Origin of the sequence: Kitasatospora sp. NPDC088134 (assembly GCF_044741705.1) — a bacterium.
Classification (GTDB): Bacteria; Actinomycetota; Actinomycetes; order Streptomycetales; family Streptomycetaceae; genus Kitasatospora.
Genome location: NZ_JBIUTD010000016.1, coordinates 1 through 54503 on the forward strand (window position 1 = coordinate 1; position 54503 = coordinate 54503).

The window sequence follows — 54503 nt, forward strand, 5'->3', positions numbered from 1 at the left end:
GCCGGCATGCAGACCAGCAAGACCATCGTCGCCGTCAACAAGGACCCCGAAGCCCCCATCTTCGAACTCGTCGACTACGGCGTCATCGGCGACCTGTTCGAGGTGCTGCCGCAGCTGACCGAGCAGGTCAAGGCCGGCTGACACCCCGCCGACCACCGCGAAGGGCGCGACCGGAACACCGGCCGCGCCCTTCGCGCGTGCTCCCCGTGCGGGCCGGGCCGATCACCAATCGCGCGGGGCGATCAGCTGCTCGGAGTCGGCGTCGGGGAAGCCGTAGGCGGCGGCGATCGCCCGGAAGTCCGTGCCGATCTGTTCGCGGGCCACGGTCTCGATCTCGCTGTCGGCGTCCTGGAGTTCGGCGTCGAGGGCGTTGAAGCGCTCGGTGGCGGCGTGCGTCAGCACGTACAACTCGTCCAGGGTGCGCGGCCGTTCGGCCTCGATCTGCTCGCAGAGGGCGCGCAGGATGCCGCAGCCCCGCTCGACCAGGTGGGCGGGGAAGTACCCGTCCCCGACCATGGCATGCAGGAAGGCGTACTGCGCCATCCGCTCGTTGGTGACCGCCACCGGGCCGCTCCGTCCGTTCGGAAATGTGTCCGGACCGATCATGCCCCGGGACACCGACAGCGGCCGTCTGCTCAGGCCAGCCGCTCAGGCGGGCGGGGTGCCGAGCAGGTCCTCGACGTCCCGGCGCGGGGTGGCCGTGCCGGGCGGGCCGTAGCCGACCCGCAGCACCACCTGGACGGCGCCGGTGCCGAGGGTTTCGGGGGTATCGGGAGCGTGGGGGTCGCGCAACGCGACCCGGGTGTCGGGGAGTTCGACGGCCTGGTGCAGGACGGACACCCGCAGGCCGTGGGCGGTCGCCAGCAGCCAGACCCGTTCCATCGCCTGCCCGGCCCGCAGCCAGTCGGCGGGGGTGTCACCGGCGGTGGCGACGGTCGCCACCTGCGGAAGTGCCTCGAAGCGCTCGGGGCGGTCGGGGCCGTGTCCGGCGAAGTCCCGGACGGGGACCCGGGATTCGTGGTCCTGCGGGCCGAGCGCCCGGTCGGGGATGCCGTCGGCGGCGGGCTCCTCGCGCAGCCAACTCCCGGTCTCCGCACGGCGGGCGGCGTCCGCGGCGATCCGCGCCTCCGCCTCGGCGGTGAGCGCCAGCACCCGGCGGGCCCCGGCCTCCTCCAGGAACTCCAGCGCCGCGCCCTCCGCGGCGGCCGCGCCGATCAGCTCACCGACCACCGCCTCCGGCACGTCCCGGTTCCCGAACGGCTCCCGGCTGGAGTGCCGCCGCCCGATCAGGTCCGCCAACTCGGCGGGCGGGTAAGGCAGTCCGCGCGGACCGAAGCGCAGCACCGCGACGGGTGCGTCCGCGCCGGGCGCACCCGGGCCGGACGCGTCCGGCAGCAGCTCCGCCGCCTCGACGGGGAGGCCGTTGCGGGCCGCGGCGGCCCGCAGGTTGAACAGCGCCGCGCCCACCGACACCAGCAGCGCCCGCCCGTCCGGGTCGGCCAGCGGCACCGCCCGCTCCCGGTCGGCGAACACCAGCACGCCGGGGCCGTCCTCGGCCGAACGGAACCGCCAGGGCTGGCTGTTGTGCAGCGAGGGCGCCGCGCCCGCCGCCGCGACCAGCTCCCGCAGCTCGCCCGCGTCCAGTGCCCTTCCCGCCCCTGCCGCCGTCCCGGTCATCGCGGATCACTCCTCGGCCCGTCCTGGTGGTCTTCCCCGGTGGTCTTCCTGCCTCCGAGCCTCCGCCCGGGCCCGCGCCCGCCGGTAGGGCCCAAAGGCCCGCCCGGGACGGCCGCCGGTCCCGGTCCGGCCGGGCCCGGGCACAGCACCGCACGCGGCCCGGCAAATGCGTTGACAGCGGGCTGCTCCGGGTACGTAACGTGACCCGCATGAGCACCCGCATAGCCCTGCTGACCGGCCGCACCATGCCCCTCGACGTGCCGGAGGACGACCTCCTGGTGCGGGCCCTGGCCGACCGCGGTCTGACCGCCGACGTCCTGCCCTGGGACGAGCCCGCCGACTGGTCCGCGTACGGCCTGGCCCTGGTCCGCACCACCTGGGACTACTGGCAGCGCCACGAGGAGTTCCTGGCCGCGCTGCGGGAGATCGGCGGGCGGACGAAGCTGCGCAACCCGGTCGGCCTGGTCGCCTGGAACAGCCACAAGGGCTACCTGCTGGAGCTCGCCGCCGCCGGCGTGCCCGTGCTGCCCACCCGCCTCGTCCCGGCCGGCGCCGACCCGGAGCGACGGGCCGCCGCGCTCGCCGCGTTCGGCACCGACGCCGCCCTGGTGGTCAAGCCCGCCGTCTCGGTCGGCGCCCGCGACACGATCCGCACCACGGCCGGCGACCCGGCCGCGGCCGCGCACCTGGCGGAGCTGGTCGGGTCGGGGCGCGACACCCTGGTCCAGCCGCTCGCCGAGTCGGTGCTGACCCGCGGCGAGACCTCGCTGGTCTTCCTCGGCGGCTCGTTCAGCCACGCCGTCCGCAAGTCCGCCGCGCCCGGCGACTACCGCATCCACCAGTACCTCGGCGGCACCGTCCACCCGCACGACCCGTCCGGGGCCGAACTCGCCGCCGCCGAGGCCGCGTTGGCGGCCGCACCGCACGGCGGGCAGCTCGAGTACGCCCGGGTCGACCTGGTCCTCGACGCGGCGGGCGACCCGTGCCTGATGGAGCTCGAACTGATCGAGCCCGAGCTGTTCCTGTTCCAGCAGGACGCTGCCCCCGCCGCCCGCTACGCCGCCCGGATCGAGGCCCTGCTCGCCGACTGACCGGTCGGCCGGCTGACTGACCAGCCGGCCGGGGCCGGCCGGCCGACCGGTGGCGCGGCTCAGGGCCCGGCGGTCCGGCGGACGAACACCTCCAGCCGGGCCGCCTCCAGCGCCGTCGCCACCGCGCCCAACAGCACCGCGCCCTCGCCCAGTTCGCTCGCCACCAGCCGGGGCCGCAGCGCGCAGGTGCGGCGCAGCGCCTCCTCCAGCGGCGGCAGCAGCAGGTCCGCGCTGCGGCCCAGGCCGCCGCCCAGCACCACCAGCTCCGGATCGGCGACCGCCGCCACCACCGCCACGGCGAAGGCGAGTTGCTCCGCCTCGTGGGCGACCGCCGCCAGCGCCGCGGGCTCCCCGGCCCGGGCCGCCGCGAACACCCGCGCTGCCGTCGGCGCCCCCGCCAGGCCGCGCCGCTGCGCGTCCCGCACCACCGCCCCGGCCGCCACCACGTCCTCCAGGCCGACACCCTGACCATCCGTCATTCCACCGACATTCCACGGGAGTTGCAGCATGCCGATCTCCCCGGCCGCGCCGCGCGCACCCGTCCACAGCTCGCCGCCGCGCACCAGGCCGACCCCCAGACCGGTACCGACCAGCAGGTAGGCGAAGACCGAACTCCCGCGCCCCGCACCGTAGGTGTACTCGCCCAGGGCCGCCAGATTCGCGTCGTTGCCGACCTCCACCGGCACGCCCAGGCCGTCCCCGATCCGGTCGAACAGGCCGGGGCGGGCCCAGCCCGGCAGGTGCGCGGCGTGCCGCACCACCCGGCTGCGCGCGTCCCACACCCCCGGACTGCCGATCACCGCCCGGACCACCGCCCCGGCCGCCAGCCCGGCGTCCGCGACCGCCTCCCGCGCGGTGGCGACCAGCGCGTCGGCGACCGCCGTGCCCGTCCGGCCCCGGTTCGGCACGTCCCGGCGCGCCACCACCCGCCCGGCCAGGTCCGCGACCGCGACCCGCAGCCGGGCCCGGCCCACGTCCACGCCCAGCACGTGTCCGGCCGCCGCGTCCGCCCGGTACAGCACCGCCGTCCGGCCCCGCTCGGGCGCGAACGTGCCTGCCTCCCGGACCAGTCCGGCCGCCGCCAGCGAACCCAGCGCCGCCGACACCGTCGGCTTCGACAGGCCGGTGTCCCGGGCCAGTTGGGCCCGGGAGGACGGGCCGCCGGTACGCAGCAGCTCCAGCAGCAGCCACTCGTTGTTGCTGCGCAGCCGCTGCCGGCTCCACCGGGCGGGCTCCGGCGGCACCCCGCCGACCCGCCGCGCCGCCACCGTCCCCTCGAACTCCTCCTCGAACCCGCCCGGCCCGTCCGAACTGCCCGGCCCGTAGGGCCCGTACGGTCCGTCCGGCCCGTCCGCTGCGCCGAGCCGCCCGGGCTCCGGTTCCTGCGGGTGGTCCACGGCCATCATCCTCCGCTCCGGCGACCCCGCCCGCCCCTCCGGCGGCGCCGCCACTGAACGTCCACGACCGGGCCGCGCAGCAGGCGCGCGACCCGTCCCGCCCGGCACCGGCCCGCACCCGGCGCCCGCGGCACGGCGATGGTATCCACCGACCGGGCCCGCCTGACGTACCGTACGGACCATGGAATTCCGCCACCTGGGCCGCAGCGGCCTGATCGTCAGCGAGATCGCCTACGGCAACTGGCTCACCCACGGCTCGCAGGTCGAGGAGGACACCGCGGCCGCGTGCATCCGCGCCGCCCTCGACGCGGGCATCACCACCTTCGACACCGCCGACGTGTACGCGGAGACCCGCGCCGAGTCGGTGCTCGGCCGCGCCCTCAAGGGCGAGCGCCGCGAGGGCCTGGAGATCCTCACCAAGGTGTTCTGGCCCACCGGCCCGGGCCGCAACGACCGCGGCCTGGGCCGCAAGCACATCATGGAGTCCATCGACGGCTCGCTGCGCCGCCTGCAGACCGACTACGTCGACGTCTACCAGGCGCACCGCTACGACCCCTCGACCCCGCTGGAGGAGACCATGGAGGCGTTCGCCGACGTGGTCCGCTCCGGCAAGGCCCTGTACATCGGCGTCTCCGAGTGGACGGCCGGGCAGATCCGGGCCGGGCACGCGCTGGCCCGCGAGCTGCGGGTGCCGTTCGTCTCCAGCCAGCCCCAGTACAGCGCGCTGTGGCGCGTCATCGAGGGTGAAGTCGTGCCCACCTGCGAGGAGTTGGGCATCGGCCAGGTGGTCTGGTCGCCGATCGCGCAGGGCGTGCTCACCGGCAAGTACCTGCCGGGCGCCGAGCCGCCGGCCGGTTCCCGGGCCACCGACGACAAGGGCGGCGCCAACTTCGTCGCCCGCTGGCTGCGCCCCGAAGTCCTGGAGCGCGTCCAGCTGTTGCGTCCGCTCGCCGAGGAGGCCGGGCTCTCGCTCGCCCAACTGGCCGTCGCCTGGGTGCTGCAGAACCCGAACGTGTCCGCCGCGATCATCGGCGCCTCCCGGCCCGAGCAGGTCGCCGAGAACGTCAAGGCCGCCGGGGTGAAGCTGGAGCCCGCGCTGCTCGCCCGGATGGACGAGATCCTGTCCCCCGTCGCCGAGTTCGACCCGGCGAAGACCGCCGAGAACGCCCCGAAGACCCGCCCCTGACCGACTCCGCACCACCCCGGCCCGATCGCCGTCCGACCCGACCGCTCCCGACCCGACCGCTCCCGACCCGACCGCTCCCGACCCGATGGCCGTCCGACCAGACCGCCGTCCGGCTGCCGCTCAGCGCGGCCGGGCCGGCGGGGGGTCGGGGCGGAAGGCAATGACGGCGATGTCGTCGCGGACGTCGGCGACCCGGCCGACCAGGTGGTCGCAGAGGTCGGCGAGCGGGCGGTGGCGGGCTTCGGCGGCGGCCGCGCAGAGCCGGGCGATGCCGTCGCCGAGGTTCTCGCCGGGGACTTCGACCAGGCCGTCGGTGTAGAGCAGCAGGGTCTCGCCGGGGCCGACGGGGTGCCGGTGCGTCACCCGGGGGCGGCGCGGGTCCACGCACAGCGGGAGGTCGGCTTCCTCGGCGGCCAGCAACCGGGGCGGCCCGTCGACCGGGACCAGGACGGGCGGCGGGTGACCGGCGTTGGCCCACTGGAGTTCCCAGCCGCCGTCCGCGCCGTGCCGCACCAGCCGGGCGTGCACGGCGGTGGCGAAGCTGCCGACGCCCAACCCCTCGGCTGCGGTGTCGAGTTCGCGCAGCGTGTCGGCGGGGGTGTGGCCGTGTCGGCGGGTGTAGGCGATGGAGCGCAGCATCGCGCGGAGCTGGCCCATGGTGGTCGCGGCGGCCAGGTCGTGGCCGGCCACGTCGCCGATGGTCATCGCCAGTGAGCCGTCGGGCAGCGCGAACGCGTCGTACCAGTCGCCGCCGACCTCGGCGTTGCGGCTGCCGGGCTGGTAGCGGGCGGCGAACGCGGCGCCGCCGACCCCGGGCGGGGTGGTGAGCATGGCCCGCTGCAGGACGACGACGGCGTGCCGGGCGCGCTGCAGGGCGAGGGCCTGGCGCAGCGGGGCCTGGGCGCGCTGCAGGACTTCGTGCTGGAGGTCGATGTCGGCGGGCCCGGGCGGCGGGGCGTCCTCGCAGCAGGCGGTGGCGGCGAGGGCGACGACGGCGCCGTCGACGACGATCGGCAGCAGGGTGAGGGCGGTGGCGCGGGTGGCGTGCAGCCACTGCGCGGAGATGTCGGGGACGGTGCCGTCGGGGACCTGTCCGCCGGTGAACCGGAACAGTACGGGACGCTGTTCGGAAACCGCTTTCCGGGCGTGCTCGCCGAGGGTGAAGGTCTGCCGTCCGAACGGGGCGAGCGGGGGCAGCGGGGGCAGTCCGGGGCGGGCGACGGCGGCGATCCGGGTGGCGACGACCGGGCCGGTGGCGGCGTCGGGTCCGGGCAGCAGGTAGACCGCGCAGACGTCGGTGAGGTCGGGGACCAGGGTGGCGGCGAGGGCGGCGAAGGCGTCCTCGGCGCGGTCGGCCTCGGTGACGGCGCCGGCCCGGGCGAGCAGGCGTTCGCGCAGGCGGTTGCGCCACTGGTCCTCAATGTCGGCGGTGGTGCCGATCCATTCGGTGCCCTCGCCCTCGCGGACCACAGGGACGGCGCGGGAGCTGACGTGCCGGTAGCCGCCGTCGGCGGTGCGGACCCGGAAGGTGTGCTCGAAGACGGCGGGCAGGTCCCGGGCGGCGGCCCAGCGGGCGGCGACGCCCGCGCGGTCCCGGGGGTGGACGGCGTCCAGCCAGTCGGCGTCGACGGTGGCGGGGAAGGGGCGGCCGGTGAGGTTCTGCCAGCCGGGCACGAGTTCGCTGGTGCGGCCGTCGGCGCCGATCACCCAGACCATCCGGGCGGCGGCGGCCGTCAGCGCCTCGTAGCGCCGCAGGGCGTGCAGGCGCTCCACGGAGAGGCGTTCCGCCTCCAGGGCGGAGTGCAGTTCGGCGGTGGTGTCGATGGCGGCGGCGAGGATGCCGGGGCCGTACCGGGTGGTGGCGGGCGAGCAGGAGTAGACGAAGTGCCGGTGGGTGGCGAGGCCGTCCCGGCAGCCGAGGGTGCGGTGTGCGGTGACCTGCCGGGCGGTGCCGTCGGCGAGGACGGCGTCCAGGGTGGCGAGGAAGCGGTCCGCGCCGGGTTCGGTGAACACCTGGTGCGCGGGCACGTCCAGCGGGCGGTCGCCGAACAGGGCGCGGAAGGCGTCGTTGTAGTACACCAGCCGGTGGTCGGGGCCGGCGGTGAGGGCGACCGCGACGATGGCGCGGTCGAACACCTCGGGTGTCAGGTGCGGTGGCAACACCCCGGCGGTCCTCCTCCCGTCCGCCCGCAGGCGGGTCGTCGGTGGCGCCCCCCGATGCCCGCGGCCCGGGCCGGTACGGGGGGTCCGCACGGGTCCGGGCCGTCGGGGCCGGTCGGGGGCCGCCCGGTCAGGCGAGCAGCTTCTGCTTGGCCTGCCGGAACTCCTCCTCGGAGATCGCGCCGCTGCTCCTGAGGTCGGCGAGCCGGGAGAGCTCGTCCACGTGCCGGGGGCCCGCGTTCCGGTCCTCGGTGCCCGCGGCCTTGCGGATGTAGCCCTGGAAATCGCTTTCCGCCTGTGCGGCGAGCGCCCGGTCGCGCTGACCCATCTCCTTGCCGCGGACGATCAGGTAGACCAGGACGCCGAGGTAGGGCAGCAGGATCACGAAGATCGTCCAGCCGGCCTTGCCCCAGCCGCCCATGTCGTGGCTGCGAAAGATGTCGGTCAGCACCTTGAACAGCAGGAAGAACCAGAGGATCCACAGGAACAGCCAGAGCATCGTCCAGAACAGGTTGAGCAGCGGATAGTCGTCCATCGCCCAGCTCCTTTCCACAGGTCATACGAGTGGTATCACCACATTTCGGGCGTCGCACCTCGGTGATCGGCCCGGAGCGGACGACGATGAGGCCGGACGGGTTGACGGAACGACCAGGTGACCGGGTGTCGGGTTCGACGCCCCGGGAGGCGCGGATGGACGGCGAGCGGACGGCCCGGACGGGCGCGGTGAACGCAGCGAACGCGGCAGACGCGGCAGACGCGGCGGGTGGAGTGCCCGGGACGGGTGGAGCGCCCGGGACGGGTGGAGCGCCCGGGACGGGTGGAGCGCCCGGGACGGACGGGGTCGACGGGGCCGACGGGGCGGGCGAGGTGACGCCGGATCGGCTGACGGCGCTGCTGACCGGGCTGACCCGGATGCTGCTGGCCGCGAGCGGCGAGGGCGCCTCGGAGCTGGAGCGCTCGGTGGCCGGGGTCGCGGCGGGCTTCGGCGCCCGCACCTCGATGGTGCTGGTGCCGGACGGCGCGACCCTCACCGTGGTGCTCGGCGGCGAGACCCGCACCGTCGCGGTCAGAGCGTTCCCGGACGTCGCGCGGCTCGACAAGGTGGCCGCGCTGAAGCCCTGGGCGCGGGACGCCGGGCGGGGCCGGTACACCCTCGCCGAGGCCGAGCGCTCCCTCGCCGCGATCGACGGCGCGCCCGCCCCGTACCCGTGGTGGCTGAAGGGCCTGGGCATCGTGCTGTTCTCGGTCGGGTTCGCGCCGCTGATGCAGCCCACCTGGTACGAGATCGGCAGCACCGCCGTGCTGGGCCTGGTCACGGCCGTGCTGGCGCTCGCGGCGGGCCGGTGGCCCCGACTGGCGAAGGTGCTGCCACTGGTCGCCGCGACGGCCGTCTCGGTGCTGGTGCTGGAGGTGTTCGCCCGCACCCCCGCGCACGGCGGCGCGGTGCTGCTGATGCTGCCCGCGCTGTTCTACTTCGTCCCCGGTGACCTGCTCTCCGCCGCCGCCACCGAACTCGCCGCCGGGTTCGTCACCACCGGCGCGGTCCGCCTGGTGTACGCGGTGTTCCTGCTGCTCCAGCTGTACCTGGGCGTGATGCTGGGCGTCTACGCGACCGGCGGCGACACTGCGGCACTGTTCGACGTCGCCGCGCACGCCGACCTGCCGCGCTGGGCGACGTTCCTGTCCTGGGTGGTGTTCACGGTCGGCACGGTGCTGGCGTTCGCCGTCCCGTGGCGGCTGCTGCTGCCGCTACTGGTGACGGTGTACCTGACGGTCGGGGTGCAGTCCGGCGCGACGAAACTGGTCGGCGAGGTCGGCGGGACCTTCGTCGCGGCGGCCTTCCTCGGCGCCCTGGCCACCGCGCTCGCCCGCCGGCCCGGCGCGCCGCCGCGGATGCTGCTCGCCCTGCCCGGCTTCTTCACCCTCACCGTCGGCTCGCTCGGCATGCGCGGCCTGACCAGCCTGGCGAGCGGCCACCCGGTGCGCGGCTTCCACGACCTGCTGTCCATGGTCACCACCGTGGTCGCCATCGCCGTCGGCCTGCTGCTCGGCGCCGTCCTCGCCCAGCGCCCCCGCCCGCTGCCCTGACGGACCGTCCGCCGGCCCGTCACGGCCGTCCCCCTCCCCCGGCTACTCCGTCCCGCGCCCGTAGCAGGGCAGGTCCAGGGCGGCCGGGTCCATCGCGGGCAGCCACTGGCCGTTCCTGGGGAGCACCGGCGTCAGCACGATCCCGGGCGGGTCGGCGAGCAGGGCTGCCCGGTAGCGCAGCGGCCGGTGCGGAGCCGGTCCCCCGTCCGGCAAACCGTCCCGCCGCTGCCGGGCCTGCGCGTTCAACGCGAGGTAGGCGCGGCGCAGTTGGGGCTCCCAGGCGGCGAGGTCGTACGGCTCGGCGGGGATCAGGTAGCGGGCGCCGGCGTCGATCAGCAGGACGGCCAGGCGGCCGATCGCCTCGGAGCGGTCCAGGCCGGACGGGATGCGGTCGAGGGCGGCGGCGAGGGGGCCGGTGACGCGGAGCAGGGCCTCGTTGAAGTCGAGGCTGTGCTCGCCCTCGGCCTGGATCAGCACGGCCCGGGACTCGCCGGTGACGGCGAGGTAGCAGGGGTGGCGTCCACCCGCGGCCGGTCGGTCCGCGGACTCGTCCCAGACCACGGGGGTGTCGCCGAGTCGGGCCCACGCGGGCCAGTCGATCCGGCCGTCGGGGCCCACCACGGCGGTGCCGAGCGGGTGTTCGGCCACGGTGAGGATCTCGATCCGGGCCGCGACCACGGTGTCCGGCACCGGATGGACCACCAACTGCCCGGCCGCGCCGTCCCATTGGAGGCCGCCGGTGCACACCTCGGCCGGGGTGGTGGCGGCGAGCGGCAGCGGCCCGGCGGGGTGGGCGGCGTCCATGTGCCCGAGCGCCACCGGCACCAGCGCGGCGGCCCGCAGGACGGCCTGCCGGTCGGGGAACGGCCGGTGCTGGACGGGGTCGGCGACCGGCCTCGGGGTGGCAGCCGGCTCCGGCACGGCGACCGTCCTCGGGGTGACATCCGGCTCCGGGACGCGTGCCGTACCCGGTGCGACCGCCGTCCCCAGCAAGGTGGTTGGGGCCCGGTGGACGGTGGGCCCGCCCGGGCCGGGGGCGGTGCCGATCCGTTCGACGACACCGGTGTGCTCGTTCATGCGCTGTGCCCTTCCCGCGCCCCGCACGGCGCGTTCCCCCGCGCGGCACCGACCCGGACCGGTCGGCGCCCCGCTCTGTCCCGGCGTTCGCCTCGGCGGCCGGGGGGACAGCGTACGGGGCGCCGGACGCTCCCGGCGAGGGGCGTGCGGGAGCGGCGGACGGTGCACCCGGACCGCGGCGGACGGTGGACCCGGACCACAGCGGACGGTGCATGCGAGCCGCGGCCAAGGGCACTGCCCTCAGCGGTCGTTGGGCGAGATCCGCCAGGCCAGCAGGACGACCAGGAAGGACGCGGCGCTGAAGCCGGTGCACCACCTGACGGTGGCGACGTGGCCGCGCATCCAGGCGTCGGTGGCGACCGTCAGGGCCCACGCGGCCGGTCCGGTGGGTTCGTCCTCCGTCAGCGGCCCCTTCCGCCCCGGACCCTGGCGATCACCCTCCGTTGCCCGGCCGCCCGCTCGGCCGACTGCGGCGCGCAGTTGGGCCACCCGGGCGAGTCGGCGGCGCGCCGCGCGCGGGAGGGGTGGAGCGGGGCAGGCCGGTCCGGGGCGGCGTGGTTCGGGGCGGCGCAAGGCTGGTCCGACGGGGCATCAGCAGTTAGGGTATGGCTTCATGTTGAAGGACGTACATAATTCCGGCCTGGCCGAGGACCCGGACGGTCACCTCTACGACCCCGCGCTGCGCACCTCGCTGCACGCGTTCGCCCGGGGCGGCGACACCCTCCCGTTGGAGGCCGCCGCCGCCGTGCGCTCCGCCGCCCAGGCCCTGGACCGACTCCGCTCCCACGGCGCGGGCGGCCGCGGCCTCAGCGCCGGCGCCCTCGACGTCCTCACCCGTCTCGCCACCGCCGAGGAACCCGACCGCGGCCTCAGCATCGGCGACCTCGCCCGGGCCGCCGGCGTCAGCTCCCGCAACGTCACCGGCCTGGTCGACACCCTCGAACGCGACCACCTGGTCCGCCGTGCCCAGGACCCGGACGACCGGCGCTCGGTCCGCGTCCTGCTCACCGTCGAGGGCGAAGCCTGGCTCGACGCCTTCCGACAGCCCACCCAACGCGCCATGTCCGCCGTCTTCCGCGGCTTCTCCCCCGAGGAACTCGCCGCCTTCCGCCACTTCTGCCTGCGCCTGGTCGCCAACCAGCAGTTGATCGAACAGCACCTGAACGCCGGACGCTGAGCACCCCGCCGCCCCGCCGCCCCCACTCCACGGAGACCTGCCATGACGACCGGCACCGAGCGGCCCGACACCGCACCCGCACCCGACCGCTCGACGGCCAACCGCTCCGAATCCGACCAGGCCGCGCCCGACTGTCCCGCACCCCACCGCTCGACGGCCGTCCACCCCGTCCGCGTCTATCACGAGGCCCGGTTCCGCGGCGACGTCGAAACTGCCGCCGCCCAGACCGGTCCCGGGTTCACCTTCCGCAGCCCCTTCGTCCGTTCCGACAGCCCGACCGGCCACCTCGACGGGCTCGAAGGGCTGTTGGGCATCGTCACCTCGGTCGACCTGATCAGCGAGTTCTACGCCGAGGACCGCGCCACCCTGGTCTACGACGTCCACACCGCCTCCCCCGTCGGCATCCAGCACACCGCCGAGCACTTCCGGCTCCACGACGGGCGGATCACCGCCATCGACCTGATCTTCGACGCCACCCCCTGGCACGCCCTGATGGCCGCCGCCGGTCCGGCCGCCACCCGCCGCACCACCGACCCGGCAACGGCAACGGCAACGGCCTGACCGGCCAACCTGCCTCACCCCTCCGCGTCGAACACACCGTCCGCGAAAGGTAGTTGCTGCGCCCGTCCCTCCCGCAGCTCCGCAGTCGCGAGGGCCGGGCGGCGGCGGACCAGTTCGAGTTCCGCCGCCGACAGGTCGATCTTCGCCGGCACCCGAGGGCCGGTCGAACCGTCCGGCACCCGCTCCGCCGCAGCCATCATCGACTGCAGGCCGGGCGCGGCACTGTGGAAGGAACGCAGGAAGTCCTCGGCGGTCGCACCGGCGGCTCTCACATCACTCGTCCACCCGACACCACAACTCCCCACCGGGGAAGGCCGATCAGACGGGCCGCAGCCGTACGCCCACGGACGGAAAACCGGGTGCGGGGGCAGCACCGGTCGGCCACCCTGGCGGGATGAGACGGAAGACCCCGCAGGAGAAGAAGCGGCTCAGCTACCTGAAGGACCGCCGCAACACCTACGGCGAGAACGACAAGAGCTCCCGCCGGAACATCGCCCGCTCCCGCCGGGCCAACCACCACGCGGTACGCGGCCGTGAACGCCTCGCCCTGGTCCGGGTCCGCGCATCCGAGGGCCAACTCGACGACTCCGAGGTCCAGTTCGCCCGACGCTCGACCGGCCGCTGGCGCAAGGCACCCGACACCCCACTCGCCGCGGTGGTCGCCGCACGGCTGGAACGACGCCTCACCCTCGACATCGACACCCCGCAGCGCACCACCGAACGCCTCACCCGCGTCCGCCGCCACCTGGCCCGACTCCCTCACTGAAACCCGCAACCGCGGGGCCGTCGGGGGCGCGGCGCCCGGCACGGCAAGGCGCTGCCTGTTGTTGACGGACAGCGCCGCCGGATCGACCTCACCCCGTAGTCGACGAAAACGCTGCCCTCGAAGGGGGTTGAGGCGCGCCGAGGGCGGGTCGACGGGCAGCAGCAACTACTGACGGACCGTCAGTCAGTCCTCGGGGCCGCCGTACTGTCGCGCAGCACGACCTCCGCGAAAGCGTGGTTGACGTCCCGTTGGGCTCCCGGTTCGCGGAGGGCCAGGCGGACCGCGGACTCCCCCATGGCGATCAGGGGCAGTCGGACGGTGCTCAGTGCGGGGGCCAGGTCCGTCGCCAGGGGGATGTCGTCGAAGCCGGCCACCGAGATGTCACCCGGGACGGCGATCCCGCGCGCCCGGAGTTCGGCCAGCGCCCCGGCCGCGCAGATGTCGGACAGCGCGATCACCGCCGTGGGCAGGGGAGTTCCACTCTCCCGGGCGACGTCCAGGATGCGCGCCATCGCGGCCTGACCGCCCTCCCGGGTGAACTCGCTGCGCTGGAGCATCCCCTCGGCCAGTTCCAGACCCGTCTCGCGCAGCCCCGCCAGGACGCCGTCGAGCCGGTCCACGGCCACCTGCATCCGCTCCGGGCCGGTGATCACCGCGAACCTGCGGTGGCCCAACTGCTGGAGGGCGTAGGTGAGGGAGGTCGCGCCGCCCTCGTTGCGGACGTCGACGGTGTCGTACTGGACGCCGTGCTCGGTGATCGCCACCACCCGGCCGCCCTGGTCCTGGTAGGCCGCCAGCGCCTCGTCCAACTGCCGCCGGGCGGCGAAATCGGTGTAGGCCGACCCGGCCAGCACGATCGCCCGGGCCCGGTGCGCGTGCAGCGTCCGGATCGCCTCCAACTCCCGTCGGGGGTCACCGTCCGTGCTGACCACCAGCGACAGCAGGCCCTCCCGGGCGGCGGCGTCGCCCACCCCGCGGGCGATCCCGCCGAAGTACGGGTCGGCGACGTCGTGCAGCAGTACGCCGATCGTCGAGCCCGAGGAGCGGGCCAGCGCCTGGGCGGGGGCGTTGGGCAGGTACCCCAGCGCCTCCGCGCTGGCCCGGACCTTCGCCGACAGCCCCTCCGTCACCGACCGGGCCGAGCCGTTCAGCGCCCGCGAGGCGGTGGCCAGCGAGACGCCGGCGTGCCGGGCGACATCCCCGAGAGTGACAGCCACCGATGCTCCTCGTTCCCTCGCCCCGTGCCCCGACGGTCGGAGCCCCGATGATCGAGGGATCAGGTTACCGCCCGGCCGGACTGCCTTGACCGCAGCGATCCGGCGGCCTAGCCTCGGCGGTGGAAAGCGCTTTCCAAGGGGCTCTTTGCAGCCGCTGCGGAAAGCGCTTTCCAGCAAGCCCCACAGTGCCCCCGCCGCCCCGGCAGACCGCCCGGGCGGGCCGGTCGGAAACCGCTTTCCGACCGGCCCGCCCGGGCCTCTTCGGGCCAGCATGGAAAGCGCTTTCCAGGCCTGCTCGTCCGGCGTCGACCACCTCGTCCCGTCCGAGGCCGACTTGTCAGGTGCCGGGGCGAACGGCCCGTCGGCCGCGCCCCGGCACCGTCCACGAAAGGACCTCCCACATGTCCCGCAGGGTCATCGGCATCGTCATGAACGGCGTCACCGGCCGCATGGGCTACCGCCAGCACCTGGTGCGCTCGATCCTGGCGATCCGCGAGCAGGGCGGGCTGCCGCTCGGCGACGGCGAGGTGCTGTGGCCCGAGCCGATCCTGGTCGGCCGCAGCGCCGCCAAGCTGGAGGAGCTGGCGGCCCGGCACGGCCTGGAGCACTGGACCACCTCGCTCGACGAGGCCCTGTCCCACCCGCTGGCGGAGATCTACTTCGACGCCCAGGTCACCCCGGCGCGCGAGGGCGCGATCAAGGCCGCGATCGCCGCCGGCAAGCACATCTACACCGAGAAGCCGACCGCCGAATCCCTGGACGCCGCCCTGGAGCTGGCGCGGCTCGCCCGGGAGGCCGGGGTCCGCAACGGGGCGGTCCAGGACAAGCTGTTCCTGCCCGGCCTGCTGAAGCTCAAGCGGCTGGTGGACGGCGGCTTCTTCGGCCGCATCCTCTCCGTGCGCGGCGAGTTCGGCTACTGGGTGTTCGAGGGCGACTGGCAGGAGGCGCAGCGCCCGTCGTGGAACTACCGGGCCGAGGACGGCGGCGGCATGATCCTGGACATGTTCCCGCACTGGCGCTACGTGCTGGACGGGATCATCGCGCCGGTCCGCTCCGTCTACGCGCACACCGCCACCCACATCCCCGAGCGCGTCGACGAGCGCGGCGCCGCCTACCGGGCCACCGCCGACGACGCCGCGTACGGCGTGTTCGAGCTGGAGGGCGGGATCGTCGCGCAGGTGAACTCCTCCTGGGCGGTGCGGGTGGACCGGGACGAGCTGGTGGAGTTCCAGGTGGACGGCACCGAGGGCAGCGCGGTCGCCGGGCTGCGCAACTGCCGGGTCCAGCACCGCGCGACGACCCCGAAGCCGGTCTGGAACCCGGATCTGCCGGCCACCGAGCCGTTCCGCGCGCAGTGGCAGCAGGTGCCGGACAACAGCGAGTTCGACAACGGCTTCAAGGTGCAGTGGGAGCTGTTCCTGCGGCACGTGGTGACGGGTTCGCCGTACCAGTGGGACCTGCTGGAGGGTGCCAAGGGCGTGCAGCTCGCCGAGCTGGGCCTGCGCTCGGCCCGGGAGGGCCGCCGCCTGGACGTCCCCGAGCTCACCCTCTGAGCCGACGCTGCCCGCGCCCCTCCCCCTTCTCCTCAACTCCCGCCCCCCGAACGCGATCCGTGCGATCGGCCGACCCCCGAGGTCTGACACCATGACGCATCTCGACCTGCCCGGCATCGGCCGGTACCGGCTGCGCGACCCGCAGCAGTTCCCCGTCCCGCCGGGGCCGTCCTCCTCCCGGGTGGCGTTCGCGGCCGCCCACGTGGTGGCCGATCCGCTGGGCGGCAACGCCCCGGGGGCGCCGGCGGTCGTGGACTGGGAGGCGACGATGGCGTTCCGCCACCGCCTGTGGTCGCTGGGCCTCGGGGTCGCCGACGCGATGGACACCGCGCAGCGCGGCATGGGCCTGGACTGGGCGGCGACCCGGGAGCTGATCGCCCGGGCCGGGGCGGAGGCGCGGGCCGTCGGCGGGCGGCTGGCCTGCGGCGCCGGTACCGACCAACTCGCCGCTGCGGGGGTCTCGTCGGCCGACGTCTCGTTGGCGGCGGTGTCGGCCGCGTACGAGGAGCAGTTGACGGTGGTGGAGGCGGCCGGTGCGCAGCCGATCCTGATGGCGAGCCGGGCGCTGGCCGCGACGGCGCGCGGCCCGGAGGACTACCTCTCGGTGTACGGGCGGTTGGTCGAGCAGTCCGAACGCCCGGTGATCCTGCACTGGTTGGGCGAGATGTTCGATCCGGCGCTGGCGGGCTACTGGGGTTCGGCGGACCTCGACACGGCCGCGGCGACGGTGCTGGAGCTGATCCGCAGCCACCCAGGGCGGATCGACGGCATCAAGGTGTCGCTGCTGGACGCGGGCCGGGAGGTCGCGCTGCGGCGTGAACTCCCGGACGGAGTGCGGCTGTACACAGGTGACGACTTCAACTACCCGGAGCTGATCCGGGGTGACGCGCTGGGGCACAGCGACGCCCTGCTGGGGGTGTTCGATCCGATCGCCCCGGTCGCGGCGGCGGCCCTGCAGGCGTTGGACGCCGGTGACGCGGACCGCTACGAGGCGCTGTTCGGGCCGACGGTGCCGCTGGCCCGGCACCTGTTCGCGGCGCCCACGTTCCACTACAAGACGGGCATCGTGTTCCTGGCCTGGCTGTGCGGGCACCAGGACCACTTCACGATGGTGGCGGGTGCGCAGAGCGGGCGCTCGGTGAGCCACCTGGTGGAGTTGTTCCGACTGGCGGACGCCGCCGGGGTGTTGGCCGATCCGGAGCTGGCCGCCGGCCGGATGCGGGAGTTCCTGGCGCTGGCGGGGGTGCGGGCATGAGCGGGACGACCGAGGAGCGGGGCGGCGCGAGCGGAGGTACGGGTGCGCGAACCGGCCGGGTCGCCGAGGGGTGCGAGCGGCTGTCGCTGAACCAGATCACCACCAAGGGGTGGAGCCTGGAGGAGGCGGTGCGCGGGTGCGTGGACGCCGGCGTTCCGGCGATCGGGTTGTGGCGGGACAAGGTCGCGGAGGTGGGTCCGGCGCGGGCGGCCCGGCTGTGCCGGGACGCGGGGCTGGTGGTGAGCAGCCTGTGCCGGGGCGGTTTCCTGACGGCCGGGGACGAACCGGCGCGGCGGGCGGCGTTCGCGGACAACCTGGCGGCGATCGAGGAGGCGGCCGAACTCGGCACCGACACGCTGGTGTTGGTGGTCGGCGGGCTTCCGGCGGGCAGCCGGGACCTGGTCGACGCGCGTCGCCAGGTTGCCGACATGATCGGCGAACTCGCGCCGCATGCCGGTGACTTCGGTGTCCGGCTGGCGATCGAGCCGCTGCACCCGATGTTCTGTGCCGATCGTGCGGTGGTGTCGACGCTGGGCCAGGCGCTCGATCTCGCCGAGCCGCACCCGGCGGACCGGGTCGGCGTGGTGGTGGACAGCTACCACGTCTGGTGGGACCCGGAGTTGGAGTCCCAGATCGCCCGCGCGGGGGCGGGTGGGCGGATCGCCGCGTACCAGGTCTGCGACTGGACGCTCCCGCTGCCGGCGGACGCGCTGCTGGGCCGGGGGCACGTCGGTGACGGCTGCATCGACTTCGGGTGGCTGACCGACCGGGTCACGGCGGCGGGGTACCGCGGCTGGGTGGAGGTGGAGCTGTTCAACGAGCAGGTCTGGAACACCCCGGGCGAGCAGACCTTGGCCACCCTGAAGGAACGCCACCGCGCGCACGTCGTGCGGTCCTGACCGTCGGGCAGGCCGGGCCGGACCCGTGACGGATGCGGGCGTGGGCGTGGGGCGGCCGGGTGGACCAGCGGCGGGGCGGTGGCGGGGCGGGGCGGATGATGGTCGGGAGTCGGGACCGAGTGAGTGGAGGTGGGCGGATGCGGGTCGTGGTGGCGCCGGATTCGTTCAAGGGGACGATCGACGCGGCGGACGCGGCGACGGCGCTGGCCGCCGGGTGGCGGTCGGTGCGGGCGGCGGACGAGGTGCGCTGCCTGCCGATGGCGGACGGCGGCGAGGGCACCCTGGCGGCGATCGCCTCGGCGAGTCCGGGGGCCGAGCTGGTCGAGGTGCCGGACGTGACCGGTCCGGACGGCCGTCCGGTGCCGGGGCGGTTCGCCCTGCTGCCGGACGGGACGGCGCTGGTGGAGCTGGCGGTGGCCAGCGGACTCCCTTTGCTGGGTGGCGAGTTGTGCCCGCTGACGGCCACCACCCGGGGTACCGGCGAGACCGTCGCCGCCGCGCTGGCTACCCGTCCGGACCGGCTGCTGGTCGGCCTCGGCGGCTCGGCGGCGACCGACGGCGGCTTCGGCCTGCTGTCCGCGCTGGGCGCCCGGCTGCTGGGCGAGGAGGGGCAACTTCTCTCCGACGCACCGTCAGATCTTGATCTTTCCCTGGCCGTTGCCGCTTCGGTCGACCTCTCCGCCCTTCCCCCGGCTCCGCCCGGCGGGGTGGTGCTGCTGACCGATGTGACCAACCCGCTGCTCGGGGAGCGCGGCGCGGCTGCGGTCTACGGGCCCCAGAAGGGCGCGGGAGCGCGCGAACTTCCGCTGCTGGAAGCCAGGTTGGCGCGGCTTGCGGTGCTGCTCGGCGGCGATCCGGCCACGCCGGGAGCCGGGGCGGCCGGCGGCACCGGGTACGGGCTGATCGCGGCGTGGGGCGCGGTGGTCGAGCCCGGGGCGGTGGCGGTGGCCGAACTGCTGGGACTGCCCGGGGCGTTGGCCTCGGCGGACCTGCTGATCACGGGTGAGGGCCGGTTCGACGCCACCAGCCTGCAGGGCAAGGCGGTCGGTGAGGTGGTGCGGCTGGCAACCACGGCCGGGGTCCGGTCGGCGGTGGTGGCGGGCGAGTCCGCCACCACCGGGCCGGAGGTGCTGACGCTGTCGGCACTGGCGGGTTCCTCCGCTGCGGCCCGGGCCGAACCGGCCCGCTGGCTGTTCCGCGCGGGCGCCGCCCTGGCGGAGCGGCAGCGGACCGGCAGCCCGACCCACTGACCCCCTGAGCCGCCACCCCTGAGCCGCTGCCCCTGAGCCCGCCGTCCTCTGAACCTCGGCCCGGGACGGCGGGCTCAGCCGACGGTCGCGGGGGCGGGTCGGCGGCGCTCCGGGTCGGAGCCCGGGCCCGCGTCGGGGCCCGGTCCCGCGTCGGGGCCCGGCTCCGGAGCTCTCCCCGGGTCCGGTACCCGGACGGCACCGCGCGCGGCGGCACCCACGTCCTCCACCGGCACGCCCTGCCCGTCGTACTGACCGGTCGCACCGGACACCCCGGTCCCCACGAGTCGTCCGGAGACCCCGGAGGCCCCGAACTCCCCCGTCCCGTCGGTCTCTTCGGGGTGCTGCCGGATCGGCATGGCGACCAGCAGGGCGACGGTGACCAGCACGTAGGCGCTGCCGCCGAGGAGGGTGCCGAGGTCGCGACCGTCCGACCGCCACAGCCACACCATGCCGCTGCTGATGACGAGTTGGAGCAGCCAGCCGGCGGTGAGCAGGACGCGGCGACGGCGGGTGCGGGGGCGGCGCAGGGTCGCGTCGGCGAGGACGACCAGGGCGGGGAGCATCCAGACCAGGTGGTGGACCCAGGTGATGGGGCTGACCAGGCAGCAGGCGATGCCGGTGAGGCTGTACGCCGCGAGGGTGTCGCGGGCCTTGGTGGCGCGGCGCAGGCGGTGGGCCCAGATCGCCAGGACCACCAGGGAGGAGGCCACCCACAGGGAGCGGCCGGGGAGTTCGGGTCCGAGGCGGGCGATCAGGCCCTGCAGGGACTGGTTGGACATGTTGGCGAAGCCGCCGACCCGGTTGGTGTCCCAGAGGGTGACGGTCCAGAACTGCCGGGAGACCTCGGGGGCGATCAGGAAGCCGAGGCCGGTGGCGCCGAGCGCGGTGGCGGTGGCGGTGGCGGCGGCGCGCCACTGGCGGGTGATCAGCAGGTGGACGATGAACAGGGCGGGGGTGAGTTTGATCGCGGCGGCCAGTCCGGTGCCGGTTCCGATGACGAACTTCCAGCGGCCGTGGGCGAGTCGGCTGTCCGCGAGGCGGCGGTCGGCGAAGACCAGGGCGACCAGCAGCAGGTTGACCTGGCCGAAGCTGAAGGTGTCGCGGACGGGGTTGGTGAGCGCGCACAGGCAGGCGGCGAGTCCGAACGCGTACCAGCGGCACCAGCCGCGGCGGCGGGCGATCGGGTCGACCAGCCAGTGCAGCAGCAGGGCGGTGGCGACGGCGGAGAGGGCGACGCCGACCGCGATCGCCGGGTGCCAGCCGAACAGGCGCATCGGCAGCATGCAGACCGCGGCGAACGGCGGGTAGGTGAACCCGTAGACGGTGCCGGGCCGGACGTAGTCGTAGAGCTGTCCGGTGTCGCTCCAGTGCCGCACGGTGCCGTAGTAGACGCCGATGTCGAACCAGCCCCGGTGGCCGGGGATGACGGCGAGGACGACGGTGGTGACGAGCACCGCGAGCGCGAGGACTGTGGCCCTGGCGGTGGTGCTTCCCCGCTTCAGCAAGCCGGCTGCCTTTCCTGGAAAGTCATCTGACGTTCGGTCAGAAGAACGGTGGTGGCTCCGGCGGCCAGTCCGCCCGCGGCGAGCACCAGCTCGGCGGGGTCGGGTCCGAATCCGTCCGGCATCACGGTGAACGCCAGGGCGGCGCAGGCGAGTTCGACGATTCCGCAGGTGCGGGCGGTCCGGGCGGCGAGGGCCGCCGGGACGAGGCACCACAGGGCGTACCAGGGCCGGAAGGCCGGGCCGAGGGCGACCAGGGCGCCGAATCCGAGCGCGAGGGCGGCCACGGGTTCCTGCCGGCCGTCGGCGACCCGCCGGGCCAGTAGCAGGATGATCGCGCCGGCCAGTGCCAGTCCGAGCAGGCGGACGGCGGTGACCGGGACTTCGGGGGTGCTGTCGGCGAGGTGTGCGAGCATCCGGCCGGTGGTGCTGGTGAGCGACCAACTGGTCGTGGTGGCCGGGGTGGTGAGGGCGCCGATCCATCCGTAGCCGGTGCCGGCGGCGGCGGTGACGGCGGCCGTGGTGGCGGCGGCCGCGGCCACCACCTGGGCGGCGGTGCGCAGTCGGCGCGGCCCGAGCGCTCCGAGCAGCCGAGGCGTCCCGGGCGAGCCGGACAGGTCAGACCGGCCGAACAAGCCGGACGAGCCGGACAGCTCGGGTGACCCGGGTGGCTGCGGCCAGCCGTGGTCGACCAGCCACCAGACGACCGGCAGGGCCAGCAGCGCGGGCGCCTTGATCAGGGCGGCGGCGGTGACCAGGACGGCGGCGAGCAGCGGGCGGCGGCGGGTGGCGGCGAGCAGGCCGCCGAGCATCAGGGCGAGCGGCGGGGCGTCGTTGTGGGCGCCGGCCACCAGGTGCAGCAGGACCAGCGGGTTGAGGGCGCCGATGCGCAGCGCGGCGGCCGGGTCGGTGCCGAGGGTGCGGGCCAGGGAGACCAGCAGGGCGGCCAGTGCGGCGACCGCGAGGACGGCGGTCAGGCGCAGCAACAGCGTTCCGGCGTAGGGGTGTTCGGCGAGCGGGGCGCCGGCGCGGGCGAGCAGCATGAAGCCAGGGCCGTAAGGTGCGGGGGTGTCCTGCCAGACGTGCGGGACCTGTTGGGCGGCGGGTCCGCCGAGGGCGGCGGGTCCGACGGTGTAGACATCGAACCCGTGCTGCAGCAGGGCGCCCTGGGCGAGGTAGCTGTAGACGTCGCGGCTGAACAGCGGCGGCAGGAGCAGCAACGGGGCGGCCCACCAGGCCAGGGTGGCGGCCAACCAGCTTGGGCGGGGCGGTGGTCGGCCGTCGGCGGGGCGGCCGAGGAGCAGCCAGGCGGCGGTCAGGACGGTCAGGCCGGCGAAGACCAGGGCGGTGCCGGCGCCGCCGGAGGCGCGCAGGGCGGGGCCGGTGCTGGCGGCGGGCAGCGCACCGGCGGTGAGTCCGCCGGCGGCGAGCGCGAGCGAGCCCAGGAGTCCGAGCCACCGGTACCGGCTCGGGTAGGCGTTCGCGCCCGTGTTCGGCATGTCGGGAACGCTGGCAGAGCGGGGTGGCCCACGGGCGAAGAGCCCGCGTCCGACGGGTGACCGGGGGGCGTCCGGATCAAGCCGCGCCCCGGCTGAGCTCGGCGGCCACCGGGCTTGCGGCGCGCGGGTGTTCGGAAGCTGCCCGGAGGGGCGAACCGGCCATTCAGCATGTGCACATCTGGTCTCCCTCGGGCGTCCACCTGGGGGCCAGTCACGCAGGGGAGACATACGGGTGCCGCCCGTGGCCGGGCCGCCCGACCGGCGGACCGGCCCGAGCGTTCGTGTCGTTGCGTGTCGTCCCGTGCCGTCTGTCGCCACCGTATCGCGCCCCGAGATCCCGGAGAGTCCGCCATGACCACCGCTCCCGCCCGCCCCGCCGAGCAGTCCTCCGCCCGTGGTCGCTCCGGCGCGCCCGCGGTCGACCAACAGCCGTCGTACCAGCTCGCGTTCGCCCGCTCGGCGGAGGACGTGCGGGCCGCCCAGCGGCTGCGCCACCAGGTGTTCGCGGACGAGATGGGCGCGGTGCTGGACTCGCCGGTGCCCGGCCTGGACGTCGACCCGTTCGACGAGTTCTGCGACCACCTGCTGGTGCGCGAGCAGCCGAGCGGCGAGGTGGTCGGCACCTACCGGCTGCTCCGTCCCGAACAGGCGCGCCGCGCGGGCCGGTTGTACTCGGACACCGAGTTCGACCTGGCGCGGCTGGGCGGGCTGCGGGACGGCATGGTCGAGGTCGGCCGGTCCTGCATCTCCGAGGCGCACCGCGGCAACGGCGCGGTCATCAACCTGATGTGGGGCGGCATCGCCCGCTACATGACGGCGACCGGCAACGCCTGGCTGGCGGGCTGCTGCTCGGTGCCGCTGGCGGACGGCGGGGCGACGGCCGCCGGGGTGTGGGACGCGGTGTCCGCGAAGCACCTCGCACCGCAGGAGTACCGGGTGGCGCCGCTGCGCCCGTGGTCGGCGGAGGGCGTGGCCAGGCAGGGCCGCACGCCCGTCCCGGCGCTGCTGCGCGGCTACCTGCGGCTGGGCGCGTGGGTGTGCGGCGAGCCCGCGTACGACCCGGACTTCAACGTCGCGGACCTGTACGTGCTGCTGTCGCTGGAGCGCACCGACCCGCGCTACCTGCGGCACTTCCTGGCCGCCGCGGCAGACCTGCCGCTCTCCGCGATCATCGGCGACGCCGCCTCCGACGGCTCGGCCCCCGACGGCTCGGCTGCCGTCAACTCGCTTTCCACCGGTGGTGCTTCGCTCGGGCGCCCGGCCGGAACGGCGACGGCGGCATGAGTGCCTGGCTGCCGGCCGCGCCGTGCACGCCCGGGGACTGCGTGACGGTCGCCGGGCCGCGGGTCGGGCTGCCGCAGCGGGTGCTGCGGCTGGTCGGGTGCCTGCTCGTGCTGGTCGCCGGGATCGCGGCGGTGCCGCTGGTCCGCGTGCTGCGCTGGCTGCCGGGCGAGCGCCTGGCCCGCGGGTGGGCGCGGCTGCTGCTGGCCGCGCTCGGCGTCCGGGTGCGGCCGATCGCCGCACCCGGGCCGGGCGCGGGCGCGAAGTCCGGTTCCGGCGGCGGGCGGGACGGCGGCTCGCTGGTGGTGGCCAACCACATCTCCTGGCTGGACATCCTGCTGGTCGCCGCCGTCCGGCCGGGGCGGATGCTCGCCAAGACCGAGGTGAGGCGCTGGCCGGTGCTCGGCCCGGTGACGTCCTGGGGCGGCACCATCTTCATCGACCGGGACCGCCTGCGGGCGCTGCCCGACACCGTCGAGGAGATCGCCGCGGCGCTGCGCCGGGGCGAGCGCGTGGTGGTGTTCCCCGAGGGCAGCACCTGGTGCGGTCGCGGCGGCGGACGGTTCCGGCCCGCCCTGTTCGAGGCGGCGGTGCGCGCGGACGTCCCCGTCCAGCCCCTGACGCTCCGTTACCGCACCGCGGACGGGCCGAGCACGGCACCGGCGTTCGTCGGCGAGGACGGGCTGCTGGCCTCGCTGTGGCGGGTGGTCTCGGTGCGCGGCCTGACCGCGGAGGTCGAACTGCTCCCGCAGCTGCCGCCCGCGCTCTTCCCGGGACGCCGCCGCCTCGCGGCCGCCGCCCAGCGGGTGGTGGACCGGCAGCGCTACGCCGACGGCCTGCCGGACTTCCCGGACTGCGCCGCCTGCTCGACGGGCGCGCACCCCGCCGAGCGTCCGACCCGCACGCCCGACGAACCCCGGCAGCAGCCCCTCGACGCCCCGGCCCGGCAGTCCGCCGCGCGCGGCGGCACGAGCAACGACACGAGCACCGGCATGAGCAGCGGCACGGCGGCGGACGCTCCCCGGCTCCCGGTCGGGGCGGGGGTCGACAGCCGGTAGTCGGTAGCCGCGATGGCCTCCCGCCCGGGACGGGCCACCGCGGCGGGCGTGCGGGGAGACGGTGCCCGGCGGCCTCCCGGTGACCACCCGACGACCAGGCACGGAGCACCGGACCCGCATTCATCCGGACACGTTCGACGTGGCGGGCGATCGACCGGGGGCTCGGCTGCCGACCGGCGCTCGGCCCCCTTCCCGGCCGGGGCGGTCCGGCGGGTCCGCTCCCGTATGATCGGGCGGGTTCGGAGAAGGCAAGGAGGTGCTCGATGCAGGTGGACGAGGAAGCCGTGGGCGCGGTGCTGAACCGGCTGCGCCGGGCGCAGGGCCAGCTGACGGGCGTGATCGCCATGATCGAGGCGGGCCGGGACTGCAAGGACGTGGTGACGCAGCTCGCCGCCGTCTCGCGCGCACTCGACCGGGCCGGCTTCAAGATCCTGGCCAGCGGCATGCGCCAGTGCCTCGCCTCCGGCGACGAGGGCGCCCCGCCGATGACCGAGGCGGAGCTAGAGAAGATGTTCCTCACCCTGGCCTGAGCAGCCGCGCCCCGAACGCCCGGAACCTGAGCGGCGGGGCAGCGGGGTACAGGAGCGGGTTGCAACAACCGTGCCGGAAAGCGCTTACCCGTTCCGTTTTCGCGTGCGGACAGCCCCCGACCACTCCGCCGGGGGGCAGCGTGGCACACGGCCCGCCCCGCTCGTGCGCCCGACTTATGCGGTCCGCTCGCGCGTCCGGCTCACGCGAGGGCGAGGAAGAGCTTCTCCAGTTCGGCCTCGGTCATCGGAGCGGCCCCCTCCTCGGCCCCCGCCATGCACTGCCGCATGCCACTGGCGACGATTTTGAAGCCGGCCCGGTCGAGGGCCCGCGAGACGGCGGCGAGCTGCGTCACCACGTCCTTGCAGTCCCGCCCGGCCTCGATCATGGCGATCACTCCGGCCAGTTGGCCCTGCGCCCGGCGCAGCCGGTTCAGCACCGCGCCGACCGCTTCCTCGTCGACCTGCATGAGCTTCTCCTCGTCCTCGTCCTCGACGGGCCGCCGTCCGGATCGGGCCGGCCCGCGTTCGCGTTCGCGTTCGTTGCCCGGCCCGACCGCCGCACAGGCGGGACGGGCAGGACGGACGGGGTCGGGCAAGGGCTCCGCCCATACCCCCGCCCGTATCAACCGGAGGAGCGAAGGGCGCATTCCCGGAGCCCCGAACCGCTCCGGCAGCCGGCCACCGGGCGTCAGAGCGCCGACTCCCAGGCGCTGTAACCGCCGAGCAGGTCGGAGGTCCGGGGGTGGCCGTGGTGGCGCAGCAGGCTGGCGGCGACGGAGGAGCGGTGGCCGCCCGCGCAGTGCACGACGACGGGGCGGTCCTGCGGTATCTCGGCCAGCCGGTGCGGGAGTTCGGCGAGCGGGAGGTGCACCGAGCCGGGGACGGCCCCGGCCGCGCGCTCGGCGGCGCCCCGCACGTCGACCACCAACGGCGGTTCGGTGCCCGCGAGTTCGGCGCGCAGGTCGGCGACGGTGCGACGGGGGGCCTGGCGCATCTGCTCGGGCACGGAGCGGAACGCCCGTTCAGGGTCGGCGAGATGGCCGACGACCCGGTCGAAGCCGATTCGGGCGAGGCGGACGACGGTCTCCCGCTCCCGGCCCTCGGGGGCGACCACCAGCAGCGGCCGGTCCGGGTCGAGGACGGTGCCGGCCTGTTCGGCGAAGCGGCCGTCCGCGGGGACGTTGATCGCCCCGGCCAGGTGACCGGCGGCGAACTCCTGGGGGTTGCGGGCGTCGACCACGACGGCGCCGTCGGCACGGTGGCCGAGGAAGGCCGCGGCGTCGAGCGGGGCGGCGAGCGCGGCGGCGTCGAACAGTTCGCGCTCGCGCCGGTTGAGGTCGGCGTCGTAGCCGAAGTAGCCGGGCGCGGTGGGCTGTCCGGCGGTGACGATGGCCACGAACTCGTCCTCGGACATCGGCGCGCAGGCGTAGTTGGTGGCGCGCTGCTCCCCGATGGTGGACTGCCGCTCGGTGGACAGGTTCTTGCCGCAGGCCGAACCGGCGCCGTGCGCGGGGAACACCTGGACCCGGTCGTCCAGGGCCATCAGCTTGCGCTGGACACTGCCGTGCAGCATCCGGCCGAGCCGGTCCGCCGTGACCCCGACGGAGGCGAGCAGGTCCGGCCGGCCGACGTCGCCGACGAACAGGGCGTCGCCGGTGAGCACCCCGTACGGGACCTCGTCCTGCGCACGCTCGCGGACCAGGACGCTGATCGACTCGGGGGTGTGGCCGGGCGTCTCCATGATCTCCAACTCCACCTCGCCGAGGGCGATCCGCTCGCCGTCCGCCAGTTTGCGGATCGGGTACTCGGTCTCGGCGCGCCACCCGTAGCCGATCCAGGCCCCGGTGCGGGCGGCCAGTTCGAGGTGCCCGGAGAGGAAGTCGGCGTGGAAGTGGGTGTTGATGACGCCTTCCACGGTGAACCCGCGGGCCTCGGCCTCGGCGAGGTACTCGTCCACGTCCCGGCGCGGATCGACCACCACGGCGCGGCCGGTGCGCTCGTCCGCGATCAGGTACGAGGCCTGGGAGAGGCAGTCGAGGTAGTACTGGGCGAAGAACACGGGGTCCTCATCCCTCTGTTCTCGGTCTGCGCCGGTGCCGGTGCCGGTGCCGCAACGGCCGTGCCGGTGTCGGAGGCAGTGCCAGGGCCGGTGGCGCAGCGCCCGCCCGGACCGGTCGATCCATGGCCTTCAGATGCCCTAGGGGGTATCTGAACAGGTAGTTTCTGGCCTCTTGGCGGCCGAAGAATACCGGTGGGGGTATATGATCGAACCCAACGATATACCCCCACCGGTATCTTCCCGGGCCGATGGACTGCCCCGGGAGCCGACGAACTCCCCCAAGTACCGCCCCCGCCCCTCGCCACTGCCACGACCGTCGCCAAAGCGAGGACGTCAGCCAGGAGGACACCGTGACCCGGATTCCCCGACCGCCCACGCCCGCGCGGCGCGACTCCGTACGGATTTCCCCCGCCGAGATCGACCCGACCGAGGCGCACCGACTGGCCTCCAGCGGCGCCGCGCTACTGCTCGACGTCCGGGAGGCCGACGAGCACGCCGAGACGCACGCGCCCGGAGCCCTGCTCGTCCCGCTCACCGAACTCACCGAACTCACGGTCCCCGGCAATAGCGCCGGAAACGGTGCCGGGAACAGCGCCGGGAGTGGTCCGGTCGAGTCGGTCCGGGCGGCCGCCGGCAGACGGCCCGTGCTCGTGCTCTGCCGCTCGGGCAACCGTTCGGCGATCGCCGCCGGACTGCTGGGCGCGCTCGGGGTACCGGCCGCGAATGTGACCGGCGGGATGCGGGCCTGGTCGCTCGCCGGACTGCCGATGCACCTGGGTTCGTGTCACTGCGACGGCGCGATATGACGGCCGTTCTGCTCGCGCTCGTCGCCGGGGCGGTGGTCGGACTCGCCCTGGGCGGACTCGGCGGCGGTGGCAGCATGCTGGCCGTCCCCGCCCTGATCTACCTGCTCGGGCTGACGCCCGGCACCGCGACCACCGCGAGCCTGCTCATCGTCGCCGCGACCTCACTCACCGGCCTGCTGGCGCATGCCAGAGCCGGACGGGTCCGCTGGCGCACCGGCCTGCTGTTCGCCGCCGCCGGACTCCCCCTGGCCGCACTCGGCGGCGCCCTCTCCCGTCACCTGCCCGCCCCCGCCCTGACCGCCGCTTTCGCCCTCCTTGCCGCACTGGCCGCCTGGCGCATGCTGAGCGCCGGACGCAGCAGCCGCCCCGCGGTCGACCAGCCGGCGAGCACCTCCACCGGGCAGACGGAAAACGCTTTCCCGTTGGTCACCGACGGACGGGTATCTGCCCCGACCCGGCGGGCGGCAAGCGCTTTCCCGTCGGCCGCCGACCAGGCAGCGACCACCCCGGCCGAGCGGACGGCAAGCGCTTTCCCGCTGGCCGCCGACGCCACCCCGCCCCCGCGCGCCGCTGCCGTACTGGAACGCTCCGCCGTCGCGCCGTCGAACGCCGCCATCGTCGCACCGGAGCCCCACAACATCGACGACGCCTCCCCCGCACCCGCCCTCGCCCCTCCCCTGGTATCCGCTCGTCGCTCTGCGCTCGCGGGGGCAGGGCTGGGTGCGGCGACGGGGGTGTTGGGGGTGGGTGGTGGGTTGCTGGCAGTGCCCGCGCTGGTCGCGTTCCTGGCGTTTCCGATGGCCGAGGCGATCGGGACCAGTCTGCTCGTGATCACGCTCAACTCCCTGGCCGCGCTGCTGCCCCGGCTCGACGGGGCGGCCGGAATCCCCTGGGGCGTGGTCGGGCCGTTCACGGCGGCCGCGATCCTCGGCGCCTGGGACGGCAAGCGGCTCGCCTCGAAGCTCTCAGTCCGCACCCTGCAGCGGATCTTCGCCGGTGCCCTGCTCGCCGTCGCCGCGCTGATGCTGCTGGACGCCGCGACCTGACGCCCCCGGCAACCGCAGCCCCCGTTCCACCCGGCCGTGACCGCGCGTCCGAGCCCCGTCCCCGCTCGTCCCTTCCACTCCCGAAAGGCCCACCCCGTGGCCACTCCCACGACCACTCCCCTGACCGTCGAACAGCTCCGTCCCCGGCTCGGGCAGGTGACGGTGATCGATGTCCGGTCGCCCGGCGAGTTCGTCGGCGGCCACATACCCGGCGCCCGGAACGTTCCGCTGGACCGGCTCCCGCAGGCGCTGCCCGTGCTGCGCGCTGCCGCCGGGCGCGGCGAACTGGCCGTCGTCTGTGCTTCCGGCACCCGGGCCCTGAACGCCTGCGAGCAGCTCGCGGGGGCCGGCATCCCGGCGCGGCTGGTCGACGGCGGCACCGCTGCCTGGGCGGACCGGGGCGGCGACCTGGATCGGATACCGGGCCGACGGGTCCGCTGGGCGATGGACCGTCAGGTCCGGCTGGTGGCGGGTTCGCTGGTCCTGGCGGGCGTACTGGTCGACGTGGTGGTGCCCGGCGTGCGCTGGGTGTCGGCCGCGGTGGGCGGCGGCCTGCTGTTCTCGGCCCTCACCAACACCTGTGCGATGGGTTCGATGCTCGGCCGACTCCCGTACAACCGTCCCCGCGACTCGGCCCGCGCCTTCGAGGCGACGCTCGCCGCGCTGCGCGACGGTCACTGACCGGCCGGCCCGTCCCGCTCGACGCCAGCACGTCGGCGCCCCGGCGTCTCGCCGTATCGGCGCCTCGGCCCCCGGCGCCGCCCGTTCCTGACCACGGGTGACGCCGGGGGTCTGCGCGCGCTACGGCCGCACGTCAACCCTCCGAACCGCCGACGACCTTCGGCGACCTTCACCGATCTTCGGCGACCTCCGGCGACCTCCGCCGGTCTTCAACGACTGTCAGCGGCCGTCGCCGCCCGTCCAGCTGTTGGAGGTGGCGGTGGGTGTGCACGTTGCGGCGGGGGCGGGGGTGTCGTGGTGGCCGGCCAGCCAGAAGCCGATCAGCAGGCCACCGGCACCAAGTGCCTTGTGCCGGTTGCGCTTCCACCAGGACGGCGAACCGGCCGCCATGAAACGCAGTTGGGTGAAGTCCGGGTGCTCGCTGGGCGGGGCGTCTTTGAACACTCCCATCGCGGATGACCCTCCTCTCGCGTCGGGGAGTTCATGACCATACGCCGGGGACGTCCGGACCGCAGGTGATTAATCCCGTTTCCGGGGTCCACGCGCGCCCCCGTGCGCCCCCTTACGCGCCCCGCTGCGCACAGCAGTTCGAGGACAGGGCCCGTCCGGGCCGGGTGCTCACCAGTGCGCGGGACGGGTCAGCGCCGCGTCGACCCGGGTGCCGGAATCGCCCTTGGTGGCGTTGAGTTGAGCCTGGGTCAGGAAGAGCACGCCCGTCAGGTCGGCGCCGCGCAGGTCGGCGTCCCGGAGGTCGGCGCCGATCAGGTCGGCCCGGCGGAGGTCGGCGCCGGACAGGTCGGCCGCGATCAGGTACGCGCCGCGCAGGTTGGCCCCGCGCAGGTCGGCGCCCTTGAGCCGGGCGCCGATCAGGTCCGCGCCGCGGTGGTTGCGCTTCTTCCCGGGCAGCGCGTTCCGGGCCAATTCGCTCGCCCGGAGCAGTAGTTCGCTGGCCCCGGCCCGGATCGCGGGGACGTCGGCGGCAATCAGCGCTTCGGCGTCCCGGTCGGTCAGTTGCTCGATGGAGTCGAGGGTGCGGCGCAGTTCGGCGTACACCGGCCGGGACTCCGGGAGTTCCAGGGCCTCCACCAAGTAGCTCATCAGTTCGTGGAGTTGGCGCATCACCGGAAAGGCTTCGAACATCTGCCGGGCGGTGTCGGGGGATTCGCGCCAGCTGTGCCCGCCGAAGGTGTGCTGGGAGATCTTCTGCCCGGCGCCGAAGCAGTCGAACACGGTGCAGCCCTGGTAGCCGCGGTCGCGCAGGACGGGGTGGATGCCGCAGCGGTAGTCGGTCTGGAGGTTGCGGCAGGGGGTGCCGGCGTTCTTGTTGGCGGCGAAGTCGGCGGACTTGGCGAAGGGCAGGGCGACGCAGCACAGGCCGAAGCAGGCGGAGCAGTCGGCGAGCAGGTCGAGGCGACGGCCGGTGGGGGCGGGATGCTGCTGGTCGGTCACGGTGCGAGGTCTCCTGCTGGCGGGGTGGGGCGGTGGGCAGAACCGACACCGATGCCCGGGCCGATTCCGGTTCCGGTTCCGGTGCTCGCGCGGCTGGTCGACCCGGCCGGGCCGGGTGCGACGCCGACCGTGCGCGTGCGGTTCCACCCGGCCATTGTCCCTGCCCGCCGAACCGCTCCCGCGCACGGGTCCGTCGAGGTCCGGACCCCGCCCGCGCCCCGTCGCCGACGCCTCGTCCGCCCTCATCCGCCCTCGCCCGTCCCCACCTACCCTCCCCCGCCCCTGCCCGTCCGCGCGCCGCCGCCGTCCGGCCGCCCGGGGACGGCACAGTGGTGGCGGGAGCGTCCGCGCGACGCGGCGACGGCCGACCGAACGGCGTGAGGAGCAGCATGGGCATCACGGGAGACTGGTACAGCGAACTGGGTTCGCACATGCGATTGATGGCGGGTCCGGACGGTTCGCTGACGGGGACGTACGTCTCCGCGACGGGGCGGGCGAGCGGCCGGTATCCGCTGGTGGGACGGCTGGCGCCGCCGCGCGAGGCGGGTCACGGGACGGCGGTGGGCTGGACGGTGGCCTGGCTGAACGACAGCGGCGACGCCGGTTCGGTGACCTCCTGGAGCGGCCAGTACCAGGAGGGCGAGGTGGAGCGGATCTCGGCGGCCTGGCTGCTGACCCGGTCCGCGGAGGCCCCGGACGCGTGGGAGTCGACGGTGGTCGGGCACGACCTGTTCGTCCGGCAGGAGCCCGACCCGGCGCGGCTGGAGGAGGTGCGCCGACTGCCGCACCCGCCGTCCTGAGCCCGTCCACGGCCTTCGCCGCACCCGCCGTCCCGAGCCCGTCCCGGCCCACCCACGGACTGCGCCGCGCCGGCCACCAAAAAGCAGACGATCCGTCAGAAGCCGTGCTGCGAAAGCGTGTCCACCCTTCGCGCGCGGGTCCTCGATCGGCCGACCGTGCCGCGACGGGCCATTCGCGGCGGTAGCCCTCGGTGAGCGGGCCCCCGACCAGGTCCAGGACCTCGTGGGCGGCGGCCAGCAGCGGGGCGGGGTCGCCGGACGCGGCGAGGAGGCGCTGGCCGTCCAGCAGGCGGGCGGCCCGTTCGGGGTCGGCGGCGAGCAGGCGGCGCGGGAACCACTTGCCGGTGCCCAGCCAGACGCGGTGGTGGTCGCTGAGCAGGTCGGCGGCGGTGCGGAGGGTCTCGGCGCCGATGGCCTGGGCCTCCCACCGGTCGGGGGCGTCGCCGAGGTCGTCCAGCAGGTCGGTCAGCGCGTACCGCAGGTCCTCGCGGCGCTCGGCGGGGAGCGGCTGCGGTCCGGCGAGCAGTTCGGCCCGGGCCTCCTCGGCCAGCCGGGCGGCGTGGCCGTCGCGGTCGAGCAGGACCAGCCCGGTCGCGTAGAGCTGCTGGACGACGGCGCGGCGCGAGGCGGCGTCGAAGGCGCGCACCTCGGCCAGGCTGTCCAGGGTGTGGGCGAAGACCTCGACCGGTCGGCCCTCGTGGCGCAGCGTCTCGCGGTGGGGCGTCCGCCCGTCGGGGAGCAGGACGGCGAGGTCGAGGTCACTGGTCGGCCGGGCGCGTTCGGTGGCGGCGGACCCGGCGAGCAGCACGGCCGACGCGTCGGGGAATCGTTCCGCCACCAGTCGGCGGGCCTGGGCGATCAGTTGGTCACGCATCCGGTCACCCTCTCATACGGTTCGTACCGGTCCCGTGCGGTGCACCTACCGCCCCCAGCGCCCCGGCTTCAGACGCGGTCCGCTCCTGCTCCGGCGTCGCCCCGAGTGCGGGTGCCCCGGGTGCCCCGGGCGCGGCGGGCGCGGCGGGCGCGGTCGGCCGCGTACGCGGCTCCGGCGGCGAGCGCGACCAGGAGCGCGGTGGTGAGCCGTCCGCCGGCCAGGTCGAGACCGAGGAAGAGCACCAGCAGGAACGCCGCGACGGGCAGCAGGACGGCGATCAAGGTCTGGCCGAGGACGGCGGCGGTCGCGGTGCGGACGTACGCCCGGTGCGGCCGTTCGCCCGTTCCGGTGGGCCAGTAGTGGGCGGTGGCGCGGCGGGCGAGGGCGCCGGTGGCCTTGACGTTGGCGCGGCCCATCACGGGGATCCACACCACGGGGAGGGCGAACCCGACGACGACCAGCAGCGTGACGCCGATCCAGCCCGCCAGCCGGCGCAGCCCGCCGCGCCGCTGCTCCTCGATGGCGACCAGGCCGAGCAGGTAGGCCATCCGCCGGACCAGGTCGAACCGGGTGACCCAGGACCGGCGCCAACTCCTGCTCCTGCTCCTGCTTCGGCTCCGGCTCCTGTTTCGGCTCCGGCTCGGGCCGCTGTCCGTCGGCCCCTCCCCCGCCGGGGCCCCGGACGGTTCGGCGACCAGGGCCGCCCGCGCCTCGCCGGTGGTGGCGTGGACACCCTGCAGGACGAGGAGTTCGGCGGCCCGGTCGGCGTGGTCGCCGTCGGCGCCGGCGAGTTCGGCGAGTTCCAGGACCATCCGGGTCTGGGCGAGCAGGCCGGCGCAGAAGGCGACGGGAACGAGGAGGATCAGCGGGCCGCCGACCAAGCAGCCCTCGGTCATGGTGAGCCGGATGCCGCGGGTCATGACGGCGTCGCGGCGCTCGTCGAGGGTGCCGGAGAGCCGGGCGACGGCCTCGGCCGCGGGGGCGGACTGCTGACGGACCGCCAGTTCGGCCAGATGCTCGGGGAGCCGGGCGGGGTCGTCGCGGACGGCGTGCCAGAGTGCCGCCGCCGTCGCGCCCGAGTCCGCCATCACTCCAGAATATCCGCACCTTCCGGACATTTCGGGCGCAACGCCCTCGCCCAGACGCCCTCACCCCCGACGCCCCCTGCACAGCACAGCACAGCACGAACGCCCGAACACCCCGATGCCCCGCCCCCGACCGAGGGCCGGCCGGGAACGGGGCAGGATCAGGCACCGCCAGGAGGTACGGCAAGCGGCGCTACGGCCTACGGCGCGGGGCTGCCGGTGGCGGTGATCTCCGCGGCGCTGGTCCACGGTCCGCGGTTGCCGGCCTCGCTGGTGGCACGCAGGCGCAGGTAGCGTCCGGCCTTCGCGGTGAACGTCGCCGTTTTCGCGGTAGCGGTGTCGGCGAAGGTGCCGGTGGTGACGGGACTGCCCCAGGAGGTGGTGCTGTCGGAGACGTAGACCTCGTAGCCGCCGATCCGGCCGTTGACGCCGCCGTCCTGCCGGGGCAGGTAGCCGAGGCTGTCGACGGAGTAGCGGGCACCGAGGTCGATCTGGATCTCGTGCGGGAGCGGGGTGGCAGTGCCGGACCACTGGGTGTGCCAGATGGTGGCGGCGCTGCCGTCGATGGCGTTGGCGGCAGCGCCGTTCTCGTTGGTGGTCTCCTGGCTGTCGGCGGAGACGACCTTCCAACCGGCCTGCGGGATGGGGCCGCTGGCGGTGACGGGAGTGCCGGTGGGCAGGGTCAGGCCGCTGGCGGTGACGCTGAAGGCGGTGTTCACGGCGTGGTTGCCGGCCTTGATCCAGAGCGTTCCGGAGCGGTCGGCGGCGTCGAAATACCAACCGGTGGTGGCGCCCTGGTACGCGGCCTTGCTGCCGAGCTGCGGCAGCGCGGTGCCCCCGGCGGTGACGGTGCTCGGCGCGGTGGCGGCGTGCACGGTGAACTCGTAGTCACGGGAGGAGAGTTGACCGGTGTAGCTGCCGTTGGCGGCGCCGACCGCGAGCGTGACGTCACCCGAACCGCCGTTCGGCGCGGTGACGTTGACGGTCTGCCGGGAGGAGGCGCCGCTCCGGTAGGCGCGGGTGGTGCCGTCGTCCTCGTACAGGGTGAAGGAGGAGGTGCCGCGCGGGTAGACGTCGTAGGTGAGGGTGGAGACGGGCTTCTCGCCGGTGTAGTTCATCTGCGGCCACATCGGCACTGCCGCACCGGACTTGACGAACAGCGGGAGGGTGTCGAGCGGGGCGCTGTAGCCGTTGAGCCAGCCGGGACCGGCGTAGGCCTTGCCGGTCCAGTAGTCGGTCCAGGTGCCGGCGGGCAGGTAGATGCCGTCGCGGACGCTGGTGTCACTGACCACGGGGGCGACCAGGAAGGAGTCGCCGGCCATGAACTGACCACTCGTCAGGTTGCCGCGCGCGACCGGGTCGTCGGGGTACTCCAGCACCATCGCGCGGGTGGCGGGGACGCCGGTGTCGGTGGCGACCCGGCTCATGGTGTACAGGTACGGCATCAGCCGCATCTTGAGCTGCAGGTACTTGCGGTTGATCGACAGGTACGGATCGGCGTACCGCCAGGGCTGCTTGTCGTTGTAGCCGGTGGACGGGTTGGTCGTACCCCAGCCGGACATCGTCATGAAGGCGGGGGTGAAGGCCTTCCACTGCAGGTCGCGGACGTACGTCTTGGGGCTGCCGTCGTAGATGCCGTCGATGTCACCGGAGGCGTAGTTGAGGCCGGACAGGCCGGCGCCCGCGATGGAGGGGACGTGCCAGCGCATGGCGTCCCAGGTGCCGTGGGTGTCGCCGGTCCACACCACGGCATTGCGCTGGGTGCCGGCCCAGCCGTCGACGGTCCAGACGAAGCGGCGGCCGTCGGAGTTGTTCTCGATGCCGGCCACGGCCTGGTTGACGCCGGTGAAGGCGGTCTTGTAGCCGCCGCCGATCCACGCCACGTCGGTCTTGACGGCGCGCGAACCGGCCGTCCCGACCTCCCAGTTGATGTTGTTGAGGCCGGTGGAGGTCCACAGGCCGGTGTGCACGCCCTTGGCGGCCAGCGAGGTGACGGTGTTCGGCAGGTCGGTGTAGCCGCAGCCGTAGCCGTCGTTGGGCAGGAACCAGCCGGAGGGCATGTCGGCGGCGCGGGCGTCGGTGGCGTAGCCGACCACGTCGGGGGTGGTCTGGTGGCGCAGCCGGTTGTGGTCGCCGGTGTAGGTGGAGTTGGAGGCGTTGAAGCAGTCGGCGTTGCCGAGTTCGAGTCCCCAGATCGGGGCGAGGAAGGGCTTGCCGGAGACGTCGGTGTAGGCGTTCAAAACGTCCTTGAGCGAGTTCCCGGCGAAGTACCAGGCGTCGAACCGGCTCTCGTTGTGGGTGAGTTGGGTGGGCGAGTTGAAGGCGTAGCTGCCGGGGGCCCAGGTGTTGCGCATGACGCCGTAGCCGTTGGTGGACATGTAGAACGGCGCGGGGCTGGCATTGCTGTTCTCGGTCCAGGAGTTGGAGACGGCGACGGGGACGGTCTTGTCGCGCAGCGCCCACTCGCCGAGGTGCAGGCCGGTGCCGTAGAACTGCTCGTCGGCGCCCCGGGCGAGGTACTGGGTGGTCTGGCTGCTGGTCCAACTGGTGGGCTGGGACTCGGCCCAGAGCAGGGTGGTGTTGTCGGCGCGGTAGAGCGCGAAGGTCAGCGGGGTCTTGTTGATCCGCAGCGAGATCGCGCCGGTGGTGATCCGCCAGTAGGTACCGGCGTCGGTGAGGGTGGCGGCGACGGTGCCGAAGTCGGTGGTGGTGGCGAGGTCGGTGCCGGCCGGGTCGTTGGTGAACGCGCCGTTGGGGCTGAGCCAGATCCGGAAGATGTCGGCGCGGGCGAGTTGGACCCGGGCGGCCGCGCCGCCGGAGGTGGCGACGGTGAAGGTGTTGCCGGAGCGGGTGACGCCGGTGACGTTGCCAGCGGTGCTGGCGTGCGCGGCGGTGGCCGGGCCGAGGCCCGCCAGCAGGGCGGCGAGCGTCAGCAGGACGACGGTCAGCGCGCCGGGGCGGCGGCGTTCGCCACCGGCGGTCCGGGGTGGGGGCGGGGTGTGCGGGGCGGAGCGCATGTGCGGAGTTCCTCCTCGGCAGGGGTCGAACGGGGCCGAACGGGGTCGGGCAGGGTCGAGCGGGGGTCGGGGCGCCGAAGCTGCCGGTCGGGCCGTCAAGTCCCGCGCAAACGGCCGGGGTTGGGTGGGTGGCGGCGCACGGCCGGTTGACCGGTACACATCGCAGCAGCAACCCGACATGACGTCAAGCGCTCGATCAGACATAGTTTCGAGCAGTTTCGCGCAAACTGCGCACCGGCTCTGCGCGAAGCACCGCCCGAAGCGCCGACCGATCCGCCGACCGGCCCGTCGGCCGATCCGCCGACCGGCCCGCCACCCCGTTCACACACCTGTGCGGAATTGGTGGCAGACGTTCGTCTCCGCGAAAGATCCCTTTGGCTGGCCGCACGCCCGGATTGGCAACAACGTTGGCATGCGAGTCGCCATCGTCACCGAGTCCTTCCCGCCCGAGGTCAACGGCGTGGCCCACAGCGTGCTGAGGGCCGCCGAACACCTCGTCCGGCGGGGTCACCAGCCGCTGGTGATCACCCCCGCTCCGGCCCGGGGCGCGCACTGCCCGCCGCAGTCCTTCGGCCCGGACCGGGAACCGCTGCCGGTGGTGCGCGTCCCCTCGATCCCGCTGCCCCGCTACCCGCAGGTGCGGATCGCGCTGCCCAGCCGCAAGCTGGCCGCCGCGCTGACCGCCCACCGGCCGGACGTGGTGCACCTGGCCAGTCCGTTCATCCTCGGCGCGCGAGCCGCCCGGCTCACCGAGCGCCTCGACCTGCCCACCGTCGCCGTCTACCAGACCGACCTCGCCGGGTACGCGCAGGCGTACCGGATGGGGCGCGGCGTCGGCTCCGCCATCGCCTGGGCCCGCATCCGCTCCGTGCACCGCGCCGCCGCCCGCACCCTGGCCCCGTCCACCCCCGCCGCCCAGGACCTGACCGCGCACGGGGTCCGCCAGGTGCGGATCTGGGCCCGCGGCGTCGACTCGGTCCGCTTCCACCCCGACCACCGCGACGAGGCCCTGCACCGCGCGCTCGCCCCCGGCGGCGAGGTGCTGATCGGCTACGTCGGACGGCTCGCCCCCGAGAAGCGCGTCGACCTGCTCGCCGAGGCGTCCCGGCTGCCGGGCGTGCGGGTGGTGGTGATCGGCGACGGTCCGAGCGCGCCCGCGCTGAAGGCCGCGATGCCCGGCGCGGTGTTCCTCGGCCGCCGCACCGGCGCCGAACTCGCCCGCTGCTTCGCCACCTTGGACCTGTTCGTGCACACCGGTCCGCTGGAGACGTTCTGCCAGACCATCCAGGAGGCGATGGCCAGCGGCGTCCCGGTGGTCGCCCCCGCCGTCGGCGGACCGCTCGACCTGGTCGGCCACCGCCGCACCGGCCTGCTGGTCGCCCCCCGCGACCCGGGCGCCGTCGCCCGCGCCGTCGCCTCCCTCGCCGCCGCGCCCGAACTGCGCGCCCAGTACGGCGCCGCCGGACGGGCCGAGGTCACCGACCGGACCTGGGAGGCGGTCGGCGACCAGCTCGTCCAGCACTACGAGGACGTCATCGCCGAGCACCGCCGGCAGCTCGCCGCCACCCTCGCCGTCCCGGCCACCCCGGCACCGCCCACCGCCGTTCCGCCCACCGCCGTTCCGGTCGACGGCGTTCCGCCGCAGATGCCGGTCGGGCCCGGCGTCCCGACGCCCCGCCGGTCCCCGGGCGCGGCGGCCGCGCAGCCCGTGGTGGCGGAGGGCACGGAGCAGCCCGCCCCGGCGGACCCGCGCGGCACGGAGCTCCCGGCCGCCGAGAGCCCGGCGCCCGCCCCGACCACCCGGAGCGCACCGTCCGAACCGGCCGCACAGGCCCCGCAGGCCGCGCAAGCCGCCGCCGTGGTGGTGCCGATCCACCCAGGGGGCGTGCCGCGCCCGGCCGCCGCCGTCCGGGGCGGGGCCGACCTGGTCGAGGAGCAGCCGGCATGAGCGGGGGGCTGCGCATCGTCCGGGTGGCGAACTTCGTCACCCCGGTCTCCGGCGGTCTGCGCACCGCACTGCGGCACCTGGGCGCGGGCTACCTGGCGGCGGGGCACCAGCCCGTCCTGGTGGTGCCCGGCCCGGCTCGCGGCGACGAGTGGACGGAGCAGGGGCGGGTGGTGACGCTGCCGGGCCCGCTGGTGCCGGGGACGGGCGGCTACCGGGTGCTCCGGGACCGCCGCGCGGTCGAGGCCGTGCTGGCCGAGCTGGCGCCGGACCGGCTGGAGGTGTCGGACCGCACCACGCTGCGCTGGACGGGCGAGTGGGCGCGGGCACACGGGGTGCGGTCGATGATGGTGTCGCACGAGAGCGCCACCGGCGTGATCGGCGCGTGGGGGGTGCCGCCGGCCGTCGCGCGGCGCCTCGCCGACCGGCTCAACTCCCGTACCGCGCGGGCCTACGACACGGTGCTGTGCACCACGGCGTGGGCCGCCGAGGAGTTCCACCGGATCGGGGCGGCCAACCTCGCCCAGGCCCCGCTGGGCGTCGACCTCGACGCCATGCACCCCTCCCGGTACGACCCGGCGCTGCGCGAGCGGCTCGCCGACCCGCACCAGGTGCTGCTGGTGATGTGCTCGCGGCTGTCGGCGGAGAAGCGGCCCGAACGCGCCCTGGACGCGCTGGCGGAGCTGCGCCGGCGGCACCGCGTCCCGGCGGTGCTGGCGGTGGCGGGCACCGGCCCGCTGCGGGCCCGACTGGAGCGGCGGGCCACCGAACTGCGTCTGCCCGTACGGTTCCTGGGACACCTGGCCGAACGCTCCGCGGTGGCGTCCCTGTTGGCCACCGCGGACGCGGTGATCGCGCCCGGCCCGGTGGAGACCTTCGGACTGGCCGCGCTGGAGACCCTGGCCTGCGGGACGCCCGTGGCGGTCAGCCGCTCGTCCGCGCTGCCCCAGGTGGTCGGCCGGGGCGGTCTCGCCGCGATCGACTCCGGCCCCGAATTCGCCGACGCGGTACGGGAGTTGCTGGACCGCCCGGAAGCGGAGCGGCGCGCCGCGGCCCGCGCTCGCGCCGAGGAGTTCAGCTGGGACGCTGCCGCGACCGCCTTCTTGACCGCGCATCACGCACCACCGGTCCCCGTCCCTGTCTCCGCCCCCCTCCCCACGACCGGCTGACCGCGCCCTCCCCCTCTTCCCCTCCCCCTTCCCCTCTGCCCCTCCCTCCTCCGCCTTCCCGGGCCCCGGGACCCGGGCCTCCCCGGGCTCCGGCACCGGGTGCGTGCACCGGCGCGTCCCCGTGCCCGCGCAGACCCATCCCGTCTCCACTTCGCCCCACCGGAGGGACGTCATGACAGTTCGGTTCGCGGCACTCGGCGACTCCCTCACCGAGGGCGTCGGTGACCCGGTTCCCGGCGGGTGGCGGGGGTGGGCGGCGCTGCTGGCGCCCAGCCTCTCGCCGGACGCCGTGGAGTTCCGCAACCTCGCCGACAGCGGCTCGCTCAGCCGCGACCTGCTGGTCTCCCAACTGCCGACCGCGCTGGCGTTCCGGCCCCGGTACGCGGCCGTGGTGGTGGGCGGCAACGACACGCTGCGCGCTTCGTTCGACCTGGAGCTGACGGCCCGTCACTTTGCCGCCGCGCTCTCCTCCTTGACGTCCGCCGGTGCCGTTCCGCTGACCGCCTGCCTGCCCGATCCCGGTCGGCTGCTCGGGCTGCCGGCCCCGTTGGCGCGTCCGCTCGCACGCCGGATGCGCGGGGTGAACGCGGTGGTGCACGGGCTGTCCGAGCACTACGGCGCGGTGCACCAGCACCTGGCGGACCTGCCCTGGACGCAGGACCGTTCGCTGCTGAGCGTCGACCGGCTGCACCCCAGCGCCGCCGGGCACCAGCTGATCGCCCGCGGGTTCCACGCCCTGCTGGCCGAGGCCGGCCACCCGGTGGGGGCGGCGCCGGAGGAGTTGGCCGTCAGGGCCCCGAGACCGGGGGCCGACCTGTGGTGGATGCTGACCCGGGGCACCCGCTGGGTCGCCGCCCGCTCCACCGACCTGCTGCCCGGACTGGTGGCCCTCGCCGCCCTGGAGGCCCGCCACCTGCTGCGCGGCTCCACCCGGCGGCTCGACCGGGACGAGGCTCGCGCCACCGCGGAGATCGTCGCCCGCCTCACCGCCACCGAAGCCCGTCCGGCCCCGACCCCGGCCGCGAGCGGCACCCCCGCCGCCGGACCGGCCCCCGACACCGGCACCGGCACCGCATCACAAACGGCCGCCCACGGCGGACGGTGACGACCGGCGGTGACGACCAACGACGACCGACGACGACCGACGGCGGGCCGGACAATGGCGGGATGACTCTCCCGAGAATCCGCGTGGCCGCGTACGTGATCCGGCACCGCCCCGGCCCCGAACTGCTGGTGTTCGACCACGTGGGCATGCCGGAGGCCGGCACCCAGGTCCCCGCCGGAGGGGTCGAGGCGGGCGAGCCGCCGGAGGAGGCCGTGCTCCGCGAAGTCGTCGAGGAATCAGGGCTGTTGACGGCACGGGTGGTACGGCTGCTCGCGGTGGACGACCGGCCGCACCCCGAAACCGGACAGCTGCGGCGCACCAGCTTCTTCCACCTCCGGGCGCCCGAGGACGCCCCCGACGCCTGGGAGCACCTTGTCCGCGGCGCAGGGGACGATGCGGGCCTCCGCTTCGCCTGCCGGTTCGTCCCGCTCCCTCTCGACCGCCCCCTGGCCGACGGCCAGGACAGCTGGCTGGAGCGCATCGACCTCTCCTGACCAGCCGTCCGGCGGGGCCGCCCGAGGCGGCACCAGGCCGCGCGGCGAGGCGGCACAGGACAGCGCGAGGCGGCCCGGCGCGCCGGGTGCTACCAGACCTCGCCCTCCCGCCACTCGAGCAGGGTGAGGTCGGCCGACGGGTCCAACTCCCTTCCGCCGCCGAAGAGGTAGATGCCGCCGTCCTCCTCGGCGGTGCGCATCCGCCCCTGCGGGCCGAGCGCCCAGGTCGGGCCGGTCCACGGCAGCCAGCCGCGGGACAGGTAGAACGGGATGCCCTCCTCGCTGGCACCGAGCGCGCCGAGGTCGTACGCGGCGTACACGATGCGCTCCGCCTCGGCCATCAGCCGGCCGCCGACGCCCCGGCGCCGGTGGTCGGCCCGGACGACCACGCCCTCCACGTAGCCGACCCGCAGAATCCGCCCGCCGCTGGACAGCCGCCGCTGGACCACGGCGGCGTGGCCGATCAACTCCGCGCCCTCGTGGGCCAGGACGTGCAGACCGCCGAGGCAGTGCGTCCAGTCCTCCTCGGTCATCTCCGCGCCGAACACCTCGAACAGCAGGTCGCGCGCCGCCCGCCGGGTCGCCGGGTCCAGTTCCGCCGTGTGCACCGTCCGCACCGTCACCATGGCGGCATCCTCGCACGTGCCCCCCTTCCACGCGCCCTCCTTTCCAGTCTGCCGAACCGCCGCCGCCCGACCCGCTGTCTTCCGACGCGTGGCGGCGCCGTTCGGGGCACCCGGCGTCGTAGCATCGGGCCCGGAGAGCGTCCACGACCCGCCGGGAGGCACTGCGCATGGATGTCGGTTTCGTCGGACTCGGGGCGATGGGTCGGGCGATGGCCCGCCGGCTGCTCGCGGAGGGGCACGCGGTGCGGGTGTGGAACCGTTCGCCGCAGCCGGTCGCCGAACTGGTCCGGGGCGGCGCCTCGGCCGCCGGGTCGCTCGCCGAGGTGTTCGAGCAGCCGGTGGTGATCTCCATGCTCGCGGACGACCACGCGGTCGAAGTGCTGCTGCTGGACGAGGAGTTGCTGTCCTCGGCGCGGGCCGGGGTGCACGTCAACATGGCCACGGTCTCCCCCGCACTGGCCCGCCGGGCGGCCGAGCTGCACGCCCGGCACGGCCTCGGGTACGTCGCCGCACCGGTGTTGGGGCGGACGGACGTCGCGGCGGCCGGGAACCTGAACATCCTGGCCGCCGGGCCGGCCGCCGAACTCGACCGGCTGGCACCGCTGTTCGAGGCGATGGGGCGCCGCACCTGGCCGCTCGGCGAGGACCCGGCGGCCGCGAACGTCGCCAAGGTCTCCGCCAACTTCCTGCTGGTGTCCGCGATCGAGGCCTTCTCCGAGGCCGCCGCGCTCGCCGAGGCGAACGGCCTGGACCCGGCCGCCCTGCTCGACGTCCTCACCGACTCGCTCTTCCCCGGGCCGGTGTATGCGGGCTACGGCGCGATGATCACCCGGCAGTCCTTCGAACCGGCCGGCTTCCGCCTGGCCCTGGGCCTGAAGGACGTCGACCTCGCCCTGTCGACCGGCACCGCCTCCCGGGTCCCGCTGCCGCTCGCCGCACTGCTGCGCGACTCGCTCCTCCAGGCCATCGCCCACGGCCACGGCGAGCAGGACCTCGCCGCGATCTCCACCACCTCCCGCACCCGGGCGAACATCTGACGCTCCGTCCGGGACGCCCCGGGCGCCCACGACGCCGAAGCGGCCGGCCTACCGGCGGACCGGCCGCAGGTAGCGGGACCAGATCAGGGCCTTGCGGTACGGACCGCCCCCGTCGCTGTCGTACTGCGGCTCGTCGAACGCCACCCAGTAGGCCAACTCCCCGACTTCTGCCTGGGGGTGGACCACCGGCTCCGGGGCTACCAGAGCATCGACGACGCCCTGGAACTCCGCCCGCCAGGGACCGTCCCACCCCCGGTCGCGAACGACCGTCACCCGGGCGCCGGCGGCGAGCGAACCCTCCGGCCGGACCCGAACCGGCGAATCGCCGTGGATCGCCCGACCTTCTTCCGCCATGCGGCCAGCATGCACGAACCGACCCGTCCCGGCCATCGATGTGCGCCGCCCATGGGGCCCGAACCCCGAACCCCCTTTTCGTCGTATTGACGACAATGGGCGGCATCCTTTATCGTCATTACGACGAAAAGAAAGGACACCGCGACTCCCATGGCCGACATCACGCGCCGCTTCGGCTTCCGGCACCTGCGCTCCGCGCCCACCAGCCACATCCGCCACCTGCGCGGCGGCCAGCTCGCCCACGAAGGCACCGGTCTCGCCTTCTGGTTCCGCCCGCTCACCGCCGCGATATCCGAAGTACCGGCGGAGGACCGCGAGTTGGCGATGATGTTCCACGCCAGGACGGCCGACTTCCAGGACCTCGCGGTGCAGGCCACCGTCACCTACCGGATCAGCGACCCGACCGTCGCCGCGACCCGCCTCGACTTCGGCATCGACCCGGACACCGGCGCCTGGCGCTCCGAACCGCTCGCCCAACTCGGCACCCTGCTCACCGAAACCGCCCAGCAGCACGCCCTCCAACTGATCGCCCACGCCCCGCTCGCCGAGACCCTGGTCGACGGCGTGACCACCGTCCGGGAACGGATCGCGGCGGGCCTGGCCGCCGAATCCCGGCTGGCCGAGATCGGGTTGACGGTGCTCGCGGTCCGCGTCACCGCCGTCCGCCCGGAGGCCGAGATGGAGCGGGCGCTGCGCACCCCGGCCCGCGAGCAGGTCCAGCAGGAGGCCGACCGGGCGACCTACGAGCGGCGCGCCGTCGCCGTCGAGCGGGAACGCGCGATCGCCGAGAACGAGTTGGAAAGTCAGATCGAACTCGCCCGGCGCGAGGAGGAGTTGGTGGCACAGAAGGGCACCAACGCACGGCGCGACGCGGAGCAGAAGGCCGCCGCCGACGCCGTGCGGACGGATTCCGAGGCGGCCCGGCGCACCCGGCTGGCCGTGGCGGAGGCCGAGGCGGCCGGCACCATGGCGGTGCAACAGGCCGAGGCGGCAAGGGCGTTGGGTGAGGCGAAGGCGGCCGCGGAGGCGGCCTGGCTGACCGCGCACCAGCAGGTCGGGCCGGAGATCCTGCAGGCGCTGGCGCTGATCCGGCTGGCCGAGCACCTGCCGCGGATCGACAGCATCACGCTCACCCCGGACGTGCTGACCGGCCTGCTCACCCGGCTCTCCAGCCCGGCGACGACCCCGGCTGCGGGCGCCACCGCGGGCGCAACTGCGGGCACGAGCACGGGCGGTGCCGAGGTGCCGGTTCGATGAGTCTCGCCCCGCGCGTGGTGCTGGTCCACCGGCGCACCGAGTACGAGGAGTTGATCGCGCACCACGGGACGCGGGGCCAGGCCGAGTTCTTCCTCGCCCGGCGCGGCCGTTCGCTGGCCGAGGCCGAGCAGCGGCACCACCTGGCCCGGGGCGCGCTGGCCGAGGTGTCGGCGGCGGTGCCGCTGGACTGGCGGCAGACCCGGGTGGAGCGCTCCGACCTGGACCGCTTCCTGTTCGGCCCGGAGGACCTGGTCGTGGTGGTCGGCCAGGACGGGCTGGTCGCCAACACCGCGAAGTACCTGGCGGGGCAGCCGGTGATCGGGGTGGACGCCGAGCCGGGCCGCAACCCGGGCGTGCTGGTGCGGCACCGTTCGGCGCAGGCCGGCGTGCTGCTGCGGGCGGCCGTCGCGCCGGGCGTGGAGCGGCGGTTGGAGCTGCGGACCATGGTGGAGGCGGTCGCGGACGACACCCAGCGACTGCTGGCGCTGAACGAGATCTACCTGGGGCAGCCCGGCCACCAGACCGCCCGCTACCGGCTGGCGGCGCCGGGCGGCGCGGCCGAGTCGCAGGCGTCCTCGGGCGTGCTGGTGGGGACGGGCACCGGCGCGACCGGCTGGTGCCGCTCGGCCTGGCTGCAGCGCTCCAGCCGCCTGGAACTGCCGTCCCCGACCGCCCCGGGCCTGTCCTGGTTCGTCCGCGAGGCCTGGCCGTCCCCGGTGACGGGGACCTCCCGGGTCGAGGGCCTGCTCGGCGCGGAGCAGCACCTCAGTCTGACCGTCGAGTCCGAACGCCTGGTCGCCTTCGGTGACGGCGTCGAGGCCGACGCCCTGCAGCTGACCTGGGGCCAGACCGTCCAGGTCGGCCCGGCCGCCCAGCGCCTCCACCTGCTGGTCTGACCGGGCCCGCGCTCCCTCCGCCGGGGCCGCGTCCGCCGCCGCCCCGTCGTCGAACAGTGCGGCGCACACCGCCTCCGGCGCGGGAACACCTCCTCCGCCCCGGCCGGTCGTCCGCCGGGTCTCCGTCCGGGGTGCCTACGATGGGGGGACGGGACGGTTAGGAGAACCGATCATGGTGCAACGCTTCGCCCTCACGTTCCCCGGGGAGACCGGCGGCCATGCCGAGCAGGACGTAGTGGTGGTGGAGGCCACCGGAACCAGGGGGCCGGGTGGGCATCCGGTCTACACGGACCCGTCCGGGATCGTGCAGGCCGAGATCAGTGATCGCGGGGAGGTCCGGATGCTGGCCAGCGGCGGCCACCAGAGCCCCCGCACGCCGGTCCACGCCGAACCACTCGACTGACTCCGCCGGCCCCGCCCCGCCCTCGTCCACGGGCTGTCAGGGGCGCCACGGGCTGCCAGGGGCGTTCGGCAGGGAGCGGGAAAGCGCTTACCGACCGGGTTCGGTAAGCGCTTTCCCGCTCCCTTCCGAGCGCCCGGTCACCAGCGCGGGTGCACCTGGGCGCGCAGTCGCCGGTCGTACAGCTCCCGGACGGCCCGCAGGGTCTGCTCCGACAGCGGCGGCAGGGCCGCCGTCTCCGCGTTGACCCGGGCCTGGGCGGGGTTGCGGGCGCCGGGGATGACGGTGCTGACGCCGGGCTGCTGGACGATCCAGCGCAGCGCGGTCTGCGCGGAGGTGGCGCCGGGCGGGGCGAGCCGGGCGAACTCCTCGGCGGCCTCGACGCCGGTGGCGAAGTCGACGCCGGAGAAGGTCTCGCCCTGGTCGAACGCGGAGCCGTCCCGGTTGTAGGTGCGGTGGTCGTCCGCGCCGAACAGGGTGTCCTTGGTGTACTTGCCGGACAGCAGGCCGGAGGCCAGCGGCACCCGGGCGATGATGCCGACGCCGGCCCGCGCGGCGGCGGGCAGCACCCGGTCCAGGGGCTTGAGGCGGAACGGGTTGAGGATGATCTGCACGCTGGCCACGCCGGGTCGGGCGATCGCGGTCAGCGCCTCCTCGCAGGTCTCGACGCTGACGCCGTACGCCGCCGTGCGGCCCTCCTCGACCAGGGTGTCGAGCCCGTCGAACACCGCGTCGCTGGAGTAGACCGAGCTGGGCGGGCAGTGCAACTGCACCAGGTCGAGCCGTTCGACGCCCAGGTTGCGGCGCGAACGGTCGGTCCATTCACGGAAGTTGGCGAGGGTGTAGTTCTCCGGCAGCTGCGGCAGCCGGCGGCCGAGCTTGGTGGCGACCATCAGGCCCGGGTCCTGCCGCTCCTTCAGGAAACGGCCGATCAACTGCTCGCTGCGGCCGTCCCCGTAGACGTCGGCGGTGTCGAAGAAGGTGACGCCCGCGTCCGCCGCGGCGTTCAGCACCGCGAGCGCGTCGTCCTCCAGCACCGCGCCCCAGTCGGCGCCCAACTGCCACGTCCCGAGGCCGATCACCGACACCGGACGCCCGGTCCTGCCGAGTACACGCTGTTCCATGCGGCCGAGCCTGCCACAGCGCCGCGCCCGCCCCGACCGCCGACACTCCGACCGCCGCACGGGCGACGACGGGGGCCGTCCCGACGGGGCGCCGCCGCCCCGGTGCCGGGAGGGCAGCGAGGCGGCGACGGGGAAGGCGGGCGTAGCAGGGCCCGGGCGGGGAGGGTCAGACGTTGACGCCGTAGTCCAGGGCGATGCCGCGCAGGCCGGAGGCGTAGCCCTGGCCGATGGCGCGGAACTTCCACTCGTTGCCGTAGCGGTAGAGCTCGCCGAAGACCATCGCGGTCTCGGTGGAGGCGTCCTCGGAGAGGTCGTAGCGGGCGACCTCGGTGCCGTCGGCCGCGTTGACGACCCGGATGAAGGCGTTGCGGACCTGGCCGAAGCTCTGGTGGCGGTTCTCCGCGTCGTAGATCGACACCGGGAAGACCACCTTGGCGACCTGCGGCGGCACGGCCGTCAGGTCGACCTTGATCTGCTCGTCGTCGCCACCGCCGCCACCGGTGAGGTTGTCACCGCTGTGCTCGACCGAGCCCTCGGGGCTGCGCAGGTTGTTGTAGAAGACGAAGTGCTGGTCGCTGAGCACCCGGCCGCCGTCGCCGCAGAGCAGCGCGCTGGCGTCCAGGTCGAAGTCGGCGCCCGTGGTGGCCCTGACGTCCCAGCCGAGGCCGACGATGACGTTGGTGAGCCCGGGCGCCTCCTTGGTCAGCGAGACGTTGCCGCCCTTGGCGAGCGTGACTCCCATGTGTGCCCTCCTGTGGTGTCCCCGTACCGGGCCCGGCAGTTCGACTCGGCGGCTGTCACCCGGCCGCGCGGCCGGGATCGGGCCCCGGTCTTGAATCTACAGCACTGTAGATCAGTTCGGAATCCGCCTGCCGACCCGTCCCCCGCCCCGCCCCTCGACCCTTTCCCGCCGGTCGCCCCCTCGGACGACGCCCCCGTCCGGCGCGCCGGTTCCGTCGGCCTTCCGCACCGCGCGGACCTGCGGGCATAGGCTCGGTGCGGAGGTGCCACGATGAGCGAGGACACGACGGTTCCCGGGATCGATCCGCACGTGCCGCCGAGCGGCGACGGCTGCGTGGAGTGCCTGGCGGGCGACGGCCAGGGCTGGTGGTTCCACCTGCGCAGGTGCGCGGCGTGCGGGCACATCGGGTGCTGCGACTCCTCGCCGTCCCAGCACGCCACGGCGCACGCCCGATCGGCCGGGCACCCGTTCCTGACCAGCTTCGAGCCCGGCGAGGACTGGTTCTGGAACACCGAGACCGAACAGTTCTACGAGGGCCCGCCGCTGGCCGGCCCGACCGCGCACCCGGTCTCCCAGCCCTCCCCGGGCCCGGCCGGGCAGGTCCCGATCGACTGGCAGCAGCGCCTGAACTGAGGCCCCGCCGCCTAGAGTTGCCCCGTGCGCGGCAACGGCGGAGGCAACGGGCGGATGGGCGAGCGGGTGGACGAGCAGGTGGGCGAGCAGCAGTGGGGAACGGTGCGGCGGCTGGCGGACTGGCTGGCCGAGGGCAGCACCCAACCCCCGGAGATGCAACGGGTGTTGCAGTGCCTGAAGCTCAGCGAGGAGGCCGGGGAGGTCGCCGAGGCGGTGATCGGCGCGCTCGGCCAGAACCCGCGCAAGGGGTTCTCGCACACCTGGGACGACGTGGCGGACGAACTCTGCGACGTGGTGATCACCGCGATGGTCGCACTCGTCCGGGTGCACCCCGACCCGGCCGCCGCGTTCGACGCCCACCTGGCCAAGGTCGCCGCCCGGGTGCTGCCGCCGCTCGACGGCACCGCCGGGGACCGCGACGGCCGCCCGGCCTGACGGGACTCGGCGACGGCCGCCCGGCCTGTTGACGGGGCTCAGCGTTGACGGGGCTCAGCGGTGGCCGACGGCAAACAGCAGGATCACGAAGCCCGCGAACAGGTGGGTACCCGCGATGTAGATGGACGCCCGGATCAGCATCTGCTTGCGACGCGCCTTCTCCTCGCGCACGGCTTCGCTGGTCACACCGGACCCCTCTCCTGGTCTCCGCCCGGCCGCGTCCACGGCCGTCCCGCGGCCGCCGGGCCCTCTGAAGGGTAGCCGTAGCGGGCCCGTGGCGGAGATCACTTGGGCGCCAGGGCACCTACGGTGGCGTAAGTCACTTCACAAGGTGAACCATCTCCCCCATGGCCGACTACCAGGAGACCCTTGCCCTCACTTCCTACGCCGCTCTCGGGGACAGCTTCACCGAGGGCCTGAACGACCCCGGCCCGGACGGCCAGTTCGCCGGCTGGGCCGACCGGCTGGCCGGGATGCTGGCCGAGCTGCGGCCGGAGCACGACTTCCGGTACGCCAACCTGGCCGTCCGGGGTCGCCTGCTGGACCAGATCGTCGCCGAGCAGGTCCCGAAGGTCCGCGAGCTCCGGCCCGACCTGGTGACGCTGTGCGCGGGCGGCAACGACATCCTGCGCCCGGGCAGCGACCCGGACCTGATCGCCGAGCACTTCGAGTCGGCCGTACTGGAACTGCGCGAGAACGCGGGGACGGTGCTGATCTGCACCGGCTTCGACACCCGCAACGTGCCGGTGCTGCGCCACCTGCGCGGCAAGATCGCCACCTACAACGCGCACCTGCGGGCGATCGCCGACCGCAACGGTCTGGCCGTCGCCGACCTCTGGTCGCTGCGCGCGGTGCACGACCGCCGGGCCTGGTCCGACGACCGGCTGCACCTGTCGCCGGAGGGCCACCAGCGGGTGGCGCTGCTCGCCGCCCGCTCGCTCGGCCTGCCGGTGGCGTCGGACCCGGAGGCGGCCTGGCCGCCCGCGCCCGTCAGCAGCCCCGCCGACCAGCGTCGGGAGAACCTGCAGTGGGCCCGGACCTTCCTGCTGCCGTGGGTCGGCCGCCGCCTGCGCGGCGAGTCCTCCGGCGACCACGTCGAGGCCAAGCGTCCGGAACTGCTCCCGCTCTGACCCGCACCCCGGCCCGACGGAGCACCATCTGCCGCCCCGGGCCCGCGAGGCTCCATGGGACCGGGCCCACACGGCTCCACCGGGCCGGGCCCGGACAGCACTGCGGGCCGCTCCGCCCCCACGCGGATGCGGCCCGCAGACCCCATTCGAGACCCCAGCCTCGCCTTATTCGACGATCAGCTCCACCGGAATGTTCCCGGCCGTCGCCTTGGAGTACGGGCAGACCTGGTGGGCCTGCTTGACCAGGAGCTCACCGGTCTCGCCGGCCAGCTCCTCCGGCAGCTCGATCCGGAGCACGGCGGAGAGGCCGAAGCCGCTCTCGTCCTTGCCGATGGTGACCTCGGCGGTCACCGAGATCTCGGAGACGTCGACCTTGGCCTGCCGACCGACCACGCCGAGCGCGCTGGAGAAGCAGGCCGCGTAGCCGGCCGCGAACAGCTGCTCCGGGTTGGTGCCCTCGCCGCTGCCGCCGAGCGCGGGCGGCGGCGACAGCTTGAGGTCGAGCCGGCCGTCGGAGCTGACGGCGCGGCCCTCACGGCCGTTCGCGGTGGCCACAGCGGTGTAGAGCGCGTCCATGTCCTGCGTCTCCTTCGTCTTCGTTCGTCTGCGTCTTCGTCGTGCGTCGTTCTTCGGACCGGCCGCCCGAACCGGCTGCCCGGCGCGGCCGTCCGCCGCCCTCTTCGGCGTCCGGGGCCCCGCCCTGTCCTGACGACAACTATAGCACACAATTCAATTGCGCACAACTGAATCGACCACGCGCTACCCTGGACCCATGACCTGGCACGGCGACAACCAGCCGCCCGCGGACGGGAGCACCGCCCCCGCGGCCCCCTCGACCCGCGCGGCCCTTGCGGCGGGCCTCGATCCCGCACTCGCGGAGGCGGGCGACCTGCTCCTGCTCGACCAGCAGATCTGCTTCTCGCTGAACGCCGCCTCCCGCGCCTTCGGCACCGTCTACCGCACGGCGCTCAAGGACCTCGGACTGACGTACCCGCAGTACCTGGTGATGCTGGTGCTCTGGGAGGACGGCGAGATCCCGGTCAAGCAGCTCGGCGAACGCCTGCGACTGGACTCCGGCACGCTCTCCCCGCTCCTGAAGCGCCTGGAGGCGGCGGGCCTGGTCGCGCGCGAGCGCAGCCCGCAGGACGAGCGCTCGGTCCTGGTCTCCCCCACCCCCGCCGGCCGCGCCCTGCGCGAACCCGCCCGGGCCGTCCCGCGCCACATCATGGCCGCCGCCGCCCTGCCACTCGAGGACGTGCGCACCCTGCGCGAACTGCTCGACCGCGTCACCGCCAACCTGGACGCCGCCGAAAGGGCCTGACGCCCCGCCACCCCCGCCCACCGGGAGGGCGCGCAGCCCGGGCCCGGGCCCGCGCGTCCCGGCAGCCCCGGGGGTCGCCCGCTTCACTCGTTCACGGCGGCAAGGACCTCTAGCGCCTGCTACACCTACTCACGGTAGCAAGACCTTCTAGCGCCCGCTTTGGCCATTCGCGCCCGTAATACCCTCTAACGAAAGTGATGCGCCATCACTATCACTTAACGTTCAAACGGACACTACGACTCGTAACGCTCGACTTCCTCGACACTGCGCACACCGGCCCGACCCGGATCCTCGCCCGCGTCGACGCGCGCCCGTCGCTGGCGGAGCAGGTCCCAGCACTGGTCGAGCCGCTCCTCCAGGTCCTTCAGCTCGCGGCGCTCGGTCAACGGGTCGATGCGCCCTTCGGCGAGCGCGGCGCGCAGGTCGCGCTCGGCCGCCACCATCTCACTGATCCGGTCCAGGATTCGGCGGTCCGCGCCGCCGTCCGCACGCTGCTCGGTCACCGGGTCCTCCTCGCCACCACTACCGCCCCCACCCGATCCACTCTAGGAACGGCGTCCGGCCGCCGCGAGCCGGACCGGACCGGACGGCACCTCGCACTCCCAGGTCAGATCACTCGCCACGCCGTTGCCCCGAACGAGGGAGCGGAATTGACAGTGCATCAGGCAAGGCGACAGGATCACTTATTGAAAACGAATCCCACTTCCACTTTCCCTCCGAAAGGCCCCTCATGTCGCTGGACGTCTCCCCCTCCCTGCTGGCCCTCGCCGAGCGCGACGAGGTCGCCGACGCCGACTTCCTCGCCACTGTCCGCACCTCACTGCCGTACGCCTACCGCCTGGTCAACGACCTGACCGCCGAACTGGAGATCACCGACACCGAGTTCGCCGACAACACGGTGGCCCCGAGCGAGGCCGAGCGCGCCCAGTTGCTGCGCGCGCTGGCCAGCGACTCGATCCGCGGGGCGCTGGAGCGGCACTTCTCGGTGAAGCTGGCATTCCAGAACTGCCACCGCCTGGCCGTCTTCCACCCGAACGCCGAACACACCGAGGCCTACCGGAAGTTCACCTCGCCCCGGGCCCAGCTGCTGAACCAGTCCCCGGAACTGCGCGACTGCTGAGCGCCCCGGCCGACCGCCGCCCACCGAGCCCCTGCCCACCGCCTGCGCCCGGTCGCCCCACCGACCAACTGCCCGGCCGCACGCCACGCACGCGACACGTTTTCGCCCTTCTTGCGCAGGCTTGTTCGCATTCGGGGCCGCACCCCGGACTGCTTGGCCGAACTGTCCATGGTGGAGCGGAAGTTGTGCTGGCAAAACCTGCTCCGGGCGAACGACTTCGAGCACGCCCACATGCTGGTCGAACGCTCCGGCGAGGCCCCGGACCGGTTCGCGGGCTGCCTGTGGACGGCCGACTGGTACGCGGCGCGGGACGACCGCGTCCGGGGCGAGGTGGATGCTGCCGGCGACGCACAAGTTACTGGTGGCCGTACATGCGGTGGGACGCGCTCCCGGACGCCCCGTACTCCGGTCGCCCCCGCACCCGGTCCTGACCGACCGGGTGCGGGAGCATGACCCGACCGGGCCGATCGGTCCCGCAGGGGAACGCGTCAGCACCCCGCCGGCACCCGACCGACGGCCGGGCGCTGACGGGGCCCTGACGGGCAATCAGCCGCCGACCGGCTCCCGCCGGACCGCGCCGGGCTCCACCGAAACCGGAGCTGAAACCGGAGCCACACCCGGAACAGCACCTGAAGCAGCACCTGAAACAGCACCTGAAACAGTGCCCGAAGCAGCGCCCGGAGCCGCACCCGAAGCGACGACCGCACCCGCCCGCCGGGCCGGCACCAGCAGCGCGGCGCCCGCCGCGGCCAGGCAGAAGACCGCGAGCAGTGCGAAGCCCTGGGTGTAGCCGGTCTCATAGGGGCGGCCGGTGGGCTGGAGGTGGCCGGTGACCAGGCCGGTCATCAGCGCGGCGCCCATCGAGCCGCCGATGGTGCGGATGTTGGCGTTCATGCCGGTGGCGGCGCCGGTCTGCGCGGCGGGCACGCTCTGCACGATGAGGTTGCTCATCGAGGCGAAGGCCAGGCCGATGCCGAGGCCGAAGACACCGGCCGCGAGGGCGACGTCCGCGGGCGAGCCGTGCCGGGCGGCGAGCAGCGCGCAGGCGACGGCGCCGAGCAGGGCGCCGACGGAGAGCTGGGCCTTGGCGGGGAAGCGTCCGGCGAGTCGGCCGCCGAGCAGGCCGGCCACGAACATCGCGCCGACCATCGGCAGCATCAGCAGGCCCGCGCCCGTGACGGTGGAGCCGAAGCCGTAACCCGCGCTGGACGGGGTCTGCACGAAGCCGGGCAGGAAGGCCCACAAGGCGTACATGCCGGCGCCGAACAGCAGGGCGGCGGTGTTGGTGGTCCAGACGGCGGGCAGGCGCATCACCCGCAGGTCGATCAGCGGGTTGCGGGTGCGGGTCTCGCGGAGGGCCCAGGCGGCGAACAGCAGGACGGCGAGGGCGAGCAGGCCGAGCACGCCGGTGGAGCCCCAGCCCCAGCGGGCGGCCTGGCTGACGGGGAGCAGCAGGGCGACCAGCCAGCCGGAGAGCAGGACGGCGGAGAGCCAGTCGACGGTGCCCTCGCCGCGGACGGGCGACTCGGGGACGAAGCGCTGGGCGAGCGCGATGGTGCCGAGCAGCACGACGACGGGGAGCCAGAACAGCCAGCGGTAGTCGAGGGCGCCGACGATCGGTCCGGCCAGGACCATGCCGAGGCCGCTGCCGACGGCGATCACGGCGGACAGGTT

The 54503-nt window shown here is 74.6% G+C and carries 53 protein-coding genes and 4 pseudogenes (1 of these 57 running past the window's edge); 31 read left to right on the forward strand and 26 right to left on the reverse strand.

Annotated elements, in window-relative coordinates; genetic code table 11:
- Positions 1 to 141, forward strand: a pseudogene (locus tag ACIOHG_RS23525) (electron transfer flavoprotein subunit alpha/FixB family protein); the annotation flags it as partial.
- A gap of 81 nt (positions 142 to 222) precedes the next feature.
- On the opposite strand, the gene ACIOHG_RS23530 reads toward ACIOHG_RS23525, so the two are convergent.
- Entirely contained in the window at positions 223 to 564 is a 342-nt protein-coding gene (locus tag ACIOHG_RS23530; protein WP_400953557.1) for a DUF5713 family protein, read from the reverse strand.
- Between the two features lie 84 nt (positions 565 to 648).
- The gene (locus tag ACIOHG_RS23535) at positions 649 to 1677 is read right to left on the reverse strand and encodes an Acg family FMN-binding oxidoreductase (RefSeq protein ID WP_400953558.1); all 1029 of its coding nucleotides are present in this window, start codon (positions 1675 to 1677) and stop codon (positions 649 to 651) included.
- Positions 1678 to 1886: 209 nt separating this feature from the next.
- Between ACIOHG_RS23535 and ACIOHG_RS23540 the strand changes: the two genes are divergently transcribed.
- A complete protein-coding gene (locus ACIOHG_RS23540) occupies positions 1887 to 2768 on the forward strand; it encodes a RimK family alpha-L-glutamate ligase (RefSeq protein WP_400953559.1) in 882 nt (293 codons plus the stop codon).
- A 59-nt stretch (positions 2769 to 2827) separates the two neighbouring features.
- Here the strand turns inward: ACIOHG_RS23540 and ACIOHG_RS23545 are convergent, their stop codons facing one another.
- The gene (locus tag ACIOHG_RS23545) at positions 2828 to 4036 is read right to left on the reverse strand and encodes an ROK family protein (protein WP_400953717.1); all 1209 of its coding nucleotides are present in this window, start codon (positions 4034 to 4036) and stop codon (positions 2828 to 2830) included.
- Between the two features lie 310 nt (positions 4037 to 4346).
- Here ACIOHG_RS23545 and ACIOHG_RS23550 point away from each other — a divergent pair, with 310 nt between their 5' ends.
- Positions 4347 to 5351, forward strand: a complete 1005-nt coding sequence (locus ACIOHG_RS23550; protein WP_400953560.1) for an aldo/keto reductase family protein — start codon at positions 4347 to 4349, stop codon at positions 5349 to 5351.
- A 120-nt stretch (positions 5352 to 5471) separates the two neighbouring features.
- On the opposite strand, the gene ACIOHG_RS23555 is transcribed toward ACIOHG_RS23550, so the two are convergent.
- Positions 5472 to 7514, reverse strand: a complete 2043-nt coding sequence (locus ACIOHG_RS23555; protein WP_400953561.1) for a SpoIIE family protein phosphatase — start codon at positions 7512 to 7514, stop codon at positions 5472 to 5474.
- A gap of 127 nt (positions 7515 to 7641) precedes the next feature.
- Positions 7642 to 8046 (reverse strand): SHOCT domain-containing protein, encoded by a 405-nt coding sequence (locus ACIOHG_RS23560; RefSeq protein ID WP_400953562.1) that lies wholly within the window; start codon positions 8044 to 8046, stop codon positions 7642 to 7644.
- Between the two features lie 332 nt (positions 8047 to 8378).
- Here ACIOHG_RS23560 and ACIOHG_RS23565 point away from each other — a divergent pair, with 332 nt between their 5' ends.
- Positions 8379 to 9599 (forward strand): threonine/serine exporter ThrE family protein, encoded by a 1221-nt coding sequence (locus ACIOHG_RS23565; protein ID WP_400953563.1) that lies wholly within the window; start codon positions 8379 to 8381, stop codon positions 9597 to 9599.
- A gap of 42 nt (positions 9600 to 9641) precedes the next feature.
- On the opposite strand, the gene ACIOHG_RS23570 is transcribed toward ACIOHG_RS23565, so the two are convergent.
- Entirely contained in the window at positions 9642 to 10676 is a 1035-nt protein-coding gene (locus tag ACIOHG_RS23570) for a hypothetical protein (protein ID WP_400953564.1), read from the reverse strand.
- A gap of 240 nt (positions 10677 to 10916) precedes the next feature.
- The gene (locus tag ACIOHG_RS23575; protein WP_400953565.1) at positions 10917 to 11165 is read right to left on the reverse strand and encodes a hypothetical protein; all 249 of its coding nucleotides are present in this window, start codon (positions 11163 to 11165) and stop codon (positions 10917 to 10919) included.
- 124 nt (positions 11166 to 11289) lie between these two features.
- Here ACIOHG_RS23575 and ACIOHG_RS23580 point away from each other — a divergent pair, with 124 nt between their 5' ends.
- Positions 11290 to 11853, forward strand: a complete 564-nt coding sequence (locus tag ACIOHG_RS23580) for a MarR family winged helix-turn-helix transcriptional regulator (protein ID WP_400953566.1) — start codon at positions 11290 to 11292, stop codon at positions 11851 to 11853.
- Between the two features lie 42 nt (positions 11854 to 11895).
- Positions 11896 to 12414, forward strand: a complete 519-nt coding sequence (locus ACIOHG_RS23585) for a hypothetical protein (RefSeq protein ID WP_400953567.1) — start codon at positions 11896 to 11898, stop codon at positions 12412 to 12414.
- Between the two features lie 14 nt (positions 12415 to 12428).
- On the opposite strand, the gene ACIOHG_RS23590 is transcribed toward ACIOHG_RS23585, so the two are convergent.
- Complete coding sequence (locus ACIOHG_RS23590; protein WP_400953568.1) at positions 12429 to 12686, reverse strand: hypothetical protein; 258 nt, start codon at positions 12684 to 12686, stop codon at positions 12429 to 12431.
- 122 nt (positions 12687 to 12808) lie between these two features.
- Between ACIOHG_RS23590 and ACIOHG_RS23595 the strand changes: the two genes are divergently transcribed.
- Positions 12809 to 13180, forward strand: coding sequence for a hypothetical protein (locus tag ACIOHG_RS23595; RefSeq protein ID WP_400953569.1), 372 nt, complete (start codon positions 12809 to 12811; stop codon positions 13178 to 13180).
- A 179-nt stretch (positions 13181 to 13359) separates the two neighbouring features.
- Here the strand turns inward: ACIOHG_RS23595 and ACIOHG_RS23600 are convergent, their stop codons facing one another.
- The gene (locus ACIOHG_RS23600) at positions 13360 to 14397 is read right to left on the reverse strand and encodes a LacI family DNA-binding transcriptional regulator (protein WP_400953570.1); all 1038 of its coding nucleotides are present in this window, start codon (positions 14395 to 14397) and stop codon (positions 13360 to 13362) included.
- 401 nt (positions 14398 to 14798) lie between these two features.
- Between ACIOHG_RS23600 and ACIOHG_RS23605 the strand changes: the two genes are divergently transcribed.
- The 4 genes from ACIOHG_RS23605 (at position 14799) to ACIOHG_RS23620 (ending at position 19354) form a co-directional block, all read left to right on the forward strand.
- Positions 14799 to 15950, forward strand: coding sequence for a Gfo/Idh/MocA family protein (locus ACIOHG_RS23605; protein ID WP_400953571.1), 1152 nt, complete (start codon positions 14799 to 14801; stop codon positions 15948 to 15950).
- Between the two features lie 91 nt (positions 15951 to 16041).
- A complete protein-coding gene (locus tag ACIOHG_RS23610; protein ID WP_400953572.1) occupies positions 16042 to 17205 on the forward strand; it encodes a dihydrodipicolinate synthase family protein in 1164 nt (387 codons plus the stop codon).
- Positions 17202 to 18104: a sugar phosphate isomerase/epimerase family protein gene (locus ACIOHG_RS23615; protein ID WP_400953573.1), complete on the forward strand. Its 903-nt coding sequence runs from the start codon at positions 17202 to 17204 to the stop codon at positions 18102 to 18104. The genes ACIOHG_RS23610 and ACIOHG_RS23615 overlap by 4 nt, the downstream gene beginning before the upstream one ends.
- Before the next feature lie 137 nt (positions 18105 to 18241).
- Positions 18242 to 19354 (forward strand): glycerate kinase, encoded by a 1113-nt coding sequence (locus tag ACIOHG_RS23620; RefSeq protein ID WP_400953574.1) that lies wholly within the window; start codon positions 18242 to 18244, stop codon positions 19352 to 19354.
- A gap of 74 nt (positions 19355 to 19428) precedes the next feature.
- On the opposite strand, the gene ACIOHG_RS23625 is transcribed toward ACIOHG_RS23620, so the two are convergent.
- Both ACIOHG_RS23625 and mptB read right to left on the reverse strand, forming a co-directional pair.
- Positions 19429 to 20859 carry a glycosyltransferase 87 family protein gene (locus ACIOHG_RS23625; RefSeq protein WP_400953575.1) on the reverse strand — a complete coding sequence of 477 codons (1431 nt, stop codon included), beginning with the start codon at positions 20857 to 20859 and terminating at the stop codon, positions 19429 to 19431.
- The gene (mptB, locus tag ACIOHG_RS23630; protein WP_400953576.1) at positions 20853 to 22355 is read right to left on the reverse strand and encodes a polyprenol phosphomannose-dependent alpha 1,6 mannosyltransferase MptB; all 1503 of its coding nucleotides are present in this window, start codon (positions 22353 to 22355) and stop codon (positions 20853 to 20855) included. The genes ACIOHG_RS23625 and mptB overlap by 7 nt, the downstream gene beginning before the upstream one ends.
- A 351-nt stretch (positions 22356 to 22706) precedes the next feature.
- On the opposite strand from mptB, the gene ACIOHG_RS23635 reads away from it, so the two are divergent.
- The 3 genes from ACIOHG_RS23635 (at position 22707) to ACIOHG_RS23645 (ending at position 25224) form a co-directional block, all read left to right on the forward strand.
- On the forward strand, positions 22707 to 23639 hold the full coding sequence (locus ACIOHG_RS23635) for a GNAT family N-acetyltransferase (RefSeq protein WP_400953577.1): 933 nt from the start codon (positions 22707 to 22709) through the stop codon (positions 23637 to 23639).
- Complete coding sequence (locus ACIOHG_RS23640) at positions 23636 to 24694, forward strand: lysophospholipid acyltransferase family protein (protein ID WP_400953578.1); 1059 nt, start codon at positions 23636 to 23638, stop codon at positions 24692 to 24694. Before ACIOHG_RS23635 ends, ACIOHG_RS23640 begins: the two co-directional genes overlap by 4 nt.
- Positions 24695 to 24957: 263 nt before the next feature.
- Complete coding sequence (locus ACIOHG_RS23645) at positions 24958 to 25224, forward strand: metal-sensitive transcriptional regulator (RefSeq protein ID WP_400716860.1); 267 nt, start codon at positions 24958 to 24960, stop codon at positions 25222 to 25224.
- 200 nt (positions 25225 to 25424) lie between these two features.
- On the opposite strand, the gene ACIOHG_RS23650 is transcribed toward ACIOHG_RS23645, so the two are convergent.
- Both ACIOHG_RS23650 and ACIOHG_RS23655 read right to left on the reverse strand, forming a co-directional pair.
- The gene (locus ACIOHG_RS23650) at positions 25425 to 25691 is read right to left on the reverse strand and encodes a metal-sensitive transcriptional regulator (RefSeq protein ID WP_400953579.1); all 267 of its coding nucleotides are present in this window, start codon (positions 25689 to 25691) and stop codon (positions 25425 to 25427) included.
- A 221-nt stretch (positions 25692 to 25912) separates the two neighbouring features.
- Complete coding sequence (locus ACIOHG_RS23655) at positions 25913 to 27283, reverse strand: rhodanese-like domain-containing protein (RefSeq protein WP_400953580.1); 1371 nt, start codon at positions 27281 to 27283, stop codon at positions 25913 to 25915.
- A 350-nt stretch (positions 27284 to 27633) separates the two neighbouring features.
- On the opposite strand from ACIOHG_RS23655, the gene ACIOHG_RS23660 reads away from it, so the two are divergent.
- From ACIOHG_RS23660 to ACIOHG_RS23670, 3 genes are all read left to right on the forward strand, one after another.
- On the forward strand, positions 27634 to 28089 hold the full coding sequence (locus tag ACIOHG_RS23660) for a rhodanese-like domain-containing protein (RefSeq protein WP_400953581.1): 456 nt from the start codon (positions 27634 to 27636) through the stop codon (positions 28087 to 28089).
- Positions 28086 to 29135: a TSUP family transporter gene (locus tag ACIOHG_RS23665; RefSeq protein ID WP_400953582.1), complete on the forward strand. Its 1050-nt coding sequence runs from the start codon at positions 28086 to 28088 to the stop codon at positions 29133 to 29135. The genes ACIOHG_RS23660 and ACIOHG_RS23665 overlap by 4 nt, the downstream gene beginning before the upstream one ends.
- Before the next feature lie 96 nt (positions 29136 to 29231).
- Complete coding sequence (locus ACIOHG_RS23670) at positions 29232 to 29816, forward strand: rhodanese-like domain-containing protein (RefSeq protein ID WP_400953583.1); 585 nt, start codon at positions 29232 to 29234, stop codon at positions 29814 to 29816.
- A 219-nt stretch (positions 29817 to 30035) separates the two neighbouring features.
- Here ACIOHG_RS23670 and ACIOHG_RS23675 read toward each other — a convergent pair whose 3' ends face one another.
- Both ACIOHG_RS23675 and ACIOHG_RS23680 read right to left on the reverse strand, forming a co-directional pair.
- On the reverse strand, positions 30036 to 30266 hold the full coding sequence (locus tag ACIOHG_RS23675; RefSeq protein ID WP_400953584.1) for a hypothetical protein: 231 nt from the start codon (positions 30264 to 30266) through the stop codon (positions 30036 to 30038).
- 168 nt (positions 30267 to 30434) lie between these two features.
- Entirely contained in the window at positions 30435 to 31265 is an 831-nt protein-coding gene (locus tag ACIOHG_RS23680) for a pentapeptide repeat-containing protein (RefSeq protein ID WP_400953585.1), read from the reverse strand.
- Positions 31266 to 31654: 389 nt separating this feature from the next.
- On the opposite strand from ACIOHG_RS23680, the gene ACIOHG_RS23685 reads away from it, so the two are divergent.
- Positions 31655 to 32065 (forward strand): avidin/streptavidin family protein, encoded by a 411-nt coding sequence (locus tag ACIOHG_RS23685; protein WP_400953586.1) that lies wholly within the window; start codon positions 31655 to 31657, stop codon positions 32063 to 32065.
- Positions 32066 to 32798: 733 nt separating this feature from the next.
- On the opposite strand, the pseudogene ACIOHG_RS23690 reads toward ACIOHG_RS23685, so the two are convergent.
- The 3 genes and pseudogenes from ACIOHG_RS23690 to ACIOHG_RS23700 all read right to left on the reverse strand — a co-directional run.
- Positions 32799 to 32939: pseudogene (locus ACIOHG_RS23690) on the reverse strand (nucleotidyltransferase domain-containing protein); the annotation flags it as partial.
- Positions 32940 to 33007: 68 nt separating this feature from the next.
- Complete coding sequence (locus tag ACIOHG_RS23695; protein WP_400953587.1) at positions 33008 to 34027, reverse strand: hypothetical protein; 1020 nt, start codon at positions 34025 to 34027, stop codon at positions 33008 to 33010.
- A 197-nt stretch (positions 34028 to 34224) separates the two neighbouring features.
- Positions 34225 to 37041 (reverse strand): TIM-barrel domain-containing protein, encoded by a 2817-nt coding sequence (locus ACIOHG_RS23700; protein WP_400953588.1) that lies wholly within the window; start codon positions 37039 to 37041, stop codon positions 34225 to 34227.
- A 412-nt stretch (positions 37042 to 37453) separates the two neighbouring features.
- Here ACIOHG_RS23700 and ACIOHG_RS23705 point away from each other — a divergent pair.
- The 4 genes and pseudogenes from ACIOHG_RS23705 to ACIOHG_RS23720 form a co-directional block, all read left to right on the forward strand.
- Positions 37454 to 38605 (forward strand): annotated as a pseudogene (locus tag ACIOHG_RS23705) (glycosyltransferase family 4 protein); the annotation flags it as partial.
- A 380-nt stretch (positions 38606 to 38985) separates the two neighbouring features.
- The gene (locus ACIOHG_RS23710) at positions 38986 to 40155 is read left to right on the forward strand and encodes a glycosyltransferase (protein ID WP_400953589.1); all 1170 of its coding nucleotides are present in this window, start codon (positions 38986 to 38988) and stop codon (positions 40153 to 40155) included.
- Positions 40156 to 40327: 172 nt separating this feature from the next.
- Positions 40328 to 41260 (forward strand): SGNH/GDSL hydrolase family protein, encoded by a 933-nt coding sequence (locus ACIOHG_RS23715; RefSeq protein ID WP_400953590.1) that lies wholly within the window; start codon positions 40328 to 40330, stop codon positions 41258 to 41260.
- Between the two features lie 62 nt (positions 41261 to 41322).
- A complete protein-coding gene (locus ACIOHG_RS23720; RefSeq protein ID WP_400953591.1) occupies positions 41323 to 41754 on the forward strand; it encodes an NUDIX domain-containing protein in 432 nt (143 codons plus the stop codon).
- Positions 41755 to 41843: 89 nt separating this feature from the next.
- Here ACIOHG_RS23720 and ACIOHG_RS23725 read toward each other — a convergent pair whose 3' ends face one another.
- Entirely contained in the window at positions 41844 to 42380 is a 537-nt protein-coding gene (locus ACIOHG_RS23725; protein ID WP_400953592.1) for a GNAT family N-acetyltransferase, read from the reverse strand.
- 152 nt (positions 42381 to 42532) lie between these two features.
- On the opposite strand from ACIOHG_RS23725, the pseudogene ACIOHG_RS23730 reads away from it, so the two are divergent.
- Positions 42533 to 43417 (forward strand): annotated as a pseudogene (locus tag ACIOHG_RS23730) (NAD(P)-dependent oxidoreductase); the annotation flags it as partial.
- A 48-nt stretch (positions 43418 to 43465) separates the two neighbouring features.
- On the opposite strand, the gene ACIOHG_RS23735 reads toward ACIOHG_RS23730, so the two are convergent.
- Positions 43466 to 43771 carry a ferrous iron transport protein A gene (locus ACIOHG_RS23735; RefSeq protein WP_400953593.1) on the reverse strand — a complete coding sequence of 102 codons (306 nt, stop codon included), beginning with the start codon at positions 43769 to 43771 and terminating at the stop codon, positions 43466 to 43468.
- Between the two features lie 150 nt (positions 43772 to 43921).
- Between ACIOHG_RS23735 and ACIOHG_RS23740 the strand changes: the two genes are divergently transcribed.
- From ACIOHG_RS23740 to ACIOHG_RS23750, 3 genes are all read left to right on the forward strand, one after another.
- Positions 43922 to 45028 carry an SPFH domain-containing protein gene (locus tag ACIOHG_RS23740; RefSeq protein ID WP_400953594.1) on the forward strand — a complete coding sequence of 369 codons (1107 nt, stop codon included), beginning with the start codon at positions 43922 to 43924 and terminating at the stop codon, positions 45026 to 45028.
- Positions 45025 to 45924, forward strand: a complete 900-nt coding sequence (locus tag ACIOHG_RS23745; RefSeq protein ID WP_400953595.1) for a hypothetical protein — start codon at positions 45025 to 45027, stop codon at positions 45922 to 45924. The genes ACIOHG_RS23740 and ACIOHG_RS23745 overlap by 4 nt, the downstream gene beginning before the upstream one ends.
- Positions 45925 to 46096: 172 nt before the next feature.
- On the forward strand, positions 46097 to 46327 hold the full coding sequence (locus ACIOHG_RS23750) for a DUF6296 family protein (RefSeq protein WP_400953596.1): 231 nt from the start codon (positions 46097 to 46099) through the stop codon (positions 46325 to 46327).
- 137 nt (positions 46328 to 46464) lie between these two features.
- Here the strand turns inward: ACIOHG_RS23750 and ACIOHG_RS23755 are convergent, their stop codons facing one another.
- Entirely contained in the window at positions 46465 to 47448 is a 984-nt protein-coding gene (locus ACIOHG_RS23755; RefSeq protein WP_400953597.1) for an aldo/keto reductase, read from the reverse strand.
- A 166-nt stretch (positions 47449 to 47614) separates the two neighbouring features.
- Complete coding sequence (locus ACIOHG_RS23760) at positions 47615 to 48190, reverse strand: TerD family protein (protein ID WP_400953598.1); 576 nt, start codon at positions 48188 to 48190, stop codon at positions 47615 to 47617.
- Positions 48191 to 48460: 270 nt separating this feature from the next.
- Here ACIOHG_RS23760 and ACIOHG_RS23765 point away from each other — a divergent pair, with 270 nt between their 5' ends.
- A complete protein-coding gene (locus ACIOHG_RS23765) occupies positions 48461 to 48823 on the forward strand; it encodes a UBP-type zinc finger domain-containing protein (RefSeq protein ID WP_400953599.1) in 363 nt (120 codons plus the stop codon).
- A 24-nt stretch (positions 48824 to 48847) separates the two neighbouring features.
- Complete coding sequence (locus ACIOHG_RS23770; protein ID WP_400953600.1) at positions 48848 to 49258, forward strand: MazG-like family protein; 411 nt, start codon at positions 48848 to 48850, stop codon at positions 49256 to 49258.
- A 54-nt stretch (positions 49259 to 49312) separates the two neighbouring features.
- On the opposite strand, the gene ACIOHG_RS23775 is transcribed toward ACIOHG_RS23770, so the two are convergent.
- Positions 49313 to 49444, reverse strand: coding sequence for a DUF6126 family protein (locus ACIOHG_RS23775; protein ID WP_400953601.1), 132 nt, complete (start codon positions 49442 to 49444; stop codon positions 49313 to 49315).
- A gap of 161 nt (positions 49445 to 49605) precedes the next feature.
- Between ACIOHG_RS23775 and ACIOHG_RS23780 the strand changes: the two genes are divergently transcribed.
- Positions 49606 to 50388, forward strand: a complete 783-nt coding sequence (locus tag ACIOHG_RS23780; RefSeq protein ID WP_400953602.1) for a GDSL-type esterase/lipase family protein — start codon at positions 49606 to 49608, stop codon at positions 50386 to 50388.
- A 165-nt stretch (positions 50389 to 50553) separates the two neighbouring features.
- On the opposite strand, the gene ACIOHG_RS23785 is transcribed toward ACIOHG_RS23780, so the two are convergent.
- Positions 50554 to 50964, reverse strand: coding sequence for an organic hydroperoxide resistance protein (locus ACIOHG_RS23785; protein WP_400953603.1), 411 nt, complete (start codon positions 50962 to 50964; stop codon positions 50554 to 50556).
- Between the two features lie 196 nt (positions 50965 to 51160).
- On the opposite strand from ACIOHG_RS23785, the gene ACIOHG_RS23790 reads away from it, so the two are divergent.
- The gene (locus ACIOHG_RS23790; protein WP_400953604.1) at positions 51161 to 51709 is read left to right on the forward strand and encodes a MarR family winged helix-turn-helix transcriptional regulator; all 549 of its coding nucleotides are present in this window, start codon (positions 51161 to 51163) and stop codon (positions 51707 to 51709) included.
- A gap of 233 nt (positions 51710 to 51942) precedes the next feature.
- Here the strand turns inward: ACIOHG_RS23790 and ACIOHG_RS23795 are convergent, their stop codons facing one another.
- Positions 51943 to 52212, reverse strand: a complete 270-nt coding sequence (locus ACIOHG_RS23795) for a DUF2630 family protein (RefSeq protein WP_400953605.1) — start codon at positions 52210 to 52212, stop codon at positions 51943 to 51945.
- 227 nt (positions 52213 to 52439) lie between these two features.
- On the opposite strand from ACIOHG_RS23795, the gene ACIOHG_RS23800 reads away from it, so the two are divergent.
- Complete coding sequence (locus ACIOHG_RS23800) at positions 52440 to 52829, forward strand: SCO5389 family protein (RefSeq protein WP_400953606.1); 390 nt, start codon at positions 52440 to 52442, stop codon at positions 52827 to 52829.
- 546 nt (positions 52830 to 53375) lie between these two features.
- On the opposite strand, the gene ACIOHG_RS23805 is transcribed toward ACIOHG_RS23800, so the two are convergent.
- A protein-coding gene (locus ACIOHG_RS23805; protein WP_400953607.1) for an MFS transporter crosses the window boundary here: on the reverse strand, positions 53376 to 54503 show its 3' portion. 402 nt of this gene lie beyond the right edge of the window; 1128 of the gene's 1530 nt are visible here — the last part of the coding sequence; its start codon lies off the right edge, out of view; its stop codon occupies positions 53376 to 53378.

Coding starts and splice junctions, on each gene's coding strand:
- ACIOHG_RS23675 (WP_400953584.1), bottom strand. CDS start 30,266: ATGGGAGTGTTCAAAGACGCCCCGCCCAGCGAGCACCCGGACTTCACC.
- ACIOHG_RS23765 (WP_400953599.1), top strand. CDS start 48,461: ATGAGCGAGGACACGACGGTTCCCGGGATCGATCCGCACGTGCCGCCG.
- ACIOHG_RS23640 (WP_400953578.1), top strand. CDS start 23,636: ATGAGTGCCTGGCTGCCGGCCGCGCCGTGCACGCCCGGGGACTGCGTG.
- ACIOHG_RS23610 (WP_400953572.1), top strand. CDS start 16,042: ATGACGCATCTCGACCTGCCCGGCATCGGCCGGTACCGGCTGCGCGAC.
- ACIOHG_RS23685 (WP_400953586.1), top strand. CDS start 31,655: ATGGGCATCACGGGAGACTGGTACAGCGAACTGGGTTCGCACATGCGA.
- ACIOHG_RS23735 (WP_400953593.1), bottom strand. CDS start 43,771: ATGGCGGAAGAAGGTCGGGCGATCCACGGCGATTCGCCGGTTCGGGTC.
- ACIOHG_RS23570 (WP_400953564.1), bottom strand. CDS start 10,676: ATGAACGAGCACACCGGTGTCGTCGAACGGATCGGCACCGCCCCCGGC.
- ACIOHG_RS23785 (WP_400953603.1), bottom strand. CDS start 50,964: ATGGACGCGCTCTACACCGCTGTGGCCACCGCGAACGGCCGTGAGGGC.
- ACIOHG_RS23715 (WP_400953590.1), top strand. CDS start 40,328: ATGACAGTTCGGTTCGCGGCACTCGGCGACTCCCTCACCGAGGGCGTC.
- ACIOHG_RS23790 (WP_400953604.1), top strand. CDS start 51,161: ATGACCTGGCACGGCGACAACCAGCCGCCCGCGGACGGGAGCACCGCC.
- ACIOHG_RS23700 (WP_400953588.1), bottom strand. CDS start 37,041: ATGCGCTCCGCCCCGCACACCCCGCCCCCACCCCGGACCGCCGGTGGC.
- ACIOHG_RS23750 (WP_400953596.1), top strand. CDS start 46,097: ATGGTGCAACGCTTCGCCCTCACGTTCCCCGGGGAGACCGGCGGCCAT.
- ACIOHG_RS23645 (WP_400716860.1), top strand. CDS start 24,958: ATGCAGGTGGACGAGGAAGCCGTGGGCGCGGTGCTGAACCGGCTGCGC.
- ACIOHG_RS23605 (WP_400953571.1), top strand. CDS start 14,799: ATGTCCCGCAGGGTCATCGGCATCGTCATGAACGGCGTCACCGGCCGC.
- ACIOHG_RS23580 (WP_400953566.1), top strand. CDS start 11,290: ATGTTGAAGGACGTACATAATTCCGGCCTGGCCGAGGACCCGGACGGT.
- ACIOHG_RS23665 (WP_400953582.1), top strand. CDS start 28,086: ATGACGGCCGTTCTGCTCGCGCTCGTCGCCGGGGCGGTGGTCGGACTC.
- ACIOHG_RS23595 (WP_400953569.1), top strand. CDS start 12,809: ATGAGACGGAAGACCCCGCAGGAGAAGAAGCGGCTCAGCTACCTGAAG.
- ACIOHG_RS23745 (WP_400953595.1), top strand. CDS start 45,025: ATGAGTCTCGCCCCGCGCGTGGTGCTGGTCCACCGGCGCACCGAGTAC.
- ACIOHG_RS23695 (WP_400953587.1), bottom strand. CDS start 34,027: ATGGCGGACTCGGGCGCGACGGCGGCGGCACTCTGGCACGCCGTCCGC.
- ACIOHG_RS23560 (WP_400953562.1), bottom strand. CDS start 8,046: ATGGACGACTATCCGCTGCTCAACCTGTTCTGGACGATGCTCTGGCTG.
- ACIOHG_RS23740 (WP_400953594.1), top strand. CDS start 43,922: ATGGCCGACATCACGCGCCGCTTCGGCTTCCGGCACCTGCGCTCCGCG.
- ACIOHG_RS23725 (WP_400953592.1), bottom strand. CDS start 42,380: ATGGTGACGGTGCGGACGGTGCACACGGCGGAACTGGACCCGGCGACC.
- ACIOHG_RS23550 (WP_400953560.1), top strand. CDS start 4,347: ATGGAATTCCGCCACCTGGGCCGCAGCGGCCTGATCGTCAGCGAGATC.
- ACIOHG_RS23720 (WP_400953591.1), top strand. CDS start 41,323: ATGACTCTCCCGAGAATCCGCGTGGCCGCGTACGTGATCCGGCACCGC.
- ACIOHG_RS23615 (WP_400953573.1), top strand. CDS start 17,202: ATGAGCGGGACGACCGAGGAGCGGGGCGGCGCGAGCGGAGGTACGGGT.
- mptB (WP_400953576.1), bottom strand. CDS start 22,355: ATGCCGAACACGGGCGCGAACGCCTACCCGAGCCGGTACCGGTGGCTC.
- ACIOHG_RS23755 (WP_400953597.1), bottom strand. CDS start 47,448: ATGGAACAGCGTGTACTCGGCAGGACCGGGCGTCCGGTGTCGGTGATC.
- ACIOHG_RS23585 (WP_400953567.1), top strand. CDS start 11,896: ATGACGACCGGCACCGAGCGGCCCGACACCGCACCCGCACCCGACCGC.
- ACIOHG_RS23710 (WP_400953589.1), top strand. CDS start 38,986: ATGAGCGGGGGGCTGCGCATCGTCCGGGTGGCGAACTTCGTCACCCCG.
- ACIOHG_RS23650 (WP_400953579.1), bottom strand. CDS start 25,691: ATGCAGGTCGACGAGGAAGCGGTCGGCGCGGTGCTGAACCGGCTGCGC.
- ACIOHG_RS23540 (WP_400953559.1), top strand. CDS start 1,887: ATGAGCACCCGCATAGCCCTGCTGACCGGCCGCACCATGCCCCTCGAC.
- ACIOHG_RS23535 (WP_400953558.1), bottom strand. CDS start 1,677: ATGACCGGGACGGCGGCAGGGGCGGGAAGGGCACTGGACGCGGGCGAG.
- ACIOHG_RS23635 (WP_400953577.1), top strand. CDS start 22,707: ATGACCACCGCTCCCGCCCGCCCCGCCGAGCAGTCCTCCGCCCGTGGT.
- ACIOHG_RS23800 (WP_400953606.1), top strand. CDS start 52,440: ATGTCGCTGGACGTCTCCCCCTCCCTGCTGGCCCTCGCCGAGCGCGAC.
- ACIOHG_RS23760 (WP_400953598.1), bottom strand. CDS start 48,190: ATGGGAGTCACGCTCGCCAAGGGCGGCAACGTCTCGCTGACCAAGGAG.
- ACIOHG_RS23620 (WP_400953574.1), top strand. CDS start 18,242: ATGCGGGTCGTGGTGGCGCCGGATTCGTTCAAGGGGACGATCGACGCG.
- ACIOHG_RS23780 (WP_400953602.1), top strand. CDS start 49,606: ATGGCCGACTACCAGGAGACCCTTGCCCTCACTTCCTACGCCGCTCTC.